The following is a 56939-nucleotide window of genomic DNA, read 5'->3' as shown; positions in this document are numbered from 1 at the left end:
TTTGTTGGGGCTTGGCTGCTCGCATAGCGGGAGAAAGTAATTTGGTCGTTCCACGAAATTTTACCGGTTTGTAGCGCGTCAAACAGAAGATAAAGCGTCATCACTTTGGTGATGGACGCCGGACGACGCAGTGCCTGTGCATTTTCCTCGAATATCACTTCATGGGTATCTGCATCGACAACGATTTGAGCAAATCGTGAATTCGCTTGCGCACCGGCAGGCGTGGATGCCATCGCCGCTGCGGCCACCAAGGTAGAGGCGGCGAGGAGCCGAAGCGAAAAAGTGTGACTTGCCATGTTGGTCTCCGAGCACATGAAGCTAGCCTAAGAACCTTATGGTTTACTTAGGCTTAACGCGGCAGACCAGCACCAAGCTGGACTACGTTTGGGGGCAGGCACAATGAAAGCCGCCGCTTTTCTGAGCACTCTTTTCCTTGCTGTCAATTGAACTCTCCCACACGAACCTGTCATCTCAATGACTTGCAGACAGGTTTGCCGCCCCACGGGTAACTAAGTTTACCAGCTGTGTTGGGCAAGGGCGCAGGAAAGGTTTTTGAGGGACTAGCCCCTCAAACTTCGTAAAATTGCGTAAAAGAGATGCAAACTGCTCACGAAAAGCTTGACGCTGCAGATGCGAAGGTGCATGCTGCAACTGCGAAATAGAATTGGATGAAGTCGATGTGTCGGCTGTGTCCGTATCGATGTTCTTTTTCGCGGAGAGATACGATGGCGACCACAAGAAAGCGCACGACGCCGGCAAATCGGTTGAAGTCGGCCGTGGCTAAACCCTCCCCATCTGAACGATCAGAACCGAAAAGCTGTACCGAACCCGTTCTCGAATCCACCAAGCAGGAGAGACTGACCATGTCAGACAAGATCGAATCCGTAATCACCCCTACCGCCGAAGCATTCCAAGCCGGTTATGAAAAGTTGCAAGCCAGCTTCGGCGAGGCGTTTGTGCACAGCAAGGCGAATTTGGAAGCTCTGACCGCTTCGGCGAAAATTGCTGCTGAAGGCGTGAAGCAAGCTTCGGAAGTTTCCATCGCCTATCTTCAATCCTCGGCAACGTTGGCAACGGAAACCGCCAAGAGCTTGGGTGGGGTTAAGTCCTTGCAAGAGGCTGTCGAAATCCAGGCCGATTACGCAAAGTCGGCAATGAGCACCTATTTCGCCGAATTCACCAAAGTATCCGACATCATGCTTGGTGCGATGAAGGAGTCGGTCAAGCCAATCAGTGAGCGTACCAGCGCCGTGTGGTCTTCGATTCAATCTGCCCGCTAAGCGGATAGCGCCCAGAATTAAAGGGGTCCGAGCATGTCTCGGACCCTTTTTTGTGCCTTAATGACGGCGAGTTAAGGGCTGCTGCGATCTTATCCAGCCCTTGCACATGTTTTAGGCTTCCAGAACGTCGCGAAGCACTTATCTATAAACAATGATTGTGCTTCTCTCAGAAGCCCAAGCATAGTGTCTGCTAACGCAGACGTCATGAAATGGTAGATCAGATGAGCGACGAACGCGGTGACGACATGGACGATGATGGTTTTGGCACAGATGGGAATGTCCCTGGTGGCGGCCGTAGCACCGCCGTCGTAGCGCGGGCCAAGCCAAAGACGAAAAAGCCTTCACTCTATCGGGTGCTGGTTTTGAATGATGACTACACGCCGATGGAGTTTGTGGTTTATGTTTTAGAGCGCTTCTTCAACAAAACCCGTGAGAGTGCGACACGTATTATGTTGCATGTGCATCAATCGGGGGTCGGTGTGTGCGGCATTTATTCCTACGAAGTTGCTGAGACCAAAGTTGCCCAAGTCCTCGATTTGGCGCGACGCAATCAACATCCCCTGCAATGTACCATGGAAAAGGAGTAGAACGTGCCATCATTCTCCCGCGGCCTAGAACAATCGCTCCACCGTGCTATCGCTTTCGCTAATGAGCATAAGCATGAATATGCAACCCTTGAACATCTGCTTGTTGCTCTCATTGAAGATGAAGATGCCGCCCATGTTCTCAAAGCCTGTAATGTAGACTTGGATCGCCTTAAGGCGGACCTGATTGGCTATATTGAAGGGGAGCTCAAAAACCTCATCGTTTCCGGCGAAAGCGAAGCGCGGCCGACTGCGGGATTCCAACGTGTTATCCAGCGCGCCGTCATCCATGTCGAAAGCTCGGGTCGCACCGAGGTCACCGGCGCGAATGTTTTGGTGGCTCTGTTCTCAGAGCGCGAGAGCCATGCGGCTTACTTCCTGCAAGAACAAGACATGACCCGCTATGACGCGGTCAATTTCATCTCCCATGGCGTAGCCAAACGTCCTGGCATGACCGAGCAGAAGCGCGTCAAAGGCGCTTCAGAAGAGCGGCAAGAAGAAAGCGCTACCTCGAAGGAAAAACCCAGCACGGGTGAAGCCTTGGCGACTTATTGTGTCGACTTGAATGAAAAGTCGCGCAAGGGTCGGGTCGATCCGTTGATTGGCCGTGTTGATGAAGTGGAGCGTGCAATCCAAATCCTGTGCCGCCGTCAGAAGAATAATCCGCTTTTGGTTGGTGATCCAGGCGTTGGCAAAACCGCAATCGCCGAAGGTTTAGCGCGCCGCATTGTGGAAGGGGATGTGCCAGAAATCCTGGCGGAATCGACGATTTTCTCGCTTGATATGGGCGCACTCTTGGCTGGCACACGCTATCGCGGTGACTTTGAAGAGCGCTTAAAGCAGGTGGTCAAGGAACTTGAAGCCCACCCCAATGCCATTCTTTTCATCGACGAAATCCATACGGTGATCGGGGCAGGGGCCACCAGTGGCGGGGCGATGGATGCGTCAAACCTGCTTAAGCCCGCGCTTCAATCTGGCACCATGCGGTGCATGGGCTCTACGACTTATAAGGAATATCGCCAGCATTTTGAGAAGGACCGCGCTTTGGTGCGGCGCTTCCAAAAGATCGATGTGGTCGAGCCTTCCATCCCCGACACGGTGAAAATCCTTTTGGGCCTAAAATCTGCCTATGAGGAACATCATAAGGTTCGCTTTACTGCCGAAGCTATCAAGGCTGCGGTTGAATTATCGGCCAAATATATTGGCGACCGTAAGCTGCCCGATAAGGCCATCGATGTGATCGATGAGACCGGGGCTAGCCAAATGCTTTTGCCAGAAAGCAAGCGCAAAAAGACGATTGGCGTTAAAGAGATTGAGGCAGTTGTTGCCAAGATCGCCCGCATCCCTTCCAAGTCTGTCACCAAGTCCGACACCGAAGCCCTGCGCACCTTGGAAACTGATTTGCGGCGGGTCGTCTTTGGTCAAGATAATGCGCTGACGGCTTTGGCGGCGTCTATCAAGCTCGCCCGGGCAGGTCTGCGCGATCCCAATAAGCCCATTGGCTCTTACCTGTTCTCAGGTCCCACCGGGGTTGGTAAAACCGAGGCAGCCAAGCAATTGGCAAATACGATGGGCGTGGAGATGCTGCGCTTTGACATGTCCGAATATATGGAGCGCCACTCGGTCAGCCGCTTGATCGGTGCTCCTCCAGGCTATGTCGGCTTTGATCAAGGCGGCTTGTTGACCGACGGGATCGACCAGCATCCCCATTGTGTCTTGCTCTTGGATGAAATCGAAAAAGCCCACCCAGACCTCTACAATATCTTGTTGCAAGTCATGGATCATGGTTCTTTGACTGATGCCAATGGCAAGAAGGTCGACTTCCGCAATGTGGTGCTGATTATGACCACCAATGCGGGCGCTTCGGACGCCGCCAAAGACGGCATTGGCTTTGGTCGCGGCAAGAAGGATGATGAAGAGAGCGAAGCCATCAAGCGTTTGTTTACGCCTGAATTCCGCAATCGTCTCGACGCGGTTATTCACTTCAAAGCCCTGACGCCAGAAATCGTTGCCAATGTGGTCGATAAATTCGTCTTGCAATTGGAAGCCCAACTGGCCGATCGTCAGGTTGAGATTGAATTGACGGATGCCGCCCGCACATGGTTGGCCATTCGTGGCTATGATCCTGCCATGGGTGCTCGTCCGCTGGGCCGCTTGATCCAAGAGCACATTAAAAAGCCGCTGGCGGACGAATTGCTGTTTGGCAAGCTTAAGAAGGGTGGCTTGGTTCGCGTCGATGTCGAAAACGAGCAAGCCGAACAACTCACCTTCTTCTTTGAGCCTGCCTTGCCAAAGCCCGGCAAAAAGGGGGCTGCCCAGCCAGAAGCTGAGGATGCCGATTCTGGAAGTTGAGCCTGAAGCGCTTTAGGCGTTTGAACTGACTTCGGCTGCAAGAAAGGCTTCCAGAGCCTTTGTTGCGGTCGTGGGTCCGTGGTTGAGTTTCTCATTCAACCAGATACATTCCTTCGCATCCACGCGTCCGGGCGTCCCGCCTGCAAACAACAGGTAATTTCCGACGCCTTGCGCAAACAAGACCGTCCAGCTTGGATCTTTGTGTGCGTCTGAAACCGCTTGGTCGAGGGCACACAGCATATCGGCTTCAGCCTGATCCACGGCAATGCCCGAAAGGCTGGCAGGGCCCATGATGATCGCCCGCACCAGTTTAACTTCATGGGCTTGGATGGTTTTGTCGGCCAGAACGCTGGCCTGTACCGCCCGCCATGCAAAACTCCGCAAATTGGCTGGATAGACCGTGGCACGGGCAAATAGGGCCGTCAGGACCCGGATCTCTGTGGCATCTAGAACCATCCCGTCAGCGGTAAAGGCATCAATCAACACCTGGGCATCTGGCTCTGTCACGCCTTGGGCTGCGAGGCGCTCGTTATAGCTGGTACCGCTTTCAACATTGCGAAGCGTATCAAATGACAAAGCGTCAACCGCGCGCCTGATGGCATGACACCAATTGGGGTTGAGTTCGTCTTCGCGATAATGGGGAACTTCGCGGCTGAGTGCGAAGTAATCGGTCATAGCTTCCACAAACAGGTCTGCCCAGCCCGCTTCGCCGGAGGGCCGCTTACCCGCACGATGAATGGCGATCAGTTCGCGGGCTTCGGTTTCGCCGATCACGCCGTCCTGCATCATGGCGGCCCGCAGAGCGGCAACGCCAGAAGCACTTTCCGTCTGTGTTTCAATATCTGCCAGCGCCCGACTAACCCAATTCGCCATCATCACAACTCCCACAGTCGAGACTGTATGGCACAGCTGTCCTTACAATTACCTAAATAGGGGGTTGAGGACTGAGGGGGCGGTTTCAGGCCGGGTTCATGGTCGGATTGCTGGTTTGGACGATTGTGATTTTCTGCCACACTTTTTGCGACAGATTGGTCGCCAATTGCTCAATGTCCGAGGCTGCTTCAATCACGTCTGGGTCGTTAAAATCTTGCGCATAGAGGGCGGCGAGCTTGCCCGAGAGTGACAACATCTCTGAGCAATAATCGAGATAACGCACCAATTCAAAGGGAGAGAGCACATGATCTGGGCTTGCCTTCGTGCGGGCAGCCCCGACCATAACCGGGTCCTTGGTCAATTGGTGCATGTCGATGACATGAATGATCGAGCGTAATTCATGTAGCGCGCGCATGGCGGTGTGGCGCTTCAGGCGTGCCTCGAAGCTGGTCAGCGAGAATATCCCGGCACCCATGACCAGCAAAAGATTGACCGCGGATTCAAGGCCCGAGACGAGAGACAACATCTCTGCCTCACCAGACTTAAAGCCGATGGCGTGAATGCCATAAGCAGCAAGACTGGCCCCAGCTGCCAAAATCAAACCCACGCCAATGCGAATCCAAATCATGGGCTTGGCCAGACCCGTTACCCTAGATTGGGTATCGCCCGCCAACACGGCGAGCTCTGCACAAACCTTACCTAAGCCCGCTTGAGGGAAGCGTTCGCCAATGCGTAGCCGCAGCTTTTCTAGGGTCTGGAGAACAAGGGCAGCATCAATCGTGCGATAAACCATCGGGCAGGGGGCTTAAAAGGCTGCGATAATGGCTGCCTGATGGGCAAGCAGATCTTCTTCAGAGGCCTTGCCGCCTTGCCCATGGCTTTTGAGACCAACGCCTTCTTGCCGCGGTATCAAATGGAAGTGCAGGTGAAAGACGGTCTGCCCGCCCGCTGCGCCATTGAATTGAAACACCGTCAGACCATCGGCTTGAAAGGCTTTTTGCACCGCTTTAGCAACTTTCTGAACGCTAACCATATAGGTGCCTAGCGCGTCTGCGGGCATGTTCAGCAGATTGGTGGCCGCGACTTTGGGTACCACCAACGTGTGGCCGGGGCCTTGTGGGAAAATGTCGAGAAAAGCGAGACACACCTCATCTTCATAGACTTTGAAACATGGCATCTCGCCGCGCAAAATCTTCGCAAAGATGTTTTGGGGATCATAGGGTCTGAATAGGTGCATGGGATGGGCCTTTCCCCAGAACCCTTGCGTGATTCCAATCAAAGTTGAAATCGGCTATGGCCAAACCTGATCGCAATCCGCACTCAATTGCGGCGCACGGCCTCTCGCCCTGCCAATATATCCATGGCTGCTTGGATGCGCGTCAACCGATCCCGCTCTGCCACGGCGGCTTCAATCCACACAACAAAATCATGACGATGGCTGGGGGCAAGCCAGCTAAACGTCTGCCGAGCTAGCTCATCGCTAGCCAGTGCTGCTTCGAAATCTTGGTGATACTCTCCCATTTTTGCTCACGATCTTTGTTTTGTCTTATGTGACGTAAGTAAAGCTAACATGCGTCGATAGTTTTGGAAGCAAAACGAAAGAATGGCTTAGGACCTGACCACCTGTTGAACGACGTGGCGGAAAGGGGTTCGCTCTTTGAGCCAAAGGGTATCATCGGCAATGGCGGCTCGCTCCCGCTGCAGATAGTCGGCAATGGCGCCCCGCAGACCAAGGTCGGCAATCCAGCTGGCTTGCCAAGTCGATACCGGCACATAGCCGCGCGCCAGCTTGTGGCCACCTTGCGCACCGGCTTCAACGCGGGCAAGGCCACGCGCAATAGCTTCATCGATTGCCTGATAATAGCAGAGCTCGAAGTGTAGGAAGGGCCGGTCTTCGAGCCGTCCCCACCAGCGGCCAAAAATCGTGTCAGAACCTAGAAAGTTGAGCGCTGAGGCGATGAAGCGGTTACCCTCTTTAGCCAAGATCAGCACGAGCCGATCGGCCATCCGCTCGCCCAGAAGCGAGAAGAAGCGGCGGTTCAGATAAGGTGTGCCCCATTTGCGGGCCCCTGTATCCTGATAGCATTCAAAGAAATGATCCCAATGCTCTTCGTGGATATCTGGCCCCGTCAGACGCAAAATCTCTAAACCTTCTTGGGCCTTGGCCCGCTCTTTCCGCAAATTCTTGCGCTTATCGGAAGACAGCTCGGCTAGAAAATCATCAAAGCTTTGATAGCCTTGATTGAAAAAGTGAAATTGCCGATCCTCGCGCAACAGCCACTTGCACGTTTTCAATGCAGCCAAATCCTCATCCTTGGCGAAATTGACCTGAACGGTTGCAAGCCCGCTTTGGGCCCCAATTTGCTCCAGCGCCGAGATCAGGGCCACCCGGATTAGGCCTGCATCTTCATCAGGCTTAACCAAAAGCCTGCGACCGGGCACGGGGGTGAAGGGCACTGCACTGGTCAGTTTTGGATACCACCGCCCGCCAGCACGCTGCCACGCATCGGCGAAATTATGGTCGAAGACATATTCACCCTGGGAATGGGACTTCAACCACAACGGCACGAGGCCAACCACATTTTGCTCGCCATCCAGGCAGAGAAGATGGCGCCCACCCCAGCCGGTAAAGCTTGTCGCACACCCGCTTTCTTCTAGGGCTTGCAGGAAGTCCCAACTCAAAAACGGGTCAAATGCCACGCCTGTGGGATTGGCCAGCCCATCCCAAGTCTCCCGCGGCACATCTGCGATATGATTGACGATCTTGATCGTAAACGCAGGTTCGTGGGGGGAGGGCTCAGCTGCTTCTGTCATCTTGGCCTTAGCTTATCGAGGTTCGGCCTGCTGGAAAGGCCGTCTGCTGCGCGCGGCACGGGATAAGGATCGACCTTTTTCCAATTGGATCCTAGACTGCTCTCATGCCGATTGCGTCCTCACATGACATAGTTCAGATCATCCAACTGTCCATTGCGCCCGTCTTCCTGATCGCAGGGATTGGGACATTGCTCAATGTCCTAACATCGCGTCTGGCGCGTGTGGTCGATCGTGGCCGCGTGATTGAGCAAGATTTAGAGTCCCTCGTTGGCTCAGGCGCACCCACCCGTCGGCATTTGGCAGAGCTGCGGGTACTCGATCAGCGCATGAACTGGATTCATAATGCCATCACTTTGTCGACAATCGCCATCCTTTTGGTATGTTTGCTTATCGTCGCCTTGTTTTCGGTAGAGCTGATTTCAATTGATTTATCCCGCGTCGTGGCACTCTTATTTATCGCCACTATGGCCTCGCTCATTGGCGGGCTGATCTCATTTTTGATTGAGATTTCTTATGCCCGAAAATCTTTGCGGGTACGGGCGGAACTCTTGGCCAGCAGAGCACCCCATCCCTGAGGCAAGCTGCTGGCCAACTCAGGCTCAAGGTCAAGCGATTTCAAAGACGCCGTCTACTTCCACCGCAAAGCCCATCGGCAGGTTCGCAACGCCCACGGCAGAACGGGCATGTTTGCCAGAATCGCCCAAGACTTCGACCATCAGATCCGAACAGCCGTTCATTACTTGGGGGATGGGGTCAAATTCGGGCGTGACATTCACAAAGCCATTCAGCTTTATGACTTGCACCAGTCGATCCAAATCCCCACCGCAAGCGGCCTTTAATTGTGCGAGCAGGTTGAGACCGCAAACACGGGCCGCGGCTTGACCTTGCTCGAGGGTGAGATTGCCACCCAACCGCCCTAAATGGTCACCATCGGCGGCACGAGAGACTTGACCCGAAATATGGACCAAACCGCCCACACGTGTGAAGGGCACATAGCTGGCGACCGGCGCAGGCGGGTTTGGCAGAATGATGCCGAGTTCCTGCAGGCGAGCTTCAATGCGAGACATCTTGATTCCTTGGGTGATTAAGCAAACAACATGCTGACGGTTTCGGCCACGCATGCAGGGCGGGCCTCGCCTTCGATTTCGATGGTCACTTCGCTGGTCAGCATCAGGCCACCGGACTTGGGCTCGACACTCAATAGTTTTTGCACCGCGCGAACTTTTGAACCAACGCGGACCATATTGGTGAATCGCACTTTGTTGAGGCCATAATTGATGCCGCGGCTAACGCCTTCAACTTTCAAGATGTCCTTACCCAAAAATGGAATCAAGGACAGGGTCAAAAAGCCGTGTGCAATCGGGCCGCCCATTTCCTTGGTAGCGCGGGGTACGTCAACATGGATCCATTGGTGGTCGCCGGTTGCGTCCGCAAACAGATTGACGCGGTCTTGATCGATCAACAGCCAATCGGACGCGCCAATTTCTTGGCCGGCCAAGTCTGCAAGTGTAGCGAGTGTGGTGGTCTTGGTCATGCTAAAGGCTCCCTCATTGTAATTTTAGGGGGTTGGTCTAACGTGCTCGTCGGGCCATGTCGAGGTGGGGACTTGAAATGATGCCAGACTATCAGATTGACCAGTGGGATGGCCCGCGATGCATCGCGCACGCTGACAGCATTGCCGCCTTCCTTGACAAAGTTTTACCCGATGACTGGTCGAATTTTGCCGAAAAACTTTCAGGGCGACGTAACCTTAACGCCCATGTGGCTTTGGACGGGCAGGGGCAACTCCTTGGTCTTAAACTGGGCTATGAGCGTCATCGCGGTGTGTTCAACTCCTGGATCGGGGGAGTCGCCGAAGAGGCAGGCGGTCAAGGCCTTGCGGCTGCCTTGATGACAGCTCAACATACTTGGGCGAAGGAGGCTGGTTTTCGCGGGCTTGAGACCGCCACCCGCCAACCTAACCGGGCCATGGCCATCCTCAATCTCAAGGCCGGCTATCTGATCTCTGGTCTCGATGTGATTGCCGGCGAACCCACAAAGATCTTGTTTTATAAGAGTTTGTGAATCCCCTACGCTGTTATCCCTGCCGGAACGCACAGAAGAGCGGGGCTTTCCCCGAGTTCTCACCCCAACATCTCAAAACCAGCCGATGCCATCGCGATTGACGATCAATCCACCGACAAAATTTCTCGCGTGGCGGCACAAACATCGGCTTGGCGCATCAAGCTTTCACCGATCAGGAAGGCTTTGGCACCGGCGGCTTGCAGCAGGGTGATATCGGCGCGGCTATTGATGCCGCTTTCGGCCACCAACAGGTGTGATGGCGGGATGAGATTTGCCAAGCGGGCGGTGGTAGAAAGGTCCGTGACAAAGGTTTTAAGATTGCGGTTGTTGACGCCGATGAGGTCTGCATCAAGTTTCAAGGCGCGTTCCATCTCCGCTTCATCATGGGTTTCAATCAAGGCATCCATGCCGTAATGCTTGGCTGCAGCCACTAAATCAGCGGCCAGTGCATCGTCGAGCGCGGCCATGATGACCAGGATCGCATCAGCCCCATAGGCGCGGCTTTCGGCGATCTGCCAGGTGTCGACCATGAAATCCTTACGCAGGCAGGGCAGGTGGGTGGCGGCTCGTGCGGCTACCAAGAAGCTCTCATGACCTTGGAAGCTGGGTGCATCGGTGAGGACAGACAGACAGGCAGCCCCGCCTTTCTCATAAGCTTGGGCTAAATCGGCGGGCACAAAGTCTGCGCGGATCAGGCCTTTAGAGGGGCTGGCCTTCTTTATTTCGGCGATTAAGGCAGGGCGGGTCAGGGCCGCCTGTTTGAGGGCGGCGGTAAAGCCGCGTGGCGCGGTCTGCTCTGACGCCAAGGCCTCCAGGATTGCGATGGATTGGTGGAGCTTACGGGCGGCCACTTCCTCGCGCTTATAAGCGATGATTTTGGAAAGGGTGTCGCTCATGAGGGCGTCCGATGGGTGAAGGCGATCAACTGGTCGAGCTTGGCGAGCGCGGCTCGGGACTCAAGGCTTGTGGTGGCGCGCGCCAAAGCTTCTTTGAGGTCGTGGGCTGCACAGGTCGCAACCAGTGCGGCGGCAGCATTCAACACCACCACATCGCGGTAAGGCCCGGTTTCACCTTCCAAAAGCGCACGCAAGGCCTTCGCATTATGGGCGGCATCACCGCCTTTGAGGGCTTCGAGCGGTGCCGTCTTCAAGCCCAGATCACGTGGGTGAATTTCAAGTTCTGACAACGCCTTATCCTTGAGGGCCGTGACGCGCGTTGGACCCGAAAGGGATACTTCATCCAAGCCGCCATGACCGTGGACTACCCAAGCGCTCTCGCAACCAAGGTTCATCAGGGCCTGCGCCATGGGCTGGCGCTTGTCGTCCGCAAACACGCCAACCAATTGGCGCTGTGCGTGTGCAGGATTAGAAAGTGGGCCTAGGAGATTGAAAATCGTACGAAAACCGAGTTCGCGCCGCGCAGAGCCCACATGGCGCATGGCGGGATGATGGGCTTGGGCAAACAAGAATACAAGGCCGACTTCATCAAGTGCTTGGGCGCAATGTTCGGGCGTAAGCTCAAGCTTTACACCCAAAGCCTCCAACACATCTGCCGCGCCCGACTTCGAGCTCATGGCGCGATTACCATGCTTAGCGACCTTAAGACCTGCCCCAGCCAAGACAAAGGATACAGCGGTAGAGATGTTCAAGGTATGTGAACCATCGCCCCCTGTGCCGCAGACATCGATACAGGCAAAGGGCACTTCTACCGGCGTCATGGCCGTGCGCATGGCACGCGCGCCCGAGGCAATCATCTCGCTGGTCAAGGTCAGACGTTCCAGCCCCATCAAAAAGGCACCGATTTGGGCTGGTGTGGCCTCGCCCGCTAAAATGGTAGCAAAGGCTTGGTCAAGGACGGCGGGCGCGGGGGCTTGGGCATCCCGCAATAGGGCTAAGGCTGGCTTGATCGCCTCACTCACGATTGGGCCACTTTGGTTGAGGCTAAAAAGCGCTGGATCAGGGCATGACCATGCTCTGAGGCTATGCTTTCGGGATGGAATTGCACACCAAAAATTGGCTTGGCGACATGGCTCATGCCCATGATCTCGCCATCGGCGGTCCATGCATCGACGCGCAGGGAATTGGGCAGGCTCTCGCGCTCGACGGATAAGGAGTGATAGCGCGTGACTTCAAACTGATCCGGCAAGCCCTCAAACAGGCCGGTATTGGCGTGGGTGATCAGGGAGGTCTTGCCATGCATGATGGTTTTGGCGCGCAAGACTTTGCCGCCATAAGCTTGGCCAATCGCCTGATGGCCAAGGCAGACACCCAACAAAGGAATATCGTCGGGCAAGGCTTTGATCAGCTCAAGGCAGATCCCGGCTTCATTGGGCGTACAGGGGCCAGGCGAGATGATGATGCCGTCACCGGCTTGGGCGATGGCCTCGTCCACGCTCAAGCGGTCATTGCGAACCACTTGGGTCTCAGCGCCCAATTCCTCGACATAATGGACCAGATTATAGGTGAAGCTGTCATAATTATCGATGAGCAGGATTTTCATGCGTGGGCGGCCTTCTCATCATAGCGGGCAGCGTCTTCGGCAGCGCGCAGCAAAGCTTTTGCCTTGTTAACGCATTCATTATGCTCGCTTTCCGGAATGGAATCGAGCACGACCCCCGCGCCCGCTTGGGCATGCAGGACGCCGTCTTTCAAAACCCCAGTTCGCAAGGCGATGCACAAATCCATATCGCCCCCAGCAGAGAAATAGCCAACACCACCGGCATAAACACCCCGGCCATGCGGCTCAAGCTCTGCAATAATCTCCATTGCGCGCACTTTAGGCGCGCCAGACACCGTGCCTGCCGGAAAGCCTGCCAAGAGGGCATCGAGCGCATCGAGGCCGGGTTTGAGGCTGCCTTCCACGTTAGAGACAATGTGCATCACATGGCTATAGCGCTCGACCTTAAAGCTCTCGGTCACACGTACCCCGCCTCGACCAATGCCCACCGGGCCATCATTGCCACCGGGCTTTGACCGCGATACACGGCCCACATCATTGCGCCCAAGGTCAAGCAGCATCAAATGCTCTGCCCGTTCTTTTGGGTCGTTCAGCAATTCTTCGGCGAAGGCTTGATCCAAGGCAGGGGTGGCCCCGCGCGGCTTGGTGCCGGCAATTGGGCGCATCGTCACGGTTCCGTCGCGCAGGCGGACAAGGATTTCAGGACTGGAGCCCACAATGTCAAACCCATCCATTCGCAAGAGAAACAGGAAGGGCGAGGGGTTGGTGCGGCGGAGCGACCGATAGAGCGAAATCGCAGAACCAGAGAAGGGGGCAGAAAAGCGCTGGCTGGGCACAACTTGGAAGATGTCGCCCGCCCGTATGTAGTCTTTGGCCTTCTCGACCTTCGCCATATAGGCTGCCGGGCTCATGTTCGGGATGGCTTCGCCCAAGGGGCTGGGCTTAGCGGCATAAGACGGCACGCGCAAAGGCGAGGGCCCATCCAGCGTGGCCCAAGCTTTCTCTAAGCGATCGCGCCCGTGCTCATAGGCGTCTTTGGCCGAAATACCCGCTTGCGGCCGTACAGGTGTTACCAGCAACAATTCCTGCTTTACGCCGTCAAACACGATGACAAGGCGCGGGCGCACCAAAAGGGCCTCGGGAACGCCAATGGGGTCGGGATGGGTCTCAGGTAGACGCTCGACCCGGCGCACGGTCTCATAAGCCAGGTAGCCAAACAGGCCCGCCGCGGGAGGTGGAAGGTCACTTGGAAAGTCGAGCGCACTGTCTGCGATTAAGGTGCGCAGCGCAGCTAAAGGCTCCTCGCCACAGGGGATATAGTCACCCACCCGACCCGCCTCATCGATGGCGGCCTTTGCAGCACCGCCTTGATCGACGCGATAGATCAGGTCTGGGTCGCAGGCGACGATGGAATAGCGCCCCCGGGTTTCCCCGCCTTCAACGCTTTCAAACAAGCAAGAGCCTAGCCTGTCGGCACCCAGTTTAGCGATGGCAGAGACTGGCGTTTCGAGATCATCAATCCGCTTGGCGCGCAAGGGCACGCCGCGCCCTTGCAGATAGGCGGCTTCAAACTGATCAAAGCTGGGCTCAATCGTCAGCACAAGCGCCTACGGCTGTTTGGCCGGCGTGGCGGCTTTGGCGGCGGCGGTTTCTTCGGTATCGCCGAGCGCACGACCCATCATTTTGGTGAAGAGCTGTGCTTTGGCACGATCGCGAGCCACGCGTTCGAGAGAGGCGATGAGGTCACGCTGAACCGAGGCCCGCACCGCGGTTTCTGCCTGGGTCAAACGATCTGGAACCATTTTCTCGTCATCCTTCAAAATCTCATCGACCCGAAGGACAGTATATTCAACGCCATTTGCCGTCGGTGCTAAGACCAATTCGCCCTTTTTGGCCCCAAATACAGCTTGGCTCAGTTCTTGGCCGCCCTGACCGCGCAAGAGCGGTTGGTTTTGCTTGGCAACTGGTAATTTGAACTTGGCTGCGGCGGCTTCCAAGCTGGTCTTTTTGGCTTCCGCCAAAACTTCCTTCGCTTTTGCTTCTGCCCGGGCCCGGACATCGCGGCGGACCCACTCATTGGTCAGTTCGGTGCGGATGGAGTCAAACGGTGGTGGAGCTGCGACCGCAATTGAATCAATGCGAACCGCCACATAGCTGTCGCCTGGGATCGGGGCGAGGTCAGATGTATCACCCTTGCCGCCCGCAAAGGCTTCTTTGAGAACATTGGGGGCTTCTGCAAACTCAGGGGCAGGCTGGCCAGTTGTGGCAAGATTGCCGTCCGCCATGATGTTGTTGATTGAAACGACGCGAAAGCCTGCCTTGGCGGCAGCTGCCTCTAGGGTCGCCCCTTCCGTGATGGCTTTGTCATAGGCTTCGGTTGCATCCGTCATCAATTCACCCGCCGCAGTCTGGCGCAATTGCGTGCGGATTTCGGCGGCGGAATCTTCAAACTTGGCTTCTTTGGCGCCAACGACTTCCGTAACTTTGACAGCGGCAAAAGGCTGCAATTTTGCGGCAACCACTTGCACATCGCCCTGCTTCATTTCGAAGGCTGCCTTAGCAACATTGGCATCGGGAATACCCCCGACTGTAACATTGGACAAAACAATGGGTACCGATAGGCCAAGCGCTTTGGCAATGGCCGCAGGGTCTTCGCCGGCGCGCAAACGGGCGGCTGCCTGATCTGCCTTGGCACGATCTGTTGTCACCAATTGCACGAGGCCACGTTTGGCGGGCGTGGAGAGGCGCTCTTTATTCCGCGCGAAAATCTCTTGGGCTTGGGCTTCGTCGATTTTCACCTTGGCTTCAAAGTCTGCGAGGCTTGCCACCACCATGGTGAGATTGCGGGTTTCTGGCCGCATCAATTGGGCTTTGCTTTCCTCATAAAGCGCTTTCAATTGCGCGTCATTCGGCTGACGTGGCCCGCCGACAAAGCTTGCTGGGATGGGGATGATGGTAACCATCCGCCGCTCGGTCCCGAAGGCCAAAGTCTGGCTGGCGAAGACGCGAGGCGCACGCAATCCAGAGCTGACCGCCAAAGTCAGGCTTTGGCGTGTTAAGTCTGACCGCACGCTCTTCTCAAATTCTGCCGGGGTAAAGCCATTGTCGCGCAGCGCCAATTGATAGGTGTCTTGGCTGAAGCGGCGGGTGATTTGGTCTTGGAAAGCCGGAATTTTCGCGATTTCGGCTTGGACAACCGAGTCAGGTGCCTTCAGCCCAAGGCTGTCGGTCAAAGCGGCAAAGGCTCGGGTCGCGACCATTTGCTCTAGCACTGCACTATCCAGACCTTGGGCGCGCGCCTCTTCGGTTGAGATATCGCGCTGGGCATCGGCTTGCGCGCGCTTCAGCAAGCGATCAAACTCTTGCTTATATTCTTCCTGCGTAATCGACTCGCCAGCAACCTTTGCTACCGCGTCTGGGCTACCCCGGGTGAAGATGTCATTGACCCCCCAGATCCCGAAGGAAATGACCAAAAGACCAATGATGATGCCGGAGACCCATGAGCGGGCAAATTTTCGAAACGCGTTGAGCATGGAAGATCCTGATGAAAACTCCCCTTAGCATAAGGATCGTTGGGGGAGGGGGCAAGGCAAGGCCTGCACAGCATAGCGCGATCGACTGCAGGTCTCAGTGTGGTGAATTGCAAAGTTGAAACCACCTGCCTATGCGGGACAGCATAAAGGGTCCGCGCGCGGACAAATCATCTAGGCTCGGATGGAGTAAGACGTGGCGAAATTGTTGGTTGGAAACTGGAAAATGAATGGTTTAAAGGCTTCGCTGGCAGAGGCGAGCCTGATTGCGGCCTCCGCAGCCGCCGCCAAAAGCCACGCCATCCAATTGGCGATTTGCCCACCGGCCACGCTCTTGGCCAGCCTCAGTGAGGCTGTATCAGGAACGGGGCTTTTGACGGGTGCACAAGATTGTCACGAAAAAGTTTCCGGGGCCCATACGGGCGATATATCGGCGGCGATGATCCAGGATGCGGGCGGTTACTTTGTGATTGTCGGCCATTCTGAACGCCGCGCCGATCATCACGAGACCAGTGCAGTGGTGCGTGCGAAGGCACAAGCGGGCCTTGATGCTGGCCTTGTGCCCATTATTTGCGTGGGCGAGACCCGCGCAGAGCGCGAGGCTGGGCAAGCCGAGGCAATTGTCCTAGGCCAAGTCGATGGCTCGGTTCCCGATACGTTTCCCGCAGAAGGCTTAGTGATTGCCTATGAGCCCGTTTGGGCGATCGGGACGGGCTTAGTGCCAAGTGCGGTCGATGTTGCCGCGATGCACCGTGCCATTCATCAACGCTTGGTGGATCGGTTTGGCTCTGCGGGGGCGAGTGTCCGCTTGCTTTATGGCGGCTCTGTCAATGGCGGTAATGCCGGCGAGCTCTTGCATCTCGACCATGTCGACGGGGCTTTGGTGGGGGGCGCGAGCCTGACAGCGGATGGATTTTTGAAAATTCTGCATGCAATTCAAGAATGAACCAATCATCGTAACGTCTTGGAAACAACCCTGTGGCAAAGGGTATATCCGGATGAAGGGGTGAAAGTCCTTTGGACAAGCAAAGACTCGCAGCAGCGACCGTGCTGATTTACGATCCAGTGCGCGGCAATATGCTGATGACACGTTCTGTGTTGCACGGGATTGGGTTCCGCCGCATCGAGGGGATGACCTCTTTGCGCGAATTGACCCGTCGTCTTCGCGATGTCGATATCTCGCTTTTGGTCATTGAAGCCACCGAAAACCACTCTGAAGTGGTCGAGTTGTTGCGCGCCCAGCGTTTGGGTGAATTGGGCGTTAATCCCTTCATTCCTGTGATTGCGACCCTGTGGGCGGGCTCTACCGACTTTGTGGCAGATTTGATGAATGTGGGCTGTGACGATGTGTTGTTGCGCCCATTCTCGCAGATCCAAACCTTAGAGCGGGTGCGGGCCATCATCTCTGCACGCAAACAATTTGTCGTGACGTCTGACTATGTTGGGCCTGACCGGGGCCGCTCTTCCAGCAATCAAATGGCCCCAGAGACCTTCGATCCGCCCAATACGCTGCGTGACCGCGTTTTGATGAGCAATTTTGATCCGGTGACGCAGTCTGAAATTCTCGCGACAGCGCGCCGTAAAGTTGACCAAGATCGCTTGGCAAAACTTGCCCGTCGTATCGCAATGGCCGCTGAAGTGATTATCCAGGCGCAAGGGCGTGGGGATGCAAATGCGGGCTTTGTGGTGGATTTGCTGGAAAGCTCGGCTGAACTTGTGCGGGCTGCAAAACGTCTCGACATCGACGAAGTGCAAGAAATTGCGATGGTGCTGGAGAATGTGGCAGCCCGTACCAGCGCGCCTGGCCCAGAACGCGTCGAAAATGCCAATCTAACACGACAGCTGGCGCTCGCGCTCTATGTGGCCTATGCAGTTGAGGGCGGAGAGGCGTTCAAGGCGGAATTGGAGACGACTTTGGACAAGGTTCGCGGTCGTTTGGATAAGGCAAAAGAGCGCGCAAAGCGCCGTCATACGCTGGCGCTGTCGTTGGTCTCTTGAAGTTCGGCCTCGAAAGAGCGACATAGCAGCCGTCTGCGCCTCAGTTTGCGCGCCATCTCGTCACCTTTAGGCTCGTTTCATGTTCATCCAAGCTATTCTCATTCTTCACCTGCTGATCTGTTTGGCCCTTATTGGGGCCATTTTATTGCAGCGCTCGGAAGGCGGTGGCGCTTTGGGTATGGGTGGCGGCCCATCGTCCATGATGTCTGGCCGTTCGGCGGCTAACTTTATGACACGCACGACGACCTTGCTGGGTGCGGCCTTTTTGGTCACCAGTGTGACTCTGACCATTATGAACAAGTCTGCGACCAAGCCTGCTGATTCCCTGATGCAAGATGGGCTCACCAAGGATGGCTTGCCCACGAAAGGCATCGACCTCTCGGTACCGGCAGCACCTGCAAACGCACTTGCCCCAGTTCCTTCGGCACCTGCAGGGGGCATTCCTGCTTCTGCACCAACAGCGGCAGAGCCTGCACCACTCTTCCCGGCCGCGCCAACCAACGCTGCAGCTCCAGCAGAGAAAAAATAAGCGGCTAACCCCCATTTCTTTCCAGTTGCGCCTCTTCCCTTTTGCAGGCGTTGCGGATTAGAACGACCTCCCATGACCCGATATGTGTTCATCACTGGGGGCGTGGTTTCCTCGCTCGGAAAAGGCATTGCATCAGCCGCGTTAGGCGCGCTGCTGCAAGCTCGTGGCTATAAAGTGAGGCTGCGCAAACTCGATCCCTATCTCAATGTCGATCCCGGCACGATGAGCCCCTATCAACATGGCGAAGTCTTTGTGACCGATGACGGCGCGGAGACCGACTTGGATCTGGGCCATTATGAGCGCTTTACTGGTGTTTCTGCAGCTAAAGCAGACAATATCACGACCGGGCGCATCTATCAGGAGATTATCGCCAAAGAGCGCAAGGGGGAGTTTTTGGGCGCGACCATCCAAGTCATCCCCCATGTCACCAATGCGATCAAAGACTTCGTCTTGTCTGATGCGGGGGACGCTGATTTTGTCTTGTGCGAGATTGGCGGCACGGTTGGTGACATTGAAGGCTTGCCCTTTTTTGAAGCGATCCGTCAGCTTGGCCAGCAATTAGAGCCCCAGCAAGCTGTTTATATTCATCTCACTTTGCTGCCTTATATCCATACGGCCGGGGAAATGAAGACCAAGCCGACCCAGCACAGTGTGAAGGAATTGCGCTCCATCGGTATTCAGCCCGACATTTTGATTTGTCGCTGTGACCGTCCGATCCCAGAAGAAGAAAAGCGCAAGATCGCGCTCTTCACGAATGTCCGCGCGAGCGCTGTCATCCAGGCACTTGATTCTGCGCATATTTATGAAGTGCCGATGGACTATCATGCCGAAGGCTTGGACCGCGAAGTTTTGCGCCGTTTTGGCATTGTCGACGCGCCCGAGCCTGATTTGTCGAAGTGGCAGGCGATTTCAAGACGCCTGCGCGCGCCCGATGGCGATGTGACCATTGCGGTTGTCGGCAAATATACCGCCATGAAGGACGCCTATAAGTCTTTGATTGAGGCTCTCCATCACGGCGGACTCGCCAATGATGTGAAGGTTAATATCAATTGGGTTGATGCGCGCGCCTTTGATGCCGATCAAGACATGCTAACCGCAGAGTTGGAAGGGGTTGATGCCATTCTGGTTCCTGGCGCTTTTGGCGACTCAGGGGCGGAGGGGAAAATTAAAGCCGTCCAATTTGCGCGCGAGCGCCAGATCCCGTTCTTTGGTATTTGCTTTGGCATGCAGATGGCGTGTGTTGAGGCTGCTCGTAATCTGGCCGGCATCTCCCAGGCCTCCTCCAGTGAGTTTGGTCCCACCTCTGAACCTGTCGTGGGCTTGATGACGGAATGGGTGAAGGGCAATGAGCGTCAAGTGCGCGGGGAAGAAACGGACCTTGGTGGCACCATGCGGCTAGGAGCTTATCCTGCGGTGTTGAAGCCAGATTCAGTCGTGTCTCAGGCCTATGGTGGTGCACTCAGCATCCAAGAACGCCACCGTCACCGCTATGAGGTCAATATGGCTTACCGGGAGATTCTTGAGTCGCACGGCCTTATTTTCTCAGGCGTCTCTCCCGATGGCGTCTTGCCGGAGATTGTTGAACGGGCAGACCATCCTTGGTTTGTTGGCGTGCAATATCACCCCGAGCTCAAGTCTCGGCCATTTGAACCCCATCCTTTATTCGCAGACTTTGTGCGGGCGGCTTTGGTGCAGAGCCGGTTGGTCTAGGCCTGCAGATGCCATCTTGTCGAAAGCGCATGGTCAGATAGGGTTGCCTCCATACAACCGCAACATATGTCTGGGCGGCTTTTTGTTGGGGGGGTGTTTTGAAGAGATTTGCATTTTTGGCGCTTGCAAGCGCAATGGTGTTAGCAGGATGTGTAACGCCCTACCAGCCTGTGCCTTTTGATCGGACCGCGACACCTGTTTCCAAGATTGCCGTGGTAGAGAATACACTGCCGCTCGAAGTCGGCACGCAAAAACTGGCAACAAATGGTGCCAATATGATGTCGGCGGCCTCAAGTGCAGGTTTGGCAGGCTTGTTGGTTGGGGCGGTCGCGGCAGGCGTGGAAGCTGGCATTGAATCGGGTCAACGTGAACGCATTCAGAAGGCGCTGGCCACGCAAAACTTCAATGGCGAGGCCATTTTTGATGCGGCTCTCGAAGAGGCTCTAAAGCAACAAGACTATCGCGTTTCAACCATCGCCATTCCACGCAGCAAGAGCCGTGAGTTGGTTGTTGTTCCCGCCAATGACGCGGCGGAACCGGGGTCTGCTGTTTTGGACACCCTGGGCTTCAATTATGGCTATCAGCTGGTTGGTAATTCGACACAATGGCGTCCCTTCGTCACGCTGCACGTGCGAATGGTGGATCACAAAGACCCAAAGAAAATTCTTTTGGACAATAAAATCACCTATAATCCGGTGGTTAAGTCGGATGTTACGGTGTCAATCCCGGTTGACGAGGCCTTTGCGTTTCAAAAAATTGACGACTTAGAGGCAAACCCTACCAAAGCTGCCGAAGGCTTAGAGGCCGCGCTTCGAGCAACGGCAAAAGCAACAGCCGATCTGTTACGGTGACCTGATGAACCAGATGCGCTTTTCATCGATCGCCCTTTTGCTTGCCGGTTTGGTGGCTGGGTGCGCCACAACTCCGCCGCCGCCGCCGCCGCAAGCCGTCTCCGAGATTACGGGCAAGACCTGTACTGACACGCCAGACTTGACCAAGGCAATCGCCATGACGCCCAAGCGGAAGGCCCAATGGCACGCGATTGCGACAACTATTGACGGGATGTCGCCTTGTCTGAACTTGGACGGCAAGCCCAGCAATTATGTGGTCTATGCACTGCCCTCCGCACCCTCGAACCATACGTTGACGATTGGTGGCCTTTATGAGGCCTTTCGAATCCTTGGGCCTTTGGTAACCGTCCTCAATGCAGATGGGCAGCCGATCCGCTCCTTCCCGGCAGAGCGATTTGCGAATGTGGGTTCAACCTTTGGTGTCCAGTTTCGGCCCAGCGATGAAGGGCGTTTTGTCTTGGTGCAAACCAATCCGCAGACAGCGGGGATCGAAGTAAAGGCGTTTGAGACACAACTCGTCACCCAAACCAATTACTCTTATAATCCTTACACCTACGGCAGTAGTTCCTACCAGACACAATATGGTCGGGAAGGGGCGACGGTTCGCAAATTCTCGCACGAGGGCGTCGTTTCGGTGACAATTCAGGCTGTGGCTGGCAAGATCGGGCTGCCAAACGAAAAATAGGGTAGTTGGCCGCTGGCCGCTTGATCACAAAAAGTTGAACTCCCTAATTTGTTAGGGCAAGACCGAATTCGCTTTACATCCACGCTTGCAGCCTTATGGTTGTGTGATTGAGATGGGGCATGTGATGTCGAGCTTTAAGGTTGAACGTTTGCACGATTGGGAATGGGGTCTTCGGGCGGCTTTGCGGCTGATCTGGAGCCATCGGTTGGTTTTGGTGGCGCTCGCGCTGATGTTCGTTGTTTTTCATTTCGCTTCGGCACAGCTTGAAGGCGTGATGGCAATCCAAGTCCCGGTTCAACTTCCACATAACGGCACAATCGACCTACAGGACATCCTGCGTACCCTGATCGCAGCCGCCTTATCGGTGACGATCCTAACGATGTTTCTGAAGTCTGTTGGGGTAGATACAAGTTGGCGAACCCGGGCGCTCGCCGCCTTCGGGATCATGGCGTTTGACTTTTGTGCTTATCTGGCATTTTCGCTCCTGATTTTCAGCAAAGATGCGGTAGAGCATCCGGCCCTGGACGTCATGATTCTTCTGACGGCTTTCGCGGCTGGGATCGCATTTGTGAACTATGTCTTCTGCTTGGGCGTTCAAATCCTCGTTGAAGGCAAAGTGAATCTCTCACGTGCCTATCAGGGCGTTGCGCATCGAGAATGGCGCCTTTGGCTGTCCATAGCTTTTGTGATGGTGATCATGCTAACTATGATTTGGTTGGCCAATGGGATGGAAACCATCAGCGAAAGTTATGCCCCCTCAAAATCCATCTGGCCTTACCTAGAAGGCATCATGGATTCGGTGCTAAGCGTCGTTTTGACGGCAGCCGCAGCCGCACTTAGCATGATCTGGTTCCTCCATCCCCGTGTTCGGTCTCCAGAGGAATCGACCACGTGGGAAGTGCCGGGCTTACCGCAGGCGCAGTAAGCGCGGATAAGTTCCTTTCCCACTGGCATAGTGTCTTGCATTTGGGGAAGAGCGCGCGTAGATACGCGCTTCAGTTTTACTGGCGGCTCTTCTCGGGGCCGCCTTATCTTTTGAAATGGAACCTGCACCATGGCAGTGCCTAAGCGCAAAACTACTCCTTCTCGTCGCGGTATGCGTCGTTCGCACGATGCGTTGGGCGTGAATTCCTATGTCGAAGACAAGGATTCGGGCGAACTGCGTCGTCCACACCATATCGACCTGAAAACCGGCATGTATCGTGGCCGTCAGGTTCTGACGCCGAAGGAAGACTAAGTCTCCTTCGCCTTTTCTTGTGGAAAAGCCCTGCCATTTGGCGGGGCTTTTTTGTTTCGTTTGAATGTCCGCTCGACATCGGTTCAGCACTTGCTAAATCTGCCTGCGCACGAATTTGCGGGGGAATGATCATGCGAGTTTATTCGGGACTTATTGGGCTGGCTTGTGTGTTGGCAGGCCCTGCGTGGGCAGATGCACCAAAGCCTGTTGAGGCACTCGATCTCTTCCGCCTTGAACAGCCCCTCGATCCGCAATTAGCCCCCGATGGCAAGCAAGTAGCGGTTCTGCGTCAGACGCGCGACATACAGACCGATCGGGTGATGACAGAGCTTTGGCTGGTACCCATTCCAGGCGCCGGTGCAGGGGAGGGGCGCCGCCTGTTGGTTGGGGCAGACCGGGGTCCATCTACCGCTCGTTGGTCGCCAGATGGCGCAACGATTGCCTTTATCGGTAAGGATGGCGCCAAATCGCAGATCTTTTTGCTCGATGTAAAAGAAGGCATTGCAAGACCGCTCACCACGCTCAAATTCCCACCGAGCTCTCTATCTTGGTCGCCAGATGGCAAGAAAATCGCCTTTATCAATCTGGTCGAAGAAAAGCCTGCAGCCATTTATAATCTGCCAGAAAAGCCAGAGGGGGCAACTTGGGCGGCCCCGGCACGTGTGGTGCGCAACTTCCCCTATCGTACCGACTCAGAAGGTTGGCTTACGCCCGGTGATTATCAGGTTTTTACCCTGGATGTGGCCAGTGGCGCGCTGACGCAAATCACCAGCGGTAAGGGGGATTGGGGCCGTGAAGATGCGCGCCCTGCCTGGACACCCGATGGTGAGTTCATCTTGGTTAGCGGCAACCCTGCACCAGATGCGCACGTAAAGCCTGTGCAGTCTGACCTTTATGCGTGGCCCGCCGCGGGCGGCGGCAAACCTCGCCAACTCACCGCCGATGATGGCTTTGAAAACAGCCCTGCAGTCAGTCCAGATGGCAAGACTTTGGCCTATGTCGGCTGGCGCAACCGGCAAACCTCGTTTCAGCGCACCGATGTGTTCGTGGCTTCCATGCCAGCGACTGGTCTGGCTACAGGAGCACGCAATCTCACCCTCAAGCTCGACCGTCCAGCCAGCCAGATTACGTGGCGCAAGGATGGAAAGGGCGTAAGTTTCCTCTATCAAGATGTTGGCATCAGCCGCGTCGGCTTTGCTGCCTTGGACGGGCAGGTGAGCGTTGCAACCCCTGAAGTCGGCAATACGCGCCTGTTGTTGCCGTCGTCGGGTGGCAGTTATACAACCGATGGCACAAAGACTCTCTATCCAAGTGTTGAGGCCGACCGCCCCGCCGCGCTTGCCCTTTGGTCGCAAGGCAAAGAAACCATTCTGTGGGATATGAATGCCGCGTGGCGGGCTGGTAAAGCGATTGGAAGGCTGGAGGAAATCTGGACCCCGTCTTCAGCCGATGGTCGCAAAGTTCATGGCTGGATCCTGTATCCGCCCAATTTTGACCCCAATAAGAAATATCCACTCGCCTTGGATATTCATGGCGGTCCTCATACGGATTACGGCCCCTTATTCTCCATCACCCATCAGCTTTATGCGGCGGCGGGCTATGTGACTTTGTTCACCAATCCTCGCGGCTCGATTGGCTATGGCGAAGAGTTCGCGAACCTGATCAATCTTTGCTATCCCTGCCAAGACCATGATGATCTGATGAGCAGTGTCGATGCGGTGGTTGCGCGCGGATTCATCGACACCAATCGCCTCTATATCGGTGGCGGCTCTGGCGGTGGTGTCTTGTCCTCATGGGCCATTGGCAAGACCAACCGCTTTGCAGCAGCCTCGGTCAAGCGCCCAGTGATCAATTGGGCGACGGAAGCCTTGACCAGCGACATCGGCGCGGTGATCGGCAGTTATTGGTTTGACAAAATGCCTTGGGAACAGCCCGAGAAATATTGGGCCCGCTCGCCCTTATCTTTGGTTGGCAACGTCCGGACGCCAACTTTAATCATCACGGGGGAAAGCGATTATCGCACGCCCATGAGTGAGAGCGAGCAATATTTCCAAGCCCTTCAATTACAAGGCGTGGAAAGCGCCTTGGTTCGCTTGCCAGAAGCCGGCCACGGCTTTGGCCGCCCAAGCCAATGGCTGGCAGCAATTTTGAGCACCATTGGCTGGTATGACAGCCATACGAAAAAAGCCGAGTAAGGGGCTAGCGCAATTTCCTCCCCGCCGAAACACAGGCGCGCAAAGCGGGGAACCCATGGGCCTAGGCGGCAGGAAATCCCCGATTGGTTGATACTATCGGGGATAACGTCGCACGGACGGGAAACGCCAGAAAGCGTCAGACCTCCCAGCCCTAAATGATCCCCTTCGCGCGCAGGCCTTCAATTTGGGCGTCACTCAACCCGAGGAGGCTTTTGAGTTCGGCTTGCGTATCTGCGCCGAGTGCCGGGGGTGCGCGACGGGCACGTGGGGGCGTGACGCTCATTTTGATTGGATTGGCAACGGTGGGGATGGGGGTACCATCAGGGCGCGTCAGGTCTTGTTGCATCTGCCGGGCAACCACCTGGGGGTCTTGGAACACTTGATCAATCGTGTTGATCGGCCCGCAGGGCACACCGGCTTGTTCTAAAAGGTCAATCCAGCCAGCGGTGGTCCTGCCTGCCATGATGGGCAAGAGGCTCGCGATCAGGTTGTCGCGATTGGCGACGCGTTTGGCATTGGTCTGAAAGCGCGGGTCGCGGGCTAAATCGGGCTGGCCTGCTGCCGCACAAAATTGTTGCCACTGGCCATCATTGCCAACCGCCAGCACGATGTGGCCATCGGCACTGGGGAAGACTTGATAGGGGGCAATATTGGGATGGGCATTGCCCAGACGTTTGGGTGCGTGGCCTGACACGAGATAATTGGCCGCTTGATTGGCCAAGACAGCCGTCTGGCAATCGAGCAAAGCCATATCAATATGCTGGCCTTGCCCTGTGGCTTGGGCATGGCGCAGGGCTGCGAGAATGGCGATGGTGGCATAAAGCCCGGTAAATAGGTCTGCCACGGCTACGCCGACTTTCAATGGTTCAGCCCCCGGCGTGCCGTCGGCTTGGCCCGTCACACTCATGAGGCCACCCGCAGCTTGGACCAAATAATCATAGCCTGCACGCGGTGCATAAGGGCCCGTCTGACCAAAGCCTGTAATCGAACAATAGACTAATTTCGGGTTGAGCTTGGCGACGCTGTCATAATCCAAGCCATACTTGGCTAGGCCACCGGTTTTGAAATTCTCAACCAATACATCATGATGTGGGATCAAAGCGCGCAAAATCTCGCTCCCCTCTGGCGTCGTGAAGTCTAGGGTGAGGGAGGCCTTATTGCGATTGGCGCACGTATAATAGGCTGCATCGCTTTGGCCACCTTGCGCATCGGTTAGAAATGGTGGGCCCCAGCTGCGCGTATCATCGCCGACGCCGGGCTTTTCGATCTTCAAAATCTCAGCCCCCAAATCCCCCAAAGTCTGCGTTGCCCAAGGGCCCGCCAAAACGCGGGATAGATCCAGCACCCGAACCCCTGCTAAAGCAGATGGCAAAGCGGGTGACGTAGGGGCCTGCTGTGTTTTTGGCATGGGTCGCGTTCTTTTCATTTGCTTCTTTGAAAAGATATATCATTGTCTGGCTTGCCGATACTAGTGCAGCCTAGGGGGGAGTCGCGCTTCATGACAGAGAGTGGTCAACAAGATCAAGCTAAGCCAGCCAAACCAGTCAATGAGTTTGTGGTCGGGTGGCCGATCCTTTTGGCATCCATTGTTGGCGTCTACGCGTCTTTGGCGACTTTACCCTTTTATGCGGTGCAGAATCTGTTTGGCCCCCTTAAGGAGGCCTTTGGCTGGAGCCGGACGGAAGTATCTCTGGCCATAACCCTGATGGGCGTGGGCAATCTTTTGTCATCCTATTTGGCCGGAGCAGTGACAGACCGGTTTGGGTCGCGCCCGGTCGCCTTGGTCTCGGGGCTTTTGTTGGCCCTGTGCTTATTCCTTTTGACCCTGAATGACGGCAATCTGCAGCAATTCTGGCTGACCTATTTTATCATGACGATTGTGGCGGCGGGGACTTTGCCTTTGACCTATACCCGCACCATCAATCAGTGGTTTGATAAGTCGCGCGGGCTTGCGCTGGGGCTAACGCTTTTGGGCACATCCTTTGGCGCGATCACCCTGCCCATTTTCTATAAAATGGGCATTGACGCCTTTGGCTGGAAGGGTGTTTTTTATGTGGCGCTGGGCATCGTGTTGGTGTTGTGGCTGCCCATCTTCCTGACACTCTTTAAAGATCGCAGCGCCACCCATCAGGCACAAACCGCCCTGACCGCGACCGGTATGACGCTGGGCGAATCGGCCCGAACCGCCACATTTTGGAAAATGGGCATCGCCTTTTTCTTTGTGACCTTCGCGATGAGTGGCATCGCGGTCCATATCGTTGCCATGATGAAGGACAATGGTCTCTCAGCCGCACAGGCAGCCAGCATTGCCAGTTTGATTGGCGTTTCCATTCTGATTGCGCGTTTGGTGGTTGGCTATTTGATCGACAAATTCCATGCACCCCCGATTGCAGCGGCCTGTTTTGCGATCCCAGCCATTGGCTGTTACCTCCTGATGGGGGGTGGACATGGACCGGCAGTGGTGGCGGTTATTCTGGTTGGGGTTGCGTTGGGGGCCGAGCTTGACTTGATCGCCTTCTTTACCAGCCGCTATTTCGGCATGAAGCATTACGGCAAGATTTATGGCTGGCAATATGTCTTCTATACGCTGGGCGCGGGCATCAGCCCGCTGGCGTTCGGGGTCGTATATGACCGTTTGGGCTCTTACGATTTGGTCTTAATTGTATCGTCTGTCGGATTGGTTTTAGCTGGCTTTTTGATGTTGAGCTTGCCGAAATATCAGCGGACCGAAGCCAAAGAGGCCTAGGCCCTGTTTGCCAAGGCTTTGGCGAATACGGCCTCAAACATCTCTGTTGTCAGCCGCCCTGTATTGGTATTGTAGCGGCTACAATGATAGCTGTCATAGATGGCCTTATCGCCAATCTGATGCACGGCGCCATGAGCAAAGGGGTAGGCGGACGGCTTGCCGCCCAAAGCCCGCACGGTTGCATCATGGCTGATCTTGCCGAGGCAGATGAGGCTGGTGAGTTTGGGCAGGGCGGCAATATGTGCCTTTAAGAAAGGCGCACATTGGGCGATTTCTGAAGGCTCTGGCTTATTGGCAGGGGGCGCACATTGGACCGCATTGGTGATCATCACGCCCTGCAAACTCAGCCCATCGTTGGCATCGGCGGCATAGGTGCCGCGCGACAACCCAAAACGGGCAAGGGTTTGATATAAAAGATCGCCTGCCCAATCGCCCGTAAAGGGCCGACCTGTCCGGTTGGCCCCCGTCCGACCTGGAGCTAGGCCCACAATCAACAGCCATGCGCTCTTGTCCCCGAAAGCAGGGGCTGGGCCATTATACCAATCGGGGTTTTCGAGGCGATTGGCAGCCCGATACGCGACCAATCTTGGGCAGAGCGGGCAGTCGCGCGTGGGTTGTTGCACAGCCGAGCTGCCCGCAGCCAATTAGGCTTCTGTCTCGCCTTCGAACTCGTCATCCATGCCTTCGAGTTCATCATCAAAATCATCAATGAACTCATCGCCATCAACAGCACGGCCAGGGCGCAGATTGCCACGCGCATTGTCAAAACCATCTGGACGTGGTGGACGGCCGATCAAGGCCGACAAATCGGCCAGATCGATGAAGGTATCGGCTTGGCGACGAAGCTCATCGGCAATCATGGGGGGCTGGGTCTTAATCGAGGACACGACCGAAACGCGGGGGCCGCGGCGCTGCACCGCTTCGATCAAGACGCGGAAGTCACCGTCGCCCGAGAACAACACAATATGATCGACATGGGGCGCAAGCTCCATCATGTCGACCGCGATCTCAATATCCATGTCACCCTTGACGCGACGACGGCCAAGCGTGTCGGTGAATTCTTTCGCGGGCTTGGTGATGACGTTGAAGCCATTATAGTCCAGCCAGTCAGCCAAGGGTCGCACGGGGCTATATTCGACATCCTCTAGAATGGCGGTGTAATAGCTGGCGCGAACGAGACGACCGCGCTTCTTGAACTCTTCAAGGAGCTTGCGATAATCTACGTCAAAACCCAAGGTGCGCGCTGCTGCGTAGAAATTTGCACCATCGATAAACAGAGCGATTCGCTCATTGGGATAAAAAGTCATAGTGACGCGGCCTTCCTCTGAACAATTCCATCCAAAAATGCCTGTAGAGCCTTCCGGAATTTATGTAGGCCTAGGGTCAAATCTAGGCTTGGATGCTAAAATACCCCAGGATATCCTCCGCGAGGCTTTAGTTTTGTTATCACAAGCGGGGGACAGTGTCACCCATTTGTCTTCTTTTTGGTCGGCCAAAGCTTGGCCACCCAATCTCGGTAAACCCGACTATGTCAATGCGGTTTGCCGAGTGGAGCCGCAGGATCAGGACCCTTTGGCTCTTTTGCAACGCTGCCAGGAAATTGAAGTCCGGATGAACCGGGTTCGTTCGCCAGACGATCGTTGGGCGAACCGAACATTGGACCTAGATATCATCGATTACAATGGCATTGTCAGTGCCAATTGCAGCGTGATGACTCTGCCCCACCCCCGTCTTGCAGAGCGTGATTTTGTTCTCTTACCCTTGCTGGAGATTGCACCGAATTGGCGCCACCCGGTTACGGGCATCGCCGGAGCTGATCTGCTGGCGACGTTACAGGAGTCAGAAAATCTCAACACTTGCGTGCGACTGGATTGAGCATAGGGGGAGGGCTTGGTCCGGCAAGAAAGCTTTTTTGGCTGTATCTGCGTGCAATGGTTGAGAAACACCACGACTTCCCGTAAAGAGATCACTCACTTTCCGACAGGATTAGATATATGGCCCGCGTGACGGTAGAGGACTGCGTTGAACGCGTCCCAAATAGATTCTCTCTGGTGTTGTTTGCAGCGCATCGTGCCCGCCAAATTTCCGGTGGTGCAGCTCTGACGCTCGACCGTGATCGCGACAAGGATCCCGTCGTTGCTTTGCGCGAAATTGCCGATGCCACGGTTGAGACCGAAGAATTGCGCGACGGTTTGGTTGCATCGCTGCGCGAAGTTCGCCCACATGCCGTTCGGGAAGAAGAAGAGAGCGATCTCTTGGCACTGGAAGCCCCCGTCCTGGCAACTGAAGACGATGTGCTGCGTGCGTTGCAGCAAGAGCAAGAAGCCGTTCGCGAAGACCCTTATTGATCTTAAGGGTTCCCGATGGACGATGGCAGTGCCACTGATACATTAGAAGAATCTGGGGAATTGCCATTCCCGGCGCAAATCGTGCGGCCTCCTAGTCGGGGCCGCATTTTGCGTCAATATGAGCTGATAGATCGCATTCGCGACTATGACCCCCACGTCAATGAAGATGCGATCAATCGTGCCTATGTGTTTGCCATGCAGCGTCATGGCAGCCAGCTGCGCGCGTCAGGCGACCCCTATTTCGCCCATCCGATTGAGGTGGCGGGTATTTTGACCGAACTTCGCCTGGATGCGGCCTCCATCATCACGGGGCTGTTGCATGATACGGTTGAAGATACGACTGCCACCACGGCCGAGATCGGCAAATTGTTCGGCGAAGAAGTCGCGCAATTGGTGGATGGGGTTACAAAACTCTCTCAGCTTGAGCTGAATTCGAACCGCACCAAGCAAGCCGAAAACTTGCAGAAATTCATCCTAGCTTTGTCCAAGGATGTGCGGGTTTTATTGGTGAAGCTTGCAGATCGTCTGCATAATATGCGCACACTGCATTTCATCAAAAAGCGTGAAAAGCGCGAACGGATTGCGCGGGAGACGGCCGATATTTATGCCCCTCTGGCCCGGCGTATGGGGATACAGCGCTTTTCTGGTGAGTTGGAGGAATTGGCTTTTCAGCATCTCCATCCTGAAGCCTGTAAAACAATCAATGAGCAATTGGCCAATCTGCGGGCAGAGCGTTCTGGGGCCGTAGCGGCAGTGACCCAGAAAATCAGCGCGGCGTTAGAGGCGGCTGGCATTGAAGCGCGCGTGATGGGCCGCGAAAAGCGCGCTTATTCGGTGTGGAAGAAGCTTGAGCGCAAGTCGATCTCCTTTTCCGATGTGTCAGACCTGTATGGCTTTCGGGTGGTCGTCAAGGATACCGCCCAATGCTATGCGGCACTTGGCGTGATCCATGAGGCGTGGTCCTGCGTTCCAGGACGGTTTAAGGACTTTATTTCGGTCCCCAAGCCCAATGGCTATCGCTCTATCCATACTGGGGTCGTGGGCCCCAGTGCGACTTCAGTTGATATTCAAATCCGTTCAGAAGAAATGGATCGGATCGCCGAAGATGGGGTTGCAGCGCATTGGCGCTATAAGAATAGCACATATGGCTATCACCCAATTGACGACAAGCAATCGGATCCTTTGGCACCGCTGCGCAATTTGGTAGAAATCCTTGAACATGGCGGCGACCCAGAAGAGTTTCTGGAAAATGCCAAGTTGGAAATGTTCCAGGATCAGGTTTTTGCTTTTACGCCTAAAGGCGATCTGATTGTTCTGCCTTATGGTGCGACCCCCTTAGACTTCGCCTATGCCGTTCACACCCGCATCGGTGACACCACGGTCGGGGCGCGGATCAATGGGGAAGAGCGGCCCTTGCGGACGGCTCTTTCGAACGGCGATGTGGTGGAGATCCTGCGCTCAGATATTCGCAAACCTGTTGCGGATTGGGAATCGGTGGCTGTCACGGGCAAAGCGCGTTCGGCCATTCGTCGTCTGGTGCGCGAGAGTGAGCGCGAGGAATTTGCAACTTTGGGTCGCCGTCTTGCCGGCCATGCGCTCCGCCGGGTTGGTCTCAATCCGGAAGAGGTCAATCTGGAGGATGCACGCCAGCGGCTGAATTATGACACGATGGATGAGCTTTATGCCGCCATTGGGCGCGGGCGCTTGACGGGTGCCAGTCTCGCTGAAGCGGCTGTGCCGGGCTTTGTGCGCAAAAGCGCTTTGGGCGAACCAAGGCTGATGATTGATAATGATCACGCCAGCGATTTTGTGCGCGGGTCCGATTTAATGGCCGGTGTGGCGTTGCATTTCATGCCCTGCTGTTCGCCTCTGCCGGGCGACCGGATTGTGGGCGTGCATGTGCCAGACCGCGGCGTGGAAGTGCATACGATTGATTGTGATCATCTGGCCGAACACGACGCCAATGAAGACCAATGGATTGATCTGGCTTGGACTGATGAAGCCAAGCGCAATGGCTTGGCTCTGGGTCGCCTTGTGATGAGCTGTGAGAATACCAAAGGTGTGTTTGCCCAAGTTGGGAAAATCATTTCTGAATGCGACGGCAATATTACCAATGTGCGGGCGCAAAACCGCCGCGAAGACTTTATTGATTTGTTGGTTGACGTTGAAGTTGCAGACTCAAAGCATTTGAACGTGATTGCTGCATCGCTGCGGGCACTGCCTGTGGTGGTTGATGTGAAGCGGTTGCGGGGCTGAGCGGACGGCAAGGGGCAAAATCATGGCAACCTATCTGGTAACTGGGGTAAACCGCGGCATTGGCCGCGCGTTGGTTGAAGGCTTGCTGGCCCGCGGCCATAAAGTCATTGGCACGACCCGGGATGGACAGGCTCCCTTCCACAGTTCCAATTTCCACCTTGTGGCCTGCGACATCACCGACACAGACTCTGTGCGCCAGGCGGCAGAAGCGATTTCTGAGCCGATCGATGTTCTCATTCAAAATGCTGGCGTGTTTGGACCCCGGCCACAGGAACTGGCCGATCTGGCACCGGACGATTTTCTTCATGTTCTAAATGCCAATGTGGTTGGGCCGTGGCGCGTTTTGCAGGCTTTTTTGCCGCATCTGAGGCGCTCAAGCCGGGGCCGGGTTTTGATGATTTCCTCTGGCATGGGCCGCTTTTCTGGTGCCTCTCAGGGCGCACCAGCATATCGAGCCTCCAAAGCGGCCTTGAACAAGTTGGTCCAAACTTTTGCCCATGACCTCAAACGTGACGGCATCTCCCTGATCGCCTGCCACCCGGGTTGGGTGCGCACCGATATGGGCGGGGAAGGGGCCGAGATTGACGCCAAGGACAGCGCCGATGGCCTCATCCAACTTGCCGAGGACCTGCATCTTTCGGGCAGTGGCCGCTTCATGGATTGGACCGGCCACACGCAAGACTGGTGAAATCAGCTTAGAAAGTGATAAATAAGCCCTATGACCAATGACGATGTTCTTTCGATCTTCAAGTCGGCTGGTGGCCTGCTTGAAGGCCATTTCATCCTGACTTCAGGCCGCCATAGTCGCACGTTTTTGCAAAAAGCGTTTGTGTTCATGGACCCACCCGCCACAGAAAAGCTGTGCCAAGCTTTGGCCGCCAAAATTAAAGAGCGGTGGGGTCATGTCGATTATGTGGTCTCGCCAGCGGTGGGTGCGGTTATCCCAGGCTATGAAACCGCGCGCCACTTGGGGGCCAAAGCCGTCTATGTGGAGCGCGAAGAGGGCAAGTTCCGCCTGCGTCGCGGCTTTACGCTACCGGCAGAAGCCCGCGTCGTCATCGTTGAAGATATTGTTTCAACTGGCATATCGGTGCGCGAAACCTTGGAAGCGATCAAGGATGCGCCCTGTGTGATTTTGGGCGCTGCGGTGATTGTGGATCGCAGTGCAGGTCGTGCTGATGTTGGGTGTGAGCTGGTGGCTTTGGCCTCCATTGAAGTCGAAAGCTTTGCGCCCGATGAAATCCCAGATGACCTTAAGGGCATTCCTGCCATTAAACCCGGCAGCCGGGCCTTGTCGCAAAGCCCTGCGTCATGAGCAGTGCGCCTCATTTACGGCTTGGGATCAATATTGATCATGTAGCCACGATCCGAAATGCACGCGGCGGTCCCCATCCAGATCCGTTGCGCGCTGCCCATATGGCTGCAAGGGCAGGGGCCGATGGGATAACGCTGCATCTACGTGAAGACCGACGGCATATCCGTGATGAAGACCTAGAGAAATTCATCGCTCAGGTGGAATTGCCCATCAATCTGGAACTGGCCGCGACCGAAGAAATGCTCGACATCGCGCTGCGCCATCCGACCCACGCGGTCTGCATCGTGCCGGAAAAGCGAGAGGAGCGGACCACCGAGGGCGGGCTTGATGTGGCGCGCTTGCATAATTCCATCGCGCCTATGGTCCGCAAACTTTCCACGGCAGGTCGGCGCGTTTCGCTGTTTATCGAGCCCGATCCCATCCAATTGGCAGTGGCCGAAGCCATGGGCGCACAAGTGGTAGAGCTTCATACGGGTGCCTATGCGGAGGCCGCCCTCGACGGGAAGGCTGAAGAAGCTCAAACCATTGTCGAGAAGCTGGCAGAAGCTGCCCGCATTGGCACCGCCCGGGGTCTAGAGGTCCATGCCGGCCATGGGTTGACCTTTGATAATGTGAAGCCGATTGCGGCTATCCCAGAGCTGGTGGAATTAAATATTGGTCATTTTATCATAGGTGAAGCAATTTTCATTGGCCTTGAGGCCGCCTTTGCCCGTATGCGTCAGTTGATGGATGAAGCGCGCGCATGATTGTTGGAATTGGCTCAGACCTGTGCCGGATCGACCGGATCGAAGAGACTTTGGCGCGCTTTGGCACCCGCTTTGAAATGCGCTGCTTTACCGCTGGAGAGCAAGCGCGCGCCAATCGTCGCCCAGCCAAACGGGCCGATACCTATGCCAAACGTTTTGCCGCCAAAGAGGCCTGCTCCAAGGCATTAGGGACTGGCATGCGGCGAGGGGTTGCATGGCGAAACATGGAAGTCATCAATCTGCCAACTGGCAGACCGACTTTGAGTTTGACCGGCGGCGCGCTAAAGCGATTGCAAGAACTTACCCCACCGGGCTTTCAAGCCGACATACATCTCAGTCTGACCGACGATCATCCCTATGCCATGGCATTTGTGGTGATTGGCCTGCAGCCTCTCGACGTCAAGTGAAAAGAAAACGAATCTCATGGTTGATACAGCAAACTCTAAGGCCGCTACCCCCAAAACGGTAAAGCCGGCACCAAAGGGCGACAGCCTGATGGAAAGCGTCAAAACCATCATTATGGCTTTGAGCATCGCGCTGTTTTTGCGAATTTTCCTGTTTCAGCCGTTCAATATTCCCTCAGAATCCATGCGGCCCGGTCTGTTGGTCGGCGATTATCTTTGGACGTCCAAATGGGATTATGGCTATAGCAATGCCTCGATTCCATTTTCGCCTCCGATTTTGAACGGCCGGGTGATGGGGAAGGCCCCTGAGCGGGGCGATGTTGTGGTGTTTAAACTGCCTTCCGACCCCCGCCAAGACTATATCAAGCGCTTGATCGGCATGCCGGGAGACCGGATCCAAGTTGTGGGTGGTCAGGTCATTTTGAATGGCACCCCTGTCAAACAGGAAATGCTAGAGCCTGAGACCATTACCGAGCAGAACGGCAATGTGCGCACCGCGACGCGCTTCCGGGAAACTCTGCCTAATGGCAAGTCCTATGTGACCTATGATTTTGAAACCAATGGCATGTTTGACGATACCCAAGTCTTTGTGGTGCCAGAAGGCCATTATTTCATGATGGGCGACAATCGCGACAATTCGACTGACAGCCGGGCTGACCCGATTTTGCAATCGGGTGTTGGCTTTGTGCCTGCGGAGAATCTGGTTGGGCGCGGACGGATCGTGCTTTTGTCGTTTGACGAGACCACGCGCTTCTATCTGCCTTGGACTTGGTTCACAGGTCTGCGGTGGGATCGGCTTGCTGTACCCATTCGATGACGCGAGAGGCACGTCTTCAAGCACTGCAAGATAAGATCGGCTATCAGTTTGTGGACCGATCCCTGCTGGAGCGCGCCTTAACCCATAAGTCCCGTGGTGATGGCCAAAAGGGCTTTGCCCATAATGAGCGCTTAGAATGGTTGGGAGATCGGGTCTTGGGGCTGATGGCAGCCGAACGTCTGTTTGAACGCCATGGTCGGGCCGAAGAGGGCGAACTCACCCGCCAATTCAATGCCATTGTCTCGGGGAGAAATTGCGCCGAGGCCGCACGCAGTATTGGTATGGCAGAGCTTATGGTGGTCTCGCGCGGCTTTAGTGCCGATGCGGTGGCCGAAAACGATTCGATCCTTGGCGATGCCTTTGAAGCTTTGATGGCAGCCCTGTGGCTCGACGGTGGACGGCCAGCGGTGCAGGGCCTCTTTGAGCTTGCTTGGCAAGCGGGCCAACAAGATGAGGCAGGTCAACATCGCAATCCCAAAAGTGCGCTCCAGGAATGGGCCCAAAAGCGCGGGTTTCCGCCGCCGGTGTATCAGGTGCTGGAACGCGATGGCCCTGACCATGCGCCACGTTTCGTGATAGAGGTCACAGCTGGGAACCATGTTGCAACCGCAGAGGGTTCATCGAAACAAAATGCAGAGCGGGCTGCGGCCCAAGCGCTGCTGAAGCAAGGCGGATTACGTGTCTGAGACGAGTGAAACTACCCCCACACCTTTGGTGTCGGACAAGGCCCGATGCGGCTTCGCAGCCATTTTGGGTGCGCCCAACGCTGGCAAATCAACCTTGGTCAATGCGCTGGTGGGGCAAAAGATTTCCATTGTAACCCAAAAGGTTCAAACCACTCGCTTTCCAGTGCGGGGTGTGGCCATTCATGGCGATGCCCAAATTGTGTTGGTCGACACGCCGGGCGTCTTTACGCCTAAGCGTCGCTTGGATCGGGCTATGGTGGCCTCAGCCTGGGGCGGGGCAGCAGACGCAGATGCGCTTGTTCATGTCGTTGACGCCCCGGCCGCAAGCCGGACAAGCGAGGGGCGTGGCGATGGCAGCGATAAGCGGACACATGAGGATGTGCAGCAAGTGATCGAAGGACTTGAGAAGCAGGGCCGCAAAGCCATTCTGGCGCTCAATAAAGTTGATGTGCTGGAACGCGCCAAATTGCTCGATCTGTCACAGGCCTTTTTTGAAAAGGGCGTTTATGATGAGGTGGTGATGATCTCAGCCCTCAAGTCCTCTGGCCTCAAGCGTCTGAATGATTTGCTGGCAGAGCGTATGCCTCAAGGGCCGTGGCTTTATCCAGAAGAACAAGTCGCCGATACGCCAATGCGCGTCATGGCCGCTGAAATCACGCGCGAGAAAGTCTTTCTGCGCTTGCATGAAGAATTGCCCTATCATGCAACGGTGGAAACCGATGCGTGGACTGAAAGGAAGGATGGCTCGGTCCGTATTGACCAAACTCTGTATGTCATGCGCGAAGGCCACAAGGGCATTGCCATTGGTAAGGGCGGGGAGACGTTGAAATGGATATCCCAGAACGCGCGCAAAGATATTGCCGAAGCGATTGAGCGGCCCGTCCATTTGTTCTTGCATGTCAAAGTGCGCGAGAACTGGATCGAAGAGCGGGCCCATTATACGGCTCTAGGCCTCGATTTTGATGCCTAGAGGCGACCGATGAGCGCTTGGACGGGCAATGCTATCGCTTTGTCAGCCCGCCGTTTTGGCGAGAACGACGTCATTTTGGAAGTTCTGAGCGATCAAGTCGGCCGCGCTTCTGGCTTGGTCTATGGCGGCGTGGGCAAGCGCAAACGCGCCTTGATTGAGCCGGGCACCCGTTTACATCTGACCTGGAAGTCGCGGCTTGAAGAACAATTGGGCTTTTTTGACGAGATGGAAAGCCGGGGCGGCGGGCCTGCCGATGTGATGGAGGATGGAGCTGCCCTCGCTGCGCTGTCTTGCGTGGCAGCACTTCTCTTGGAAGTAACGCCCGAGCGACAGCCTTGTGTGGGCTTGTTTGAAGCTACCGACATCTTGCTCCAAGCCCTCAGTGATACGCAGGGCTGGCCTGCGCTTTATATACGCTGGGAAATGGGGCTTTTGGCCGAAATGGGCTATGGGCTTGATCTATCGCACTGTGCCCTGACTGGATCGCCCGATGATCTTGCTTGGGTAAGCCCGAAGACGGGGCGGGCGGCTTCCCGGGCGGCGGGAGAGCCTTTTGCCGATAAGCTGCTTGTCTTGCCACCTTTTTTGCTGGGCGGACAGAACCGGCCGATAAGCGGCGATGTCGCCGACGGCTTTGCCTTAATGGGCCATTTTATTGAGCGCGAACTCCTCAATCCCGTGCGCAAGACCATGCCAGAGGCACGTGCGCGCCTGATATTCGCCTTGGGAAAGACAGGTCGGCTTTAGGCGGATTAGGCTGCTTTGACTTTCGTCAGCTCTTCCTGGCTCACGCGGTTGCGACCCGACCGCTTGGAATGATAGAGCGCGGCATCGGCGCGTTCGACCATATCAGTTGGCTTCTCGCCCGGGCGGCGTTGTGCCACGCCCAAAGAGACCGTGATTTTGCCCAAATCTTCGTTTGAGGCGCGACGCACCAAGCGTTTGCCTTCAACGGCCTGACGGATTTTTTCGGCGATGGTTGCAGCCGTTTTCCGGTCGGTCATGGGGGCGATCATGGCGAATTCTTCCCCGCCGAGACGGGCAACAAGGCCGCCTTTAGGCTTGGCCCGGTCCATAACGGTGGCGACAAAGCGGATCACTTGGTCGCCTGTTTGGTGGCCAAATGTGTCGTTGATCCGCTTGAAGAAATCAATATCGGCCATAATGACGGTGACAGGGCCCGCACCGCGATCGGAAGCAGCGCACATTTCCACAAGGCGGCTATCAAATTCTTTGCGATTGGCAAGGCCGGTCAAAGAGTCGGTTGCCGCCTCAATGCGAACCTGCTCCAGCTGCACGCGCAAGGCTTCGATCTCAATGCTCGACTCAGCAAGCTTGGCTTCTAGGTCCTTAGATTGATTGGCCATTTCGTCGGTGGCACCAACCAGACTATTGACGAGGTCACGGGTGATTAGAGGACTGTCAGTCTTTTCCAATTCACGCTTTGCCACAGCCAATTGCTCGCCATAAGCCTTGGTCTTGACGCCGGCCCGTAACAAGCCCTTGCGGACGTCTTCCATTTCAGCCGCAATCTTACCGCCCGCCTTCATCATGCGCGAGCCAATGGCGACATCTTCGAAATATTTGATGTAAAGCTGGTCGCAGACATGGTCATCAATTTGGCGCTTGCCGGCAATCATCATGTCGATTTCAGAGCATAGAGCGGCTTGAACAGCAGAGTGATAGGCCAACCAAATGGCATAATTCTCGGGCGAAGGCGTAATCTTTCGCTCTTTCAGCGACTTCAAGGCAGCCTCAGCCACCGCCATTCCTTGTTCACCGACTAGGTTTTGAACCACTTTTTCCACCACACGATTCGCTGCGTTAGGGCGGATTTTTACCTATGCAGTATGGAGATTACGTAAACACAGCCACTAATTTTCGCCAAAGGCTTGGAAAAAGCTGCAAGTCATGCGCATACTTACCGCTGAAAAAGCGCCATCAGGTGCCAATAAAAGACTTAGGGAGCCACTATCATGAACGACATGACCTTCTCTGTGCGTGGCGATGGCGACACCATCGCAAGACTGAACCAGATTTTGGCTATCCAAAAAGCGGCTCAATTGCGCGATGGAATTCCCTCAGCCGAAGTCCGCATCAATCGCTTGGATCGCTGCATCGGTCTCTTGGTCGATCATGCTCAGCAAATCGCGGATGCACTGTCGGAAGATTTTTCCTGCCGGGCGCGCGAAACCAGCCTGATCACCGATGTTGCCAGCTCACTTGGACCGCTCAAGGATGCCAAGGCGCATCTGGCTAAGTGGATGCGTCCCGAAAAGCGCAAGACCTCGCCCTCGCTCTTGGGCCTCTTGGGGGCCAAGGCTGAAGTGCGCTATCAACCCAAAGGGGTGGTTGGCATTATCGCACCTTGGAATTTCCCGGTGAACCTGACGTTTGCACCCTTGGCCCAAATCCTTGCTGCAGGTAATCGCGCGATGATTAAGCCTTCGGAATTAACCCCTGCGACGTCTGAACTCTTGCGCCAAATGTTTGCCAAGGCTTTCTCCGAAGAAGAAATTGCGGTTGTGACAGGCGGCCCGGATGTCGGCCAAGCCTTCTCGCGTCTGGCTTTTGACCACATGATCTTTACCGGCGGCACTTCCATTGGCCGCCATATCATGCGGGCGGCTTCTGAAAACCTGGTCCCTCTGACCTTGGAATTGGGTGGCAAAAGCCCTGTTATTGTTTCTCGCTCGGCCGATGTAGCAACCACGGCGGACCGGATCATGGCAGGCAAAACCTTGAACGCCGGTCAGATTTGCCTGGCACCAGACTATCTTTTGGTGCCCACAGAAAAGCGCGATGAATTGGTTGGCGCTTTAACCAAATCGGTTACGGCGATGTACCCAAAGCTGCGGGATAATCCAGACTATACTGCCATTATCTCGCCACGCCATTTTGACCGCATCCAAGCTTTATTGACCGATGCGAAAGAGAAGGGTGCAACGATTGTCGAGATCAATCCAGCTGGTGAAGACTTCTCCACCCAAAATGGTCGCAAAATCCCGCCAACTTTGGTGCTCGATACCACGCCCGAGATGAGCATCATGCAAGAGGAAATCTTTGGTCCGGTGCTTCCAATCAAAACCTATCAGGATGTCAAAGAAGCGGTCGGCTATGTGAATGCTCATGATCGCCCCTTAGGCCTCTATTATTTCGGAGCTGACCTGAATGAACAGGAATATGTGTTGAACAACACAACCTCGGGCGGGGTGACGGTCAATGATGTGATCTTCCATATCGCCATGGAGGATTTGCCCTTTGGCGGGATTGGCCCCTCTGGCATGGGCTCCTACCACGGGTTTGATGGCTTTAAAGAATTCAGCCATGCCCGCTCGGTCTATAGCCAATTGAAGAAGGATTTGGGGCCAATGAAGGCCCTGCGTCCCCCTTATGGCAAAGCTGTTCGCGACTATATCGCAAGCCAAATCAAGCGCTAAGGCGGGTTTGTTCGCAAAATAAAAGGCGCGGGACCCACGGGTCTCGCGCCTCTTTTTTGGCTTTGATAAGGCTGTTACGGCTTGACCATAGAGAAATGGCCAACATCGATACGGCCGGTGCGGAACCCGGCCTCGCAATAGGCCAAATAGAAGCGCCACAATTGCTTAAAGCGCTCATCAAAGCCCATGTCCTTGATATGGATCCATTCGGCGAGGAAGCTTTTGGCCCAAGCGGCCAAGGTGTCGGCGTAGGACAGACCAAAGGCCGCTGTGCTCTGCCAAACTAGGCCTGCGCGGGCGACTTCAAGCTTCAGGCGGGGCACGCTGGGCAACATGCCACCGGGGAAGACATAGCTTTGGATGAAGTCGGCGCGGCTGCGATAATCTTCAAACAGTCGTTCATCAATCGTGATAATTTGCAGGCCGGCCTTGCCACCGGGCTTCAGCACCGAATTGACCTTGTCGAAATAGGTCGACCAATATTCTTCGCCGACCGCCTCAAACATTTCGATCGACACAACCGCATCATATTGGCCCTTGATGTCGCGATAATCCATCAGCTGAATATCGGTCAGATGGCTTAGGCCCGCCTTGGCCAAACGCTCGGTCGCATATTTATATTGCTCTTCCGAGATGGTGACCCCAGTCACGCGTGCGCCATATTCGCGGGCGGCAAATTCGGCAAAGCCACCCCAACCGCAGCCAATTTCTAACACATGTTGACCAGCTTTCAGGCTGACTTGCTCAGCCAATGCGCGGTATTTGTTCATTTGGGCGCTGGTCAAATCCTGACCGTCCTTTTCATAGACGGCCGAAGAATAGGTCATGCTGGGATCAAGCCAACGTGAGTAAAAATTATTGCCGAGATCATAATGGGCCAAGATATTCTTCTTCGACCCTGTCTTTGTATTCCGTTTGAGGAATTTATGGCGGAAATTATTGATCACGGTCCAAAGTGGGCCACCGACCAACAGCTTTGGCATCAGATCTAGGTTCGAAGAGAAGACCTCCAGCAAGACGGCGAGGTCTGGCGTATCCCATTCACCCGCCATCAAGCCTTCAGCAAAGCCAATATCGCCTTGGGCGGCGACGCGTTTGATAAAGCTGAAATTCTTGATTTGCAGCACCGCGCTTTTACCTGGTTGTTCCCCCCTGAAAATCAGCTGGCGACCGTCAGGTAGCCACACCCTGATTTCGCCTTCGACAATATTGCTCATCGCCACAGCCGCCATTTTAAAGGCCATTGGAACTTGGCGAAGCTGACGTGCCAGTTTTGGCGTCATCAACAGGGCATTTGCGTTTTGATCGTCACTCATGGGGAGATGAAATCCTACTTAATTTGGCAACACTGACGGGAATGGGGGGCATTGGCTTGTGGTGATAGCGTGCACCTTTGACTAATAATTTCAAGGCCTCCCAGTGGATTGCTAAGACAACTTTCAGCGTCAGGAATGGCATAGCAAAAAATGCCCGCGCCAAATTCCCATCCGTCAGATTCTCTCTACGCAATTTCAGCGTGGCCAGATGATCGCGAACTGCATCTGAAAACTTGTCGATCGTCAAGGACAGGGTGTCCCCACTTGTCCGCAGAGTAAACGCATAGCGGCCTGAGACGTCAAAGAAGGGCGAGACGTGGAAGATTTTATCCGCTTCTTGATGCTCCACCGGCTGGCCACTGGCGGGGGCAATATAGCTGTGGGTCTCGCCAAAGGTGTTGTTCACCTCATAAATCACCGCTGCCAGCGTGAGGTCGCGGTGATAGACCAAAAAGACCGAGATTGGATTGAACACAAAGCCGAGGACGCGCGGGAAGGTGAGGAGGTGAATGGGCCCGCCATCATACGCGATTTTGGCCGCGGCCAAGTGCGCCTCCACCCAACCTCGAAGCGGTGCGCCAGATCGGTCGCCATGATCCTTGTCGTAGAAAGCCAACGGTGCAAACCGATTGTGCGCCATCCATTTAAGGCCTCGCACTTGGCTGGTCGGATCATCGACGTCGATCAGCACTTGATAGAGGTCATAGGCTAGACGATGCTCGAACGGCTGAAAGCGGACATGAACCGTCCGGCCTCGCAACAGTCCAAGTTTGGTCATCTCCGTCACAATGCGGCTTCCACTTCCGGCGTCACACTCCCGTGGGGCCCTGCCGCTGGGCGGGCGGGCGGTGGATCGCGGACAATATCGTCATCCACAAAGGTCCAAGGGATTTTTCCACCCAGCTTTAGCGCGACGCGCAGACCCGCCCGCAACCCATCTTCATGGAAACCATAACCCTGCCAAGCGCCCGCAAACCAGGTCTTATTGACGCCTTGAATGGACAGGATTTGCCGCTGGGCCTTGGCCGCTGGCGCATCAAACTGGGGGTGGGCATAGGTGAAGCGCGCAAAGACCTTTGCGGGATCAATCTCCTTTGCGGGGTTGAGCGTCACAAATAGAGGGTAATTGGCGTCTTGGCCTTGCAAGCGGTTCATCCAATAGGTGAGCTCGATAGGTGCATCAGGGTCGCCGCGCGACACATTCCAGCTTGCCCAAGCCGCTTTGCGGATCGGCATATAGCTGGCATCTCGGTGCAGGATTGCTTCATTGGGCGCATAGCGCACGGCCCCCAAGATCGCGGTTTCTTGCACCGACGCATCGGCCAAGAGGGCAAGCGACTCGTCAGAGTGACAGGCCAAGATGACTTCATCAAAGCGGTGGGATTGCCCGCCTACCACCACATCGACCCCGTGTGCGTCGCGGCGAACCGCTGTCACCATCGCATTGAGGCGGACCCGTGCGCCGAGGCTTTCGGCAAACTTCTCCACATAACGGCGTGACCCACCTGTAACGGTGCGCCAATTGGGCCGCTCAAAATGGACGAGGCGATGGTTGTTAAAAAAGCGAACAAAGCTTGCCGCGGGATAATCCAGCATGCCCTTTTCCGGCGTCGACCAGATCGCAGCCCCCATCGGCACCAAATAGCGCTCTAAAAAGCGCTGCGAAAGGCCGAGTTTAGCACTATAATCCCCTAGGCTCATGGTCTGAAGCGCTGGGTCGTGAACGTCCCTCTGGGCTTGGGAATTAAAGCGCAACATATCGGCCAAAAGCGCCCAATGGCTTGGGTCTAAAGCATTGCGCTTCCACGCAAAATAGCCCGGCGCGCCATCAGAGCCCCATTCACTGCCCGGCCTGCCATCGCGCACCGAAAAGCTCATGTCCGATTGCTGGGTGGCCACGTTCAAGGCCTCAAACAGCGCAATCAGATTGGGATAATTGAGGGCGTTATAGACAATAAAGCCCGTATCGACGTCGAGCGTCTTGCCATCATAATCGACGGTCACCGTATTGGAATGACCGCCAAGCCGCGCCTCTTTTTCAAAGACGGTCACCTCATGCTGGTCCTTTAGGGCCCAAGCCGCAGACAGTCCGGTGATCCCGGTGCCAATGATCGCGATCTTCATATTAGGTCTCCAGTGACGGGCTGCTTGAGGCTGGCCAGCGCATCGAGGGCTTGCTTGCGGCCTTTTTCATGATTGACGATGGGCAGGGGATAGCTACGGCCCAATTGGACCCCAGATAGCCGCAAGACTTCGGTGGGGGCTTCAAAAGGGCGATGAAGATATTTGTTCGGCAGTTTCGCCAATTCTGGAACCCACGTGCGGACATAGTGACCATCCGGGTCAAACTTTTCACCCTGCGACATCGGATTGAAGATGCGGAAATAAGGGGCCGCATCGGCACCACAGCCCGCAACCCATTGCCAGCCTGCCGCATTATTGGCGACATCGGCATCCACCAATGTATCCCAGAACCAAGCTTCACCCGCGCGCCAATCTTGCAACAAATGTTTGACTAAGAAGGAGGCCACAATCATCCGAACGCGATTATGCATCCAACCTGTCTTCCATAATTGACGCATACCAGCGTCTACAATCGGATAGCCAGTCTGTCCGCGTTGCCAAGCCCGCAGAGTGGATGGATCATGCTTCCATGGGAAGCTGCGGAAGGCTTCTTTCCAGCTTTCTTCTGGGAAGTCCTCGTAATGATAGATCAATTGGGTGGAAAATTCCCGCCAACCCAATTCAGACAAAAAGACTTGTCCGTCGGTCTGCAAGGCCGGATTGGCGCGCATGGCCGCTCTGGCAGCGTTCCAGACGCGCCGGATCGAGATTTCGCCAAAATGAAGATGGGGCGACAGGAAGGAGGTTGCAGGCTTAGCGGGGATGTTTCGGCCCTCGCCATAACCCAGCAAAGCCTTCTCAATAAACTGGGTAAGCCGCTTGTGGGCCCCGGCTTCACCGGGCTGCCACATCTGGCGCAACCCGCCCGCCCAATCAGGCTTGGTCGGCAAAAGCGCCCAGTCGGCCAAAACATCCGAGGCAAGGGCAGGGCCCCGGTGCCCTACCAGTTGTGGGGCAGGGCTTGCTTGTTCTGCCCACGCGTCGCACGTGGCTTGGGCGGCCCTGAAAAACGGCGTGAAGACTTTGAAATTGCCGCCAGAACCGGTCTTAACCTCCCAAGGTTCGGTCAAGACAGAAGCCTTATAGGTGCCGACTGAAACCCCTCGGCCTCTCAATTCCTCTTTGATGGCGGCATCAACAGGGCGGGACCAAGCATAATAGCGACGGTTCCAATGCACCGCGCCAATATCCAAATGTTGCACCAGTTCGGGGATGATGTGCCGCGGGTCGCCGCGCTTCAGGATCAAGCCAATTCCGTGTTCCGCCAGGCTTTCCTGCAGGCGATCGAGGCTATGATGCAGCCACCATTTAAGGGCACCGCCTAGGGGCCTGCTTAAATCTTCGCCCTCTTCCAGAATATAGACGGCGCATATGGGGCCTGACTGCGCCGCCGCCGCCAGTGCTGGATGGTCATCCAGTCGCAAGTCTTCTCGAAACCAGACAAGGGAGGGGCGGTTTGGCGTTTGGGGGCCAGGGTGGGCAGGTTGCATAGGACTATCTACGTCTGAAGGTCAGAGCCGGATTGCGAAGGGCTGTTGAAGGCTGGATCAGGCTAAAACGGGCTTCAGTCCGATGATTTTACCAACACATAGGTCCCCGGTGCATCGCCGAGCACCTTGACACCGCCGTCTCCGGGTAGGCGCGCCGGTACGTGTGGGCCTGAGCGTTCTGCCAGCCACTTGGCCCAATCGGGCCACCACGAGCCCTTATGTTCGACCAATTGGGACTGCCATTGATCGGCGGTCGCGGGCAGTTCAGCCAAGCCTTCGGGCGGCAACCAATGCTGATACTTCTTGGCTTCAGGGTGATTGATCACCCCTGCAATATGGCCAGAACCTGCAAGCACCATCCGAACCGGCCCGCCAAAGAGCTTCGCGCCACGATAGATGGACCGCCACGGCGCAATATGGTCCTCTTTGGAGGATTGCATGTAAATGGGTGTTTTCACATCCTTGAGGTTGAGGCGATAGCCCGACATCGTCATCTCGCCGCGTCCCAAACGATTGTGGCGGTAGAAATTGTCGAGATAGAAAAGATGCAAGGCCTTGGGCATGCGGGTCTGGTCTGCGTTCCAGAATAAGAGGTCAAACGGCTTGGGGTCTTTGCCCATCAGATAATTATTGACCACAAACGACCAGACGAGGTCGTTGGCGCGCAAAAAGTTGAAAGTCTCGCCCATCACGGTGGCGTCTAAAACACCTCCGGCATGCTCAATCTCATCCTTGATATATTGGATGGCGGCATCATCGGTGAAAACCTTGAGGTCACCAGCCTCTTCAAAGTCGGACTGAGAGGCAAAGAAAGTGGCCGAATTGATCCGCTCGTCGCCCGTTTGCGCCATGACCGCCATGGTTGAGGCCAGAAGCGTACCGCCAATACAATAGCCAACCGTATTGATTTTGTCTTGCCCCGTGGCCTTGGTGACGACGTCAAGCGCTTCATAAATGCCCAGACGCGAATAATCCTCAAACGTCTTTTCGGCATGTTCGACACCGGGATTGAGCCATGAGACGACGAAAACGCTATGGCCTTGTTCAGTCAGCCACTTCACCATGGAATTATCCTGGCGCATGTCCAGAATGTAGAATTTATTGATCCAAGGCGGGAAGAAGAGAATAGGCGTTGCAAAAACGGTTGGCGTTACCGGATCATATTGAAGGATCTCCAAGATTTCGCCGCGGTGGATCACTTTGCCCGGTGTGATGGCAATATTCTCGCCAATCTTGAACGGCCGCTCATCGACTTGAGCGGGGGTTAGCCGGCCTTGGCCGCGTTTCAAATCTTGTTCGAGATTGGCAAGGCCGCGCACCACGCTTTGCCCACCTGTTCGAAGTGCCTCACGCAAGGCGACCGGATTGGTCATCAGGAAGTTTGACGGGGCAAAGGCATCGGCAAATTGCTTGTTGAAGAAAGTCGCCTTGCGGCGCGTCATATCATCTATGCCATCGACATGATCAATGAGGCCGGTGAACCAATTTGCCGTGTGCAAATAGGTCTTTTGAAGCAGATTGAACATGGGCAGATTATGCCAGTCAGGATCGGCAAAGCGCTTGTCGGTATATTTGGGATCGGGCTTGGCATCCTTTGCGCCCTCACCAAGGCTGGATTTGATCGACTCTGCCCAAATTTCGGCAAAGCCCTGCCACAGCTGTTGATGGGCTGCCATCAGTTTTTCGGGATTACCCGCAAGGCGGGTTGCTACATCTGCCGCATAGGGGGCAAGGCCATAAGGGTCTGCGCGCAGGGGCCGCGCATCATCGGCCATGACCCCATCCACCGCCGTCGCACCCAGCGCACCCATGCGCGTCATGGCGTCGCCCAAATTGCGAGTCAGGGTCTCCAGCGTCTCTAGGTTCTGGGCCTGCAGCGCGTCCAACAGGCTTTCAGTTTCTTGTGGTTTCGCAGGTGGCGGCTCTCTGTGTGGCTTTTGGTGGGTCTTCTCAGCATCTTGGCCACCCGATTTTTGTTTAGCCATTGTCCTTGCCCCGTCTTTTCTGCCAATTCGCCACGTTTATCATGAATTTATGCACTCTTTGCCTTGCAGCAAACACCGCAGCGGCGCAATAAAACACTGTAGCGATTTGCGGTTAGAACTTCCACTGCTTATGGCTCTCCCTTCGGAGTGGCAGCTTGGCCTGTTTTTAGGTCATTTCCTGCCGCTTAGCTTGATGTGACAGAGGAAAGTGCTGCGGCGATGCCGATTGAAGCGACACCAGCCCACATCCAGAACAGACGGCATCTCCGCCGGGCGTCTCGGTTTGTCGTTTTAGGTCTTGTGGCTGCATCGCTGGGGGCCTGCCAGTCCCTAAGCCAACAGGAAGGGTTTCTGCCAGACACAATCCGCTCGGCAGGGTCAGTGCTGACCCCGCGGGATTATCCAGATCTCACAAAAATCCCCGATGCGCCGACCAATCTGCCCAGTCAAAAGTCTTGGGCCGAATTACAGGCAGGATTGCAAGCTTCTGCGAACGTCCTAGAAGCCAATCCAAGTTCGAAGCCCGTGGCGGCCAACGAGATCGATCAGGCCTGGGCCAAGGCCGAGCAGCAAGCCATTGAAGCCAATGCCGCGTCGGCCCCCGCCCAACAAAATGCCGCCGAGTCTGATGCTTGGGCCGCTGCCGCGCGAGCTAAAATGGAGGCGGATATTGCGCGTCTGCCTCCAACCTAGTTTCGCGCGATCCAGCATACACTCTGAATTGATGGGCCTAAGCGCCCTCTATGACATAAAGGTTTTCCGCCATGATCGGCGATTTTTATAAGATTAAGCGCCTCCCTCCCTATGTGTTTGAGGAAGTCAACAAACTTAAGGCCCGGATGCGGGCCAAAGGTATCGACATTATCGACTTTGGCATGGGCAATCCCGATTTGCCGGTACCAGAGCATATTGTCGAAAAGTTGGTTGAAACAGCACGTAAGCCGCGCAGCAACCGCTATTCGGCGTCGCGGGGTATTCCGGGGCTGCGCCGGGCGATGGCGGGCTATTATGACCGCCGCTTTGGCGTCAAACTCAATCCCGATACCGAAATTGTTGCCACTTTGGGCTCGAAAGAAGGTTTTGCCAATTTAGCCCAAGCCATTTGTGCGCCGGGCGATGTGGTGATTGCGCCCAATCCGTCTTACCCCATCCATGCGTTTGGCTTCATTATGGCTGGCGGGGTCATCCGCTCGATCGAAGCCCACAGTCCCGAACAATATTTGGCAGGCATAAGCCGGGCTGTGCGCCATTCTGTGCCGCCGCCAATTGCGATGATTGTCTGTTATCCCGCCAATCCGACCGCTCAAGTCGTCGACCTTGACTATTATAAGGACGTTGTCGCGCTCGCCAAAAAGCACAATATGCTGGTGATTTCCGACATGGCCTATTCGGAAATCTATTTCGACGAATCCAAGCCCCCACCCAGCATCTTGCAAGTCGAAGGGGCGAAAGATGTGGTAGTTGAGGTCAATACCTTATCGAAAACCTATTCAATGGCAGGCTTTCGCGTGGGCTTTGCCTTGGGCAATGAGCGGGTGATCGCAGCGCTCGCGCGGGTTAAGTCCTATTTGGACTATGGGGCCTATACGCCCGTTCAAGTTGCCGCCGTCGAAGCGCTCAATGGGCCACAAGAGTGTGTGGCAGAGATGCGGGCAATTTACAAAGCTCGGCGCGATGCCTTGATTGACTCCTTTGCCCGCGCAGGCTGGAACGTCCCAGAGCCGCAAGCGTCCATGTTTGCTTGGTCGCAAATCCCTGAAAAGTTCCGCGGCCTGGGTTCGGTTGAATTCTCCAAAAGATTGGTTGAAAAGGCGGGCGTCGCCGTGGCGCCCGGTGCGGGCTTTGGTGAGTATGGCGACGAATATGTACGCATTGCTCTGGTTGAGAACGAGCAAAGAATTCGCCAAGCCGCGCGTGCTGTTCGGAAATTTTTGACCGAGGAGAGTGGGTCTTTATAGGCTCACCCTCTGATCTGGTTGCGATCATCGGGCCCTGAGGCTCAGCGAGAGATAGATATGGGTGTTTTGAGAATTGGGATTGCCGGCCTTGGTACGGTTGGCGGTGGGCTGTTGAAACTGGCCTATGGGCAGGGGCCTTTGGCCTCCACTGTGACAGTCACAGGCGTGAGTGCCCGGACCCGGGGGCGCACACGCGACGTGGATATTTCTTCCATCCCCTGGTTTGACGATCCCGTCGCGCTGGCAAAAAGCCCAGATATTGATGTGTTTGTTGAGTTGATGGGCGGTTCTGAAGGCAGTGCTAAGGCTGCCGTGGAAGCGGCCCTATCGGCGGGCAAGCATGTCGCCACGGCCAATAAGGCCCTGTTGGCAGAACATGGGGCAGACCTTGCCGCTCTGGCAGCCGCACATGGAGCCGAAATTCGCTATGAGGCCGCTGTTGCAGGCGGGATACCCGTCATCAAGGCGCTGCGCGAAGGCTTGGCCGCCAATGATATTTCTGCCGTCAGTGGCGTGTTGAACGGCACGTGTAATTACATCCTTACCGAGATGGACGTAACCGGGCGCAGCTTTGGCGATGTCTTGGCCGATGCCCAACGCTTAGGCTATGCCGAGGCCGATCCGACCTTGGATGTATCGGGGGCCGATGCGGGCCATAAGCTCGCCATTCTGTCCGCCATTGCTTTTGGTGGCGCGCCAAACTTCAAGGCGTTGCGGTTGGAAGGCATTCAGGCGATTGAGCCGATTGATTTGGAAAGCGCCAAATTCTTGGGCCGCCGGGTCAAGCTGTTGGCCAAAGCAGCGCGGGTCGGTGACAGCGTTATCCAATCGGTCCGCCCAACCTTGTTGGCGCAAGATCACCCCATTGCCCGGGTCAATGGCCCACTCAATGCGGTCGTGATTGATGCAGAGCCTGTCGGCCGTCTGTCGCTGGTGGGCAGGGGTGCGGGGGCAGGGCCTACGGCCTCGGCGGTTGCGGGCGATTTGATTGATCTTTCGCACGAAGATTCACGGCCTGTCTTCTCGGGTCCCGGTCAAGCCAATCCATTGACCGCAGCCTCGGGTGGGCTTTTGGCGAACTCGAAATTCTACGTTCGTTTACGCGTTCCAGATCGGGCTGGCACCATCGCCAAAATCACCGACACGCTGGCAAAACACCTTGTTTCCATCGAAAGCTTCCTGCAAAAGCCCCCTGAAGATGCAGCGCGTGTGCCCATCGTGCTGACCACCCAGCCCATGGCTGAGCAAGATTTGTTGGACGCTTTGGCTGAACTTTCTCGATTGGATGTCCTTGTTGAGGCCCCAGTCTTGATGCCACTGGAAGACTAATTTGAGGCCGCTCGGCTTTTCCGTGATCTCTAGTAAAGTTGGACCCTGTATGACCGTAAACCTTCCCCCTGATATCGCCGCTGGTGCTTTAGCCGCGACCGAGGCTGCCGCCATTGCTTCCTATCGTGGCATTGGCCGGGGTGACGAAAAGGCCGCAGATCAATTAGCCGTCGATGCCATGCGGACAGGCTTAAACGCCATTGCCATGAAGGGCCGCGTCGTGATTGGCGAGGGCGAGCGCGATGAAGCACCTATGCTCTATATCGGCGAAGAAGTAGGAACCGGTGAGGGCGGGGAATTTGATATCGCGCTTGATCCGCTGGAAGGAACTACTCTGACGGCAAAAGCTATGCCCAATGCCTTGGCGGTGTTGGCCATCGCGCCTAAGGGCGGGCTTCTCTATGCGCCCGATACCTATATGGACAAGATTGCGGTGGGTCCTGGTCTGCCGCAGGGTGTGGTTGATATTGATCGCACGCCTGCTGAGAACGTCATTGCTTTGGCAAAAGCCAAAGGCGTAGAGCCGCAACAAATTGGCGTTTGTGTCCTAGACCGGCCACGCCATAGCAGCATTATTGAGAGCTTGCGCTCTGTTGGTGCGCGGGTTCATTTGATCACCGATGGCGATGTGGCCGGTGTGATCTATACCACAGACCCGGAGACCGGGATTGACCTCTATTTGGGTCAAGGTGGCGCGCCAGAAGGGGTTTTGGCTGCGGCAGCCTTGAAATGCGTTGGCGGCCAGTTCCAAGGTCGCTTGGTTTTCCGCAATGAGGATGAAAAGGCGCGTGCCCGCCGTATTGGCATCACTGACCTTGGCCGCACCTATCAATTGGACGAGTTGGTCTCCACCGATGTGGTTTTCTCGGCCACAGGTGTAACCAATGGGGCCTTGGTGGCGGGTGTGAAAGCAAGCGCCAAGGGCTTTGTGACCGAGACTTTGGTGTTGGATTCTGCGGCCAAGACCGCCCGCGTCGTCCGCACCCAGCATTTAGGTTAGAACAATGGTCGGCTCTTTCCTCGGAATAGAGTCGAGCCTGACCGGTCGCAGATGGGTGCAACGTCTGCCGGACGGTCAATCTGAAGCCTCCCTTGGTGTCTTGGAAGAAGGGGTACGTCGCCTCGGCATTGGGGCGATGCAAGCCAAATTATTGGTTGCGCGCGGGGCCTTACCCGCCACAGCCCAGCGCATCTTGTCGCCCAAGCTTAAAAACGAGCTGCCTGAGCCGTTCACCCTCCAGGATATGGAAAAGGCGGTGACGGCCATTCTGGCGGCGGTTAGGGACCAAAAAGCCATTACCATTTTGGCCGATTATGATGTGGATGGCGGCACATCGGGGGCCTTGCTGCTCAGCTGGTTTAAGTCGATCGGGGCTAGAGCCAATGTCTTTGTGCCGGACCGTATTCTTGATGGCTATGGTCCCAGTCCCAAGATCGTCACGAAGATCAAGGCCAGCGGTACGGATCTCCTCATCACAGTGGATTGCGGGGCAGCAGCCTATGCCGCACTCGAAGAGGCCGCTCGGATCGGCTTAGATGTGGTAGTATTTGACCACCACTTGATGCATGGCGCGCCACCCCCTGCCTTGGCTGTGGTCAATCCCAATCGGCAAGATGATGGTTCCGGCTTAGGCTATTTAACCGCCGCAGGGGTGGTTTTTGTGGCATTGGTGGCCCTTAACCGGGCAGCACGCCAAGCGGGTCTATCGACTGGGCCGGACTATGATTTATTGAGCCGGCTCGACCTGGCAGCCCTCGGGACGATTTGCGATGTGGCCCCGCTGACGGGCCTCAACCGTGCTTTGGTGGCCCAAGGGCTTAAAGTGCAGGAAAAGCTTGCTAATCCCGGCCTTGCAGCTTTGGCGGTGACATCGAAACTGAAAGAACCCGGCAGTGTCTATGCCTCTGGCTGGGTCTTTGGTCCGCGCTTAAATGCCGGGGGACGGGTAGGAGATTCCTCTCTGGCAGTCCGCCTATTGTCGACCGATGATCCGCATGAGGCCAGCCAAATTGCCGAGGAATTAGAAGTCCTTAATGCCGAACGTCGAGCCATTGAAGCCAATGTGTTGGAAGAAGCCATTGCGCGGGTAGAGCGCGGCGAAGCAGGGCCATTGGATGGGCCGCTGTTGATGTTAGGCGCACCAGGCTGGCATCCAGGCATTATCGGCATTGTCGCTGGTCGCCTCAAAGACCGCTTCCACCGGCCGGTGATTGTCATTGGCTCGGCCGATCCAGATGACCGAGAGGCCAAGGGGTCGGGCCGATCGGTGCCCGGGATTAATCTGGGCGCTGCCGTCTCTGGGGCAGCCCGAGACGGGATCATTCTGGCCGGAGGCGGCCATGCCATGGCAGCGGGCCTGACCATGAATTTCAGTGAGCTTAAGTCGGTGCATCAGGATTTAGCCCGCCGCCTACGCACCGAGTCGGACGCAACCGCCACCAGCCGCGACCTCGCCATTGATGCCTTGGTGGGGCTTGGGGCTGCCACGCCTGACCTGCTTCAGGCTATGATTGAGGTTGGGCCCTATGGCGCAGGCTGGCCTGATCCTGTCTTTGCCTTTGCCGATGTCCGCCCCTATGCCGCTGCCCCTGTCGGCACGGGCCATGTGCGACTGATGTTGGAAGATCCATCGGGGCAGAGAATCAAAGCCATCGCATTCCGCGCGCTCAACACGCCTTTGGGCGATGCTTTGATGGGCAGGCAGCCTTTGCATGTCGTTGTTCGGCTGAAAAAAGACGATTGGCGCGGCGGAAACGCGGTTGATTGTGAGATTATCGATGCAAGTCCTGCATCTTAGCAGCAAAGGCCGCTTGCGTGTTGGCATCGGCCTTTGTATAGAGCGCGCCTCGCGTGTGAACAGCATGTGACGTGGCTCCTTCGTCTATCGGTTAGGACGCCTGATTTTCAATCAGGAAAGACGGGTTCGACTCCCGTAGGAGCTGCCAAGCCCACCCCGCACAAATCCCCATAAATCGGCATGTTCTTGCAGTACTTCTCCACAAGTCGCTGCCGCGTGACGTCGCGCTTGGCCGCACAGGCTGCCATGATAAGCAGCTGATTCGAAGGATAGGGAGCCCATGGGCGATTTAGTGGAATTAGATGGCAGTGGCGGCGACAGCGGCAATATCATCAACGAGCCGTTTGATCGGGCTTTAGAGAGTCGCTACCTCGTCTATGCTTTGTCGACCATTACCAGTCGCGCGCTGCCCGATGTACGCGACGGCCTAAAGCCCGTTCAGCGCCGGATTATCCATGCCATGGGTGAGCTCGGTCTCGACCCGGCCAGCAATTTCAAAAAATGCGCCAAGATCGTTGGTGACGTCATGGGTAAATATCACCCCCACGGCGACAGCGCGATTTACGATGCCCTTGTGCGTTTGGCGCAAGACTTCTCCGTCCGTTATCCCCTCGTCGATGGGCAAGGCAATTTCGGCAATATTGATGGCGATTCAGCGGCGGCCTATCGCTATACCGAAGCCCGCCTGACGGCGATTGGCGCTTTATTGATGGAAGGGGTGGATGAGGATTCGGTTCTCTTCCGCGAAACCTATAGCCAAGAAGATGAAGAACCTTCGGTTTTGCCTGCGGGCTATCCAAATCTTCTCGCCAATGGCTCGATGGGTATTGCCGTGGGGATGGCCACTTCGATCCCGCCGCATAATGCGGCAGAGCTGATTGATGCCTGTCTCTTGCTGATTGAAAAGCCGGAAGCCGATTTGGATGAAATCTTGGCGCTGGTGCCTGGCCCTGATTTTCCAACGGGCGGGATTTGCGTGGAATCGCGCGCTGCTATTCGCGAGGCCTATGCAACAGGGAAGGGTGGCTTCCGCACCCGCGCCCGCTGGCATGTGGAAGATACCGGCCGCGGCACGTGGCGCATCATTGTGACCGAGACACCCTATCAGGTGCAAAAGTCCAAAATTGTTGAGCGTTTGGCCGAGCTGATTGAAAACAAGAAAGCCCCACTTTTGGGCGATGTCCGCGATGAAAGCGCAGAAGATATTCGCCTCGTCTTGGAACCTCGTGCCCGTACGGTTGAGCCCGACCAATTAATGGAGAGCTTGTTCAAGCTCACCGATCTGGAAAACCGTTTCTCGATGAACCTCAATGTGCTCGACGCTAAGGGCGCACCGCGCGTGATGAGCTTGATTGAGTGCTTGAAGGCCTTCCTCGACCACAAGCGCGAAGTCATTGTGGCGCGTGCCAATTGGCGCTTGCGCAAGATTGAAGCGCGCTTGGAAATCTTGGCGGGCTTGCTGGTTGCCTATCTCAATCTCGACGAAGTGATCCGCATCATCCGCTATGAGGACGATCCCAAGCAAGTTCTGATCGCAACCTTTGACCTGACTGACGTACAAGCCAATGCCATTCTCGACACGCGCTTGCGTAATTTGCGCAAACTCGAAGAGATGGAAATTCGTCAAGAAAATGAAGACTTAAAGGCCGAACGTGATGGCCTGATGGCCATGATTGCCTCGCCCGATTTGCAATGGGCACAGGCGGCAGAAGAATTGCGCGAAATCCAATCGGCCTTTTCCAAAGACACCCCATTAGGTGCCCGCCGTACGACCTTTGCTGACGCGCCGGTTGCCTTGGCCCTGAGTGCGGAAGCCTTTGTGACGCGTGAGCCCATCACCGTCGTTCTGTCGCAAAAGGGCTGGATCCGCGCGCTTAAGGGCAAGATCGATGATTTATCGACCGTCAAATATAAGGATGGCGACGGCTATTATCTCTCGCTCCATGCCGAGACGACGGATCGCATCGTTCTTTTTGCCACCGATGGCCGCGCCTTTGCTTTGGCGGGCGATAAATTGCCGGGTGGGCGCGGCCTAGGCGAACCTGTGCGCCTTTCGATTGATCTGGGTGAAGAACACGACATTCTGGCCATGTTTCTGCCCAAGCCCGATGGCGAGCGCTTGATTGCTGCAAGCTCTGGCTATGGCTTTGTGGTCAGCGATGAAGAATGTGCGGCGATGCGGCGCTCGGGCAAGCAAATCTTGAATTTGGATGATGGCACCAAAACCGCGGTCGTCGCCCCCGTTCAAGGTGATATGGTGGCCGTCGTGGGCGAGAACCGGAAACTTGTGATCTTCAAAACCGAAGAATTGCCCCGCATGGGTCGGGGTAAAGGTGTCAAGCTACAGGCCTATAAGGATGGTGGCCTGTTGGATGCCCAGACCTTTAAGGCTGACGAGGGCCTTGCTTGGTATGATACTTCTGGCCGCCGCCGCGATGTGCCGGACTGGAAAGACTATGTCGCCAAACGCGCCGCCGCTGGTCGCATGGTCCCCCGCGGCTTCTCGCGCTCGGGCAAGTTTGTGGGGTAGCCGTCAAGCACAAATCAGCGACTTCGTGCGGCAACATGCCCTAAGGCCCCCGCTTTCCGCTTCGTTCCGGCGGGCAGGACATTGTGGCGGCGGGGAGAGGTTTTTGTCTAGAAGCGTTTTGGTGATCCCTATGGTCCACCAACAAGTGAGTTTGGCCTTTGGGGCAGGCACAGCCTGTACCAAAGCCTTCCAGATAAAAACCTTTTTCACGGTGTCATCCCGGACGGCGCTAGCCGATCCGGGACCCTGTGCCGCACAAGCACAAGGAGGTCCCCGCTCTGCGCTTCGCTCCGGCGGGGATGGCATTGAGGGGGCGGGGAAAGTTTTTTGTCTAGAAGCGCTTTGGTGACCCTTCTGGTCACCCAACCGCACCCTCAATTGTTTTTGCGACATCGGGGTAGTCAAGTGCGCAGCTTTGCTGCGTCGCAAGGCGATCCGTTTTCGAAGAAAACGGACACTTGACGACCCAGATGTCGCGCTGATCCTCGATGATCCATTTTGGTGAAACAAGGTTTCCACCAA

At 55.8% G+C, this 56939-nt stretch carries 55 protein-coding genes and 1 tRNA gene (1 of these 56 running past the window's edge); 34 read left to right on the top strand and 22 right to left on the bottom strand.

The window, feature by feature from the left end; all coding sequences use genetic code 11:
• A protein-coding gene (locus B7364_RS11170) for a D-alanyl-D-alanine carboxypeptidase (RefSeq protein ID WP_198534211.1) crosses the window boundary here: on the bottom strand, nucleotides 1-296 show its 5' portion. It extends 1459 nt beyond the left edge of the window; only the first 296 of its 1755 coding nucleotides appear in the window; its start codon is at nucleotides 294-296; the stop codon falls past the left edge of the window.
• Nucleotides 297-863: 567 nt separating this feature from the next.
• Here B7364_RS11170 and B7364_RS11165 point away from each other — a divergent pair.
• From B7364_RS11165 to clpA, 3 genes are all read left to right on the top strand, one after another.
• On the top strand, nucleotides 864-1280 hold the full coding sequence (locus B7364_RS11165; RefSeq protein WP_157893652.1) for a phasin family protein: 417 nt from the start codon (nucleotides 864-866) through the stop codon (nucleotides 1278-1280).
• Between the two features lie 245 nt (nucleotides 1281-1525).
• Nucleotides 1526-1867: an ATP-dependent Clp protease adapter ClpS gene (gene clpS / locus B7364_RS11160; RefSeq protein WP_085340141.1), complete on the top strand. Its 342-nt coding sequence runs from the start codon at nucleotides 1526-1528 to the stop codon at nucleotides 1865-1867.
• Nucleotides 1868-1870: 3 nt separating this feature from the next.
• A complete protein-coding gene (clpA, locus tag B7364_RS11155) occupies nucleotides 1871-4216 on the top strand; it encodes an ATP-dependent Clp protease ATP-binding subunit ClpA (protein ID WP_085340110.1) in 2346 nt (781 codons plus the stop codon).
• Between the two features lie 12 nt (nucleotides 4217-4228).
• On the opposite strand, the gene B7364_RS11150 is transcribed toward clpA, so the two are convergent.
• From B7364_RS11150 to B7364_RS11130, 5 genes are all read right to left on the bottom strand, one after another.
• Nucleotides 4229-5092 (bottom strand): hypothetical protein, encoded by an 864-nt coding sequence (locus tag B7364_RS11150; protein ID WP_085340109.1) that lies wholly within the window; start codon nucleotides 5090-5092, stop codon nucleotides 4229-4231.
• An 82-nt stretch (nucleotides 5093-5174) separates the two neighbouring features.
• The gene (locus B7364_RS11145; RefSeq protein ID WP_085340108.1) at nucleotides 5175-5882 is read right to left on the bottom strand and encodes a hypothetical protein; all 708 of its coding nucleotides are present in this window, start codon (nucleotides 5880-5882) and stop codon (nucleotides 5175-5177) included.
• A gap of 12 nt (nucleotides 5883-5894) precedes the next feature.
• Entirely contained in the window at nucleotides 5895-6326 is a 432-nt protein-coding gene (locus tag B7364_RS11140) for an HIT family protein (protein WP_085340107.1), read from the bottom strand.
• Between the two features lie 83 nt (nucleotides 6327-6409).
• The gene (locus B7364_RS11135) at nucleotides 6410-6610 is read right to left on the bottom strand and encodes a YdeI/OmpD-associated family protein (RefSeq protein WP_085340106.1); all 201 of its coding nucleotides are present in this window, start codon (nucleotides 6608-6610) and stop codon (nucleotides 6410-6412) included.
• A gap of 87 nt (nucleotides 6611-6697) precedes the next feature.
• Nucleotides 6698-7903 (bottom strand): GNAT family N-acetyltransferase, encoded by a 1206-nt coding sequence (locus B7364_RS11130; RefSeq protein ID WP_085340105.1) that lies wholly within the window; start codon nucleotides 7901-7903, stop codon nucleotides 6698-6700.
• Nucleotides 7904-8007: 104 nt separating this feature from the next.
• On the opposite strand from B7364_RS11130, the gene B7364_RS11125 reads away from it, so the two are divergent.
• Nucleotides 8008-8478: a DUF2721 domain-containing protein gene (locus tag B7364_RS11125; protein ID WP_085340104.1), complete on the top strand. Its 471-nt coding sequence runs from the start codon at nucleotides 8008-8010 to the stop codon at nucleotides 8476-8478.
• Nucleotides 8479-8508: 30 nt separating this feature from the next.
• Here the strand turns inward: B7364_RS11125 and B7364_RS11120 are convergent, their stop codons facing one another.
• Together B7364_RS11120 and B7364_RS11115 are read right to left on the bottom strand one after the other, a co-directional pair.
• Nucleotides 8509-8970, bottom strand: a complete 462-nt coding sequence (locus tag B7364_RS11120; protein WP_085340103.1) for a RidA family protein — start codon at nucleotides 8968-8970, stop codon at nucleotides 8509-8511.
• Nucleotides 8971-8987: 17 nt separating this feature from the next.
• Nucleotides 8988-9437 carry a MaoC family dehydratase gene (locus B7364_RS11115; RefSeq protein ID WP_085340102.1) on the bottom strand — a complete coding sequence of 150 codons (450 nt, stop codon included), beginning with the start codon at nucleotides 9435-9437 and terminating at the stop codon, nucleotides 8988-8990.
• 77 nt (nucleotides 9438-9514) lie between these two features.
• Here B7364_RS11115 and B7364_RS11110 point away from each other — a divergent pair, with 77 nt between their 5' ends.
• Nucleotides 9515-9967 carry a GNAT family N-acetyltransferase gene (locus tag B7364_RS11110; protein ID WP_085340101.1) on the top strand — a complete coding sequence of 151 codons (453 nt, stop codon included), beginning with the start codon at nucleotides 9515-9517 and terminating at the stop codon, nucleotides 9965-9967.
• Nucleotides 9968-10071: 104 nt separating this feature from the next.
• Here the strand turns inward: B7364_RS11110 and trpC are convergent, their stop codons facing one another.
• The 5 genes from trpC to B7364_RS11085 are packed head-to-tail and all read right to left on the bottom strand — an operon-like array spanning nucleotide 10072 to nucleotide 15957.
• Nucleotides 10072-10863, bottom strand: coding sequence for an indole-3-glycerol phosphate synthase TrpC (gene trpC, locus B7364_RS11105; RefSeq protein WP_085340100.1), 792 nt, complete (start codon nucleotides 10861-10863; stop codon nucleotides 10072-10074).
• Complete coding sequence (trpD, locus tag B7364_RS11100; protein WP_085340099.1) at nucleotides 10860-11885, bottom strand: anthranilate phosphoribosyltransferase; 1026 nt, start codon at nucleotides 11883-11885, stop codon at nucleotides 10860-10862. Before trpD ends, trpC begins: the two co-directional genes overlap by 4 nt.
• Nucleotides 11882-12466, bottom strand: coding sequence for an anthranilate synthase component II (locus B7364_RS11095; RefSeq protein WP_085340098.1), 585 nt, complete (start codon nucleotides 12464-12466; stop codon nucleotides 11882-11884). Before B7364_RS11095 ends, trpD begins: the two co-directional genes overlap by 4 nt.
• Nucleotides 12463-14022: an anthranilate synthase component I gene (gene trpE, locus B7364_RS11090; protein ID WP_085340140.1), complete on the bottom strand. Its 1560-nt coding sequence runs from the start codon at nucleotides 14020-14022 to the stop codon at nucleotides 12463-12465. Before trpE ends, B7364_RS11095 begins: the two co-directional genes overlap by 4 nt.
• A gap of 9 nt (nucleotides 14023-14031) precedes the next feature.
• Complete coding sequence (locus B7364_RS11085) at nucleotides 14032-15957, bottom strand: peptidylprolyl isomerase (RefSeq protein ID WP_085340097.1); 1926 nt, start codon at nucleotides 15955-15957, stop codon at nucleotides 14032-14034.
• A gap of 193 nt (nucleotides 15958-16150) precedes the next feature.
• Between B7364_RS11085 and tpiA the strand changes: the two genes are divergently transcribed.
• The 9 genes from tpiA to B7364_RS11040 all read left to right on the top strand — a co-directional run bounded on the left by tpiA (nucleotide 16151) and on the right by B7364_RS11040 (nucleotide 25159).
• A complete protein-coding gene (tpiA, locus tag B7364_RS11080; protein ID WP_269798778.1) occupies nucleotides 16151-16900 on the top strand; it encodes a triose-phosphate isomerase in 750 nt (249 codons plus the stop codon).
• A 71-nt stretch (nucleotides 16901-16971) separates the two neighbouring features.
• Nucleotides 16972-17952 (top strand): response regulator, encoded by a 981-nt coding sequence (locus tag B7364_RS11075; protein ID WP_157893651.1) that lies wholly within the window; start codon nucleotides 16972-16974, stop codon nucleotides 17950-17952.
• A 79-nt stretch (nucleotides 17953-18031) separates the two neighbouring features.
• Entirely contained in the window at nucleotides 18032-18481 is a 450-nt protein-coding gene (gene secG, locus B7364_RS11070; RefSeq protein ID WP_198534210.1) for a preprotein translocase subunit SecG, read from the top strand.
• Between the two features lie 72 nt (nucleotides 18482-18553).
• Complete coding sequence (locus tag B7364_RS11065; RefSeq protein WP_085340094.1) at nucleotides 18554-20191, top strand: CTP synthase; 1638 nt, start codon at nucleotides 18554-18556, stop codon at nucleotides 20189-20191.
• A gap of 98 nt (nucleotides 20192-20289) precedes the next feature.
• Entirely contained in the window at nucleotides 20290-21042 is a 753-nt protein-coding gene (locus B7364_RS11060) for a hypothetical protein (protein WP_157893650.1), read from the top strand.
• 4 nt (nucleotides 21043-21046) lie between these two features.
• Nucleotides 21047-21727 (top strand): hypothetical protein, encoded by a 681-nt coding sequence (locus tag B7364_RS11055; RefSeq protein WP_085340092.1) that lies wholly within the window; start codon nucleotides 21047-21049, stop codon nucleotides 21725-21727.
• 124 nt (nucleotides 21728-21851) lie between these two features.
• Complete coding sequence (locus B7364_RS11050; protein WP_157893649.1) at nucleotides 21852-22652, top strand: hypothetical protein; 801 nt, start codon at nucleotides 21852-21854, stop codon at nucleotides 22650-22652.
• A gap of 129 nt (nucleotides 22653-22781) precedes the next feature.
• Entirely contained in the window at nucleotides 22782-22964 is a 183-nt protein-coding gene (gene rpmF, locus B7364_RS11045; RefSeq protein ID WP_085340090.1) for a 50S ribosomal protein L32, read from the top strand.
• Nucleotides 22965-23095: 131 nt separating this feature from the next.
• The gene (locus B7364_RS11040; protein WP_198534207.1) at nucleotides 23096-25159 is read left to right on the top strand and encodes a S9 family peptidase; all 2064 of its coding nucleotides are present in this window, start codon (nucleotides 23096-23098) and stop codon (nucleotides 25157-25159) included.
• A gap of 151 nt (nucleotides 25160-25310) precedes the next feature.
• Here B7364_RS11040 and B7364_RS11035 read toward each other — a convergent pair whose 3' ends face one another.
• Entirely contained in the window at nucleotides 25311-26567 is a 1257-nt protein-coding gene (locus tag B7364_RS11035; protein WP_085340088.1) for a CaiB/BaiF CoA transferase family protein, read from the bottom strand.
• A 90-nt stretch (nucleotides 26568-26657) separates the two neighbouring features.
• On the opposite strand from B7364_RS11035, the gene B7364_RS11030 reads away from it, so the two are divergent.
• Nucleotides 26658-27905 (top strand): MFS transporter, encoded by a 1248-nt coding sequence (locus tag B7364_RS11030; RefSeq protein ID WP_085340087.1) that lies wholly within the window; start codon nucleotides 26658-26660, stop codon nucleotides 27903-27905.
• Here B7364_RS11030 and B7364_RS11025 read toward each other — a convergent pair.
• Nucleotides 27902-28549, bottom strand: a complete 648-nt coding sequence (locus B7364_RS11025; RefSeq protein WP_085340086.1) for a uracil-DNA glycosylase — start codon at nucleotides 28547-28549, stop codon at nucleotides 27902-27904. The genes B7364_RS11030 and B7364_RS11025 overlap by 4 nt on opposite strands.
• Nucleotides 28550-29212, bottom strand: a complete 663-nt coding sequence (locus tag B7364_RS11020) for a LabA-like NYN domain-containing protein (protein WP_085340085.1) — start codon at nucleotides 29210-29212, stop codon at nucleotides 28550-28552.
• Nucleotides 29213-29249: 37 nt separating this feature from the next.
• On the opposite strand from B7364_RS11020, the gene folK reads away from it, so the two are divergent.
• From folK to recO, 11 genes are all read left to right on the top strand, one after another.
• The gene (gene folK / locus B7364_RS11015) at nucleotides 29250-29780 is read left to right on the top strand and encodes a 2-amino-4-hydroxy-6-hydroxymethyldihydropteridine diphosphokinase (protein ID WP_232780884.1); all 531 of its coding nucleotides are present in this window, start codon (nucleotides 29250-29252) and stop codon (nucleotides 29778-29780) included.
• Nucleotides 29781-29899: 119 nt separating this feature from the next.
• A complete protein-coding gene (gene rpoZ, locus B7364_RS11010; RefSeq protein ID WP_085340083.1) occupies nucleotides 29900-30253 on the top strand; it encodes a DNA-directed RNA polymerase subunit omega in 354 nt (117 codons plus the stop codon).
• A gap of 15 nt (nucleotides 30254-30268) precedes the next feature.
• Complete coding sequence (locus B7364_RS11005; RefSeq protein WP_085340082.1) at nucleotides 30269-32509, top strand: RelA/SpoT family protein; 2241 nt, start codon at nucleotides 30269-30271, stop codon at nucleotides 32507-32509.
• A 22-nt stretch (nucleotides 32510-32531) separates the two neighbouring features.
• The gene (locus B7364_RS11000) at nucleotides 32532-33197 is read left to right on the top strand and encodes an SDR family oxidoreductase (protein WP_085340081.1); all 666 of its coding nucleotides are present in this window, start codon (nucleotides 32532-32534) and stop codon (nucleotides 33195-33197) included.
• 30 nt (nucleotides 33198-33227) lie between these two features.
• On the top strand, nucleotides 33228-33824 hold the full coding sequence (gene pyrE, locus B7364_RS10995) for an orotate phosphoribosyltransferase (protein WP_085340080.1): 597 nt from the start codon (nucleotides 33228-33230) through the stop codon (nucleotides 33822-33824).
• The gene (locus B7364_RS10990) at nucleotides 33821-34570 is read left to right on the top strand and encodes a pyridoxine 5'-phosphate synthase (RefSeq protein ID WP_085340079.1); all 750 of its coding nucleotides are present in this window, start codon (nucleotides 33821-33823) and stop codon (nucleotides 34568-34570) included. The genes pyrE and B7364_RS10990 overlap by 4 nt, the downstream gene beginning before the upstream one ends.
• Nucleotides 34567-34977: a holo-ACP synthase gene (gene acpS / locus B7364_RS10985; protein WP_085340078.1), complete on the top strand. Its 411-nt coding sequence runs from the start codon at nucleotides 34567-34569 to the stop codon at nucleotides 34975-34977. The genes B7364_RS10990 and acpS overlap by 4 nt, the downstream gene beginning before the upstream one ends.
• A 16-nt stretch (nucleotides 34978-34993) precedes the next feature.
• A complete protein-coding gene (gene lepB / locus B7364_RS10980; RefSeq protein WP_085340077.1) occupies nucleotides 34994-35791 on the top strand; it encodes a signal peptidase I in 798 nt (265 codons plus the stop codon).
• Nucleotides 35788-36477, top strand: coding sequence for a ribonuclease III (rnc, locus tag B7364_RS10975; RefSeq protein WP_085340076.1), 690 nt, complete (start codon nucleotides 35788-35790; stop codon nucleotides 36475-36477). The genes lepB and rnc overlap by 4 nt, the downstream gene beginning before the upstream one ends.
• Entirely contained in the window at nucleotides 36470-37447 is a 978-nt protein-coding gene (era, locus tag B7364_RS10970; RefSeq protein ID WP_232780882.1) for a GTPase Era, read from the top strand. The genes rnc and era overlap by 8 nt, the downstream gene beginning before the upstream one ends.
• 9 nt (nucleotides 37448-37456) lie before the next feature.
• On the top strand, nucleotides 37457-38194 hold the full coding sequence (recO, locus tag B7364_RS10965) for a DNA repair protein RecO (protein WP_085340074.1): 738 nt from the start codon (nucleotides 37457-37459) through the stop codon (nucleotides 38192-38194).
• A 5-nt stretch (nucleotides 38195-38199) separates the two neighbouring features.
• On the opposite strand, the gene B7364_RS10960 is transcribed toward recO, so the two are convergent.
• Complete coding sequence (locus B7364_RS10960; RefSeq protein WP_157893648.1) at nucleotides 38200-39246, bottom strand: GGDEF domain-containing protein; 1047 nt, start codon at nucleotides 39244-39246, stop codon at nucleotides 38200-38202.
• Nucleotides 39247-39432: 186 nt separating this feature from the next.
• On the opposite strand from B7364_RS10960, the gene B7364_RS10955 reads away from it, so the two are divergent.
• Nucleotides 39433-40887 carry a coniferyl aldehyde dehydrogenase gene (locus B7364_RS10955; RefSeq protein ID WP_085340138.1) on the top strand — a complete coding sequence of 485 codons (1455 nt, stop codon included), beginning with the start codon at nucleotides 39433-39435 and terminating at the stop codon, nucleotides 40885-40887.
• A 74-nt stretch (nucleotides 40888-40961) separates the two neighbouring features.
• On the opposite strand, the gene B7364_RS10950 is transcribed toward B7364_RS10955, so the two are convergent.
• From B7364_RS10950 to phaC, 5 genes are all read right to left on the bottom strand, one after another.
• Nucleotides 40962-42203, bottom strand: a complete 1242-nt coding sequence (locus B7364_RS10950) for an SAM-dependent methyltransferase (protein ID WP_085340072.1) — start codon at nucleotides 42201-42203, stop codon at nucleotides 40962-40964.
• Nucleotides 42196-42981 carry a DUF1365 domain-containing protein gene (locus B7364_RS10945; RefSeq protein WP_085340071.1) on the bottom strand — a complete coding sequence of 262 codons (786 nt, stop codon included), beginning with the start codon at nucleotides 42979-42981 and terminating at the stop codon, nucleotides 42196-42198. The genes B7364_RS10950 and B7364_RS10945 overlap by 8 nt, the downstream gene beginning before the upstream one ends.
• Nucleotides 42982-42986: 5 nt before the next feature.
• A complete protein-coding gene (locus B7364_RS10940; protein WP_085340070.1) occupies nucleotides 42987-44327 on the bottom strand; it encodes an NAD(P)/FAD-dependent oxidoreductase in 1341 nt (446 codons plus the stop codon).
• Nucleotides 44324-45817 (bottom strand): cryptochrome/photolyase family protein, encoded by a 1494-nt coding sequence (locus tag B7364_RS10935; RefSeq protein ID WP_085340069.1) that lies wholly within the window; start codon nucleotides 45815-45817, stop codon nucleotides 44324-44326. The genes B7364_RS10940 and B7364_RS10935 overlap by 4 nt, the downstream gene beginning before the upstream one ends.
• Nucleotides 45818-45891: 74 nt before the next feature.
• Entirely contained in the window at nucleotides 45892-47802 is a 1911-nt protein-coding gene (phaC, locus tag B7364_RS10930) for a class I poly(R)-hydroxyalkanoic acid synthase (RefSeq protein WP_198534205.1), read from the bottom strand.
• A 219-nt stretch (nucleotides 47803-48021) separates the two neighbouring features.
• Here phaC and B7364_RS10925 point away from each other — a divergent pair, with 219 nt between their 5' ends.
• The 7 genes from B7364_RS10925 to parC all read left to right on the top strand — a co-directional run bounded on the left by B7364_RS10925 (nucleotide 48022) and on the right by parC (nucleotide 56417).
• Nucleotides 48022-48495, top strand: a complete 474-nt coding sequence (locus B7364_RS10925) for a hypothetical protein (protein WP_157893647.1) — start codon at nucleotides 48022-48024, stop codon at nucleotides 48493-48495.
• 71 nt (nucleotides 48496-48566) lie between these two features.
• Entirely contained in the window at nucleotides 48567-49760 is a 1194-nt protein-coding gene (locus tag B7364_RS10920; RefSeq protein ID WP_085340067.1) for an LL-diaminopimelate aminotransferase, read from the top strand.
• A gap of 57 nt (nucleotides 49761-49817) precedes the next feature.
• The gene (locus B7364_RS10915) at nucleotides 49818-51089 is read left to right on the top strand and encodes a homoserine dehydrogenase (protein ID WP_085340066.1); all 1272 of its coding nucleotides are present in this window, start codon (nucleotides 49818-49820) and stop codon (nucleotides 51087-51089) included.
• A gap of 49 nt (nucleotides 51090-51138) precedes the next feature.
• A complete protein-coding gene (gene glpX / locus B7364_RS10910; protein WP_085340065.1) occupies nucleotides 51139-52089 on the top strand; it encodes a class II fructose-bisphosphatase in 951 nt (316 codons plus the stop codon).
• 4 nt (nucleotides 52090-52093) lie between these two features.
• Nucleotides 52094-53887 (top strand): single-stranded-DNA-specific exonuclease RecJ, encoded by a 1794-nt coding sequence (gene recJ, locus B7364_RS10905; protein WP_085340064.1) that lies wholly within the window; start codon nucleotides 52094-52096, stop codon nucleotides 53885-53887.
• Between the two features lie 73 nt (nucleotides 53888-53960).
• Nucleotides 53961-54035, top strand: a tRNA-Glu gene (locus B7364_RS10900).
• 132 nt (nucleotides 54036-54167) lie between these two features.
• Nucleotides 54168-56417, top strand: a complete 2250-nt coding sequence (parC, locus tag B7364_RS10895; RefSeq protein ID WP_085340063.1) for a DNA topoisomerase IV subunit A — start codon at nucleotides 54168-54170, stop codon at nucleotides 56415-56417.
• Nucleotides 56418-56939: the final 522 nt, after the last annotated feature.

Origin of the sequence: Aquidulcibacter paucihalophilus, assembly GCF_002105465.1 — a bacterium.
Lineage (GTDB): Bacteria > Pseudomonadota > Alphaproteobacteria > Caulobacterales > Aquidulcibacteraceae > Aquidulcibacter > Aquidulcibacter paucihalophilus.
Note: the sequence above shows the minus strand (reverse complement) of the source record. Positions and strands in the feature narration are given on the sequence as shown.

Excerpts from the sequence above, each read along its gene's own strand:
- B7364_RS10925 (WP_157893647.1), top strand. The coding sequence starts at position 48,022 with ATGCCGATTGAAGCGACACCAGCCCACATCCAGAACAGACGGCATCTC.
- B7364_RS11020 (WP_085340085.1), bottom strand. The coding sequence starts at position 29,212 with ATGACTTTTTATCCCAATGAGCGAATCGCTCTGTTTATCGATGGTGCA.
- B7364_RS11050 (WP_157893649.1), top strand. The coding sequence starts at position 21,852 with ATGTCGAGCTTTAAGGTTGAACGTTTGCACGATTGGGAATGGGGTCTT.
- B7364_RS11145 (WP_085340108.1), bottom strand. The coding sequence starts at position 5,882 with ATGGTTTATCGCACGATTGATGCTGCCCTTGTTCTCCAGACCCTAGAA.
- folK (WP_232780884.1), top strand. The coding sequence starts at position 29,250 with ATGCCTGTAGAGCCTTCCGGAATTTATGTAGGCCTAGGGTCAAATCTA.
- parC (WP_085340063.1), top strand. The coding sequence starts at position 54,168 with ATGGGCGATTTAGTGGAATTAGATGGCAGTGGCGGCGACAGCGGCAAT.
- rpmF (WP_085340090.1), top strand. The coding sequence starts at position 22,782 with ATGGCAGTGCCTAAGCGCAAAACTACTCCTTCTCGTCGCGGTATGCGT.
- rnc (WP_085340076.1), top strand. The coding sequence starts at position 35,788 with ATGACGCGAGAGGCACGTCTTCAAGCACTGCAAGATAAGATCGGCTAT.
- B7364_RS11065 (WP_085340094.1), top strand. The coding sequence starts at position 18,554 with ATGACCCGATATGTGTTCATCACTGGGGGCGTGGTTTCCTCGCTCGGA.
- B7364_RS11165 (WP_157893652.1), top strand. The coding sequence starts at position 864 with ATGTCAGACAAGATCGAATCCGTAATCACCCCTACCGCCGAAGCATTC.
- B7364_RS11005 (WP_085340082.1), top strand. The coding sequence starts at position 30,269 with ATGGACGATGGCAGTGCCACTGATACATTAGAAGAATCTGGGGAATTG.
- recJ (WP_085340064.1), top strand. The coding sequence starts at position 52,094 with ATGGTCGGCTCTTTCCTCGGAATAGAGTCGAGCCTGACCGGTCGCAGA.
- B7364_RS11040 (WP_198534207.1), top strand. The coding sequence starts at position 23,096 with ATGCGAGTTTATTCGGGACTTATTGGGCTGGCTTGTGTGTTGGCAGGC.
- acpS (WP_085340078.1), top strand. The coding sequence starts at position 34,567 with ATGATTGTTGGAATTGGCTCAGACCTGTGCCGGATCGACCGGATCGAA.
- B7364_RS11130 (WP_085340105.1), bottom strand. The coding sequence starts at position 7,903 with ATGACAGAAGCAGCTGAGCCCTCCCCCCACGAACCTGCGTTTACGATC.
- pyrE (WP_085340080.1), top strand. The coding sequence starts at position 33,228 with ATGACCAATGACGATGTTCTTTCGATCTTCAAGTCGGCTGGTGGCCTG.
- B7364_RS10935 (WP_085340069.1), bottom strand. The coding sequence starts at position 45,817 with ATGCAACCTGCCCACCCTGGCCCCCAAACGCCAAACCGCCCCTCCCTT.
- lepB (WP_085340077.1), top strand. The coding sequence starts at position 34,994 with ATGGTTGATACAGCAAACTCTAAGGCCGCTACCCCCAAAACGGTAAAG.
- B7364_RS10955 (WP_085340138.1), top strand. The coding sequence starts at position 39,433 with ATGACCTTCTCTGTGCGTGGCGATGGCGACACCATCGCAAGACTGAAC.
- B7364_RS11110 (WP_085340101.1), top strand. The coding sequence starts at position 9,515 with ATGATGCCAGACTATCAGATTGACCAGTGGGATGGCCCGCGATGCATC.
- B7364_RS10990 (WP_085340079.1), top strand. The coding sequence starts at position 33,821 with ATGAGCAGTGCGCCTCATTTACGGCTTGGGATCAATATTGATCATGTA.
- B7364_RS10940 (WP_085340070.1), bottom strand. The coding sequence starts at position 44,327 with ATGAAGATCGCGATCATTGGCACCGGGATCACCGGACTGTCTGCGGCT.
- B7364_RS11095 (WP_085340098.1), bottom strand. The coding sequence starts at position 12,466 with ATGAAAATCCTGCTCATCGATAATTATGACAGCTTCACCTATAATCTG.
- B7364_RS11030 (WP_085340087.1), top strand. The coding sequence starts at position 26,658 with ATGACAGAGAGTGGTCAACAAGATCAAGCTAAGCCAGCCAAACCAGTC.
- B7364_RS11085 (WP_085340097.1), bottom strand. The coding sequence starts at position 15,957 with ATGCTCAACGCGTTTCGAAAATTTGCCCGCTCATGGGTCTCCGGCATC.
- B7364_RS11135 (WP_085340106.1), bottom strand. The coding sequence starts at position 6,610 with ATGGGAGAGTATCACCAAGATTTCGAAGCAGCACTGGCTAGCGATGAG.
- trpC (WP_085340100.1), bottom strand. The coding sequence starts at position 10,863 with ATGAGCGACACCCTTTCCAAAATCATCGCTTATAAGCGCGAGGAAGTG.
- clpS (WP_085340141.1), top strand. The coding sequence starts at position 1,526 with ATGGACGATGATGGTTTTGGCACAGATGGGAATGTCCCTGGTGGCGGC.
- B7364_RS10950 (WP_085340072.1), bottom strand. The coding sequence starts at position 42,203 with ATGAGTGACGATCAAAACGCAAATGCCCTGTTGATGACGCCAAAACTG.
- B7364_RS11120 (WP_085340103.1), bottom strand. The coding sequence starts at position 8,970 with ATGTCTCGCATTGAAGCTCGCCTGCAGGAACTCGGCATCATTCTGCCA.
- rpoZ (WP_085340083.1), top strand. The coding sequence starts at position 29,900 with ATGGCCCGCGTGACGGTAGAGGACTGCGTTGAACGCGTCCCAAATAGA.
- phaC (WP_198534205.1), bottom strand. The coding sequence starts at position 47,802 with ATGGCTAAACAAAAATCGGGTGGCCAAGATGCTGAGAAGACCCACCAA.
- B7364_RS11115 (WP_085340102.1), bottom strand. The coding sequence starts at position 9,437 with ATGACCAAGACCACCACACTCGCTACACTTGCAGACTTGGCCGGCCAA.
- glpX (WP_085340065.1), top strand. The coding sequence starts at position 51,139 with ATGACCGTAAACCTTCCCCCTGATATCGCCGCTGGTGCTTTAGCCGCG.
- B7364_RS11150 (WP_085340109.1), bottom strand. The coding sequence starts at position 5,092 with ATGATGGCGAATTGGGTTAGTCGGGCGCTGGCAGATATTGAAACACAG.
- B7364_RS11035 (WP_085340088.1), bottom strand. The coding sequence starts at position 26,567 with ATGCCAAAAACACAGCAGGCCCCTACGTCACCCGCTTTGCCATCTGCT.
- B7364_RS10920 (WP_085340067.1), top strand. The coding sequence starts at position 48,567 with ATGATCGGCGATTTTTATAAGATTAAGCGCCTCCCTCCCTATGTGTTT.
- recO (WP_085340074.1), top strand. The coding sequence starts at position 37,457 with ATGAGCGCTTGGACGGGCAATGCTATCGCTTTGTCAGCCCGCCGTTTT.
- B7364_RS11000 (WP_085340081.1), top strand. The coding sequence starts at position 32,532 with ATGGCAACCTATCTGGTAACTGGGGTAAACCGCGGCATTGGCCGCGCG.
- B7364_RS11055 (WP_085340092.1), top strand. The coding sequence starts at position 21,047 with ATGAACCAGATGCGCTTTTCATCGATCGCCCTTTTGCTTGCCGGTTTG.
- B7364_RS11125 (WP_085340104.1), top strand. The coding sequence starts at position 8,008 with ATGCCGATTGCGTCCTCACATGACATAGTTCAGATCATCCAACTGTCC.
- B7364_RS11140 (WP_085340107.1), bottom strand. The coding sequence starts at position 6,326 with ATGCACCTATTCAGACCCTATGATCCCCAAAACATCTTTGCGAAGATT.
- B7364_RS10915 (WP_085340066.1), top strand. The coding sequence starts at position 49,818 with ATGGGTGTTTTGAGAATTGGGATTGCCGGCCTTGGTACGGTTGGCGGT.
- B7364_RS10945 (WP_085340071.1), bottom strand. The coding sequence starts at position 42,981 with ATGACCAAACTTGGACTGTTGCGAGGCCGGACGGTTCATGTCCGCTTT.
- secG (WP_198534210.1), top strand. The coding sequence starts at position 18,032 with ATGTTCATCCAAGCTATTCTCATTCTTCACCTGCTGATCTGTTTGGCC.